Below are 57671 nucleotides of genomic sequence, written 5' to 3' on the forward strand. Positions count from 1 at the left end.
TGAGGAATGCGGTATTCTCGCGCTCCGCGTGTTCAATGAGCGGGACAATCGAGTGGAGACGGCCACTTTTCCCGAGGGGCCGGTGCTTTCTTTCGTTGGGTGCGGGGTCATTATCCGTCGTTCGCTGTATCAGAAGATCGGCGGTTTTGATGAAGAGCTTTTCCTGTACGAGCATGAAATCGAATTCTCCATGCGTAGTTGGAACGCGGGGTATTCCACTCTGTACTATTCGGGCCTGACGGTGAATCACATCGCCTCCCCCATACACCGCAAACCTGCCGGGAGTACCGGGAGCGATTGCCGACGGATATACTACACATCCCGAAATATTCTCTACATCCTTCTTACCAGATTCCCGCTCCGTCTGGTGCTGTTTCGGGCTATACGTATTGCGCTGGGCAGATCCATCGCCTCTGTGCTGCACGGGTGTGGTCTGAATGCTGTGAAAGGTTTTCTGCACGGGCTGCGCATCGGATGTTCCCGGAAAGATCACTCGGCAAGGCTTTCCGAAGCTGTTTGTCGCATGTACGGATATGGCAGCTACGCCGGAGGATTTTTCTTCGAAGACAGAACGTATACGCTCGCCAGGCCGTTTTTTTTACGGCGTCGCCCTGCGTCTGAATGATGGATGAAATCGGACCAATCGAGGAATGCGCGATGGATGAAGTGTTCTGGAATCAGCGATATGCGTCGCAGGAATTCGCCTACGGCATCGAGGCGAATTCCTACCTCACGTCAACGCTCACGTCATTGCCGGCAGGTCGCATTCTCTTGCCCGGAGACGGTGAAGGTCGCAATGCGGTGTTCGCCGCACGCCTGAACTGGGATGTGCTCGCTGTGGATCTCAGTGAAGAGGGTCGGAATAAAGCAATGCGACTGGCCTCACAGTACAAGGTTTCGCTGAAATACGTGGTTGATCGGCTGGAAAATTTCGAACCGGAGAAGGGGGCGTTCGATGTTGTCGGATTGATTTTTGTGCACCTCCCACCCGAATTTCGGGGCATGGTGCATCAGCGCTGTGTCGACGCATTGCGACCCGGAGGATTGCTTGTGCTGGAGGCGTTCACACCCGCACAACGGAATTTTGCGAGCGGCGGACCGAAGGACGCAGAATTACTCTATTCGGCCGACATCGTACGACAGGATTTTTCTCGTCTGGAATTGGTGTCTCTGGAAGAAAAAACGGTGATTCTGAAAGAGGGCCCGTATCACGATGGTGAAGCTGCCGTGGTCCGTATGCTGGCAAAAAAACCCTCTGCGTGACAGCTTCCCTCTGTTGTGCTCCGGAAGATAGATGTCGAAACGGAAATGCCACAACGCCGTAACGGAGCATCGCATTGACTTCTTGTCTGGTGATGGGCACGTAGGGTGCTTGCTGCGACAGAGGCTTTGAGCGTTCTCAGGTCATTCGTCTGCGCGAGCGTCTGGCTCCCCCGCCATTGCCGGTGAAGAGACTATCGAGATTCATGGCCTCGATCTGCATCAACAGCTCACGGTTGCTCCGGGAGCGCCGCATCAGATCCAGCAAACCCTGCATCGCCTCGCGATTGGTCCCTTCGAGGAGCGCACGACGAAGTTTGTAATGCGCCTCGAGATCAGCACCAAGGAGCAGCTCCTCTTTTCGGGTACCCGAAAGCTGAATGTTGATCGCGGGGAAAATTCTCTGATCGGCGAGCTCGCGCTCAAGCACGATTTCGGCGTTGCCTGTTCCCTTGAATTCCTGAAAAATCAGTTCATCCATGGCGGACCCGGTGTCCACGAGTATCGTGGCGAGTATCGTAAGCGATCCTCCATGCTCGATATTGCGTGATGCACCGAAAATCCTTTTTGGTATTTCAAGTGCCCGGGCGTCGATGCCGCCGGACATGATTCGACCGCTGCCTTTAATCCCGGCATTGAACGCGCGTCCGAGGCGCGTAAGCGAATCGAGGAGGATGACGACGTCCTTCCCCACTTCCACCTGTCTCTTGGCGTATTCAAGCGTCAGATGTGCGATGCGTGCATGCGAAGCAAAATCCCTGTCGTTGCTGCTTGCGAAAACCCTTGCCCGCACAGCCCGCTCCATTTCCGTCACTTCCTCAGGTCGTTCGTCCACCAACAGAAGAAGGAGCTCCAGATCGCGATGATTCCGGGATATGGCCTCGGCAATTTTCTGCATCAGCACAGTTTTCCCGGCACGAGGCGGAGAGACGATCAATGCGCGCTGTCCACGGCCTATCGGTGTGATGAGATCTATGACGCGCGTCGTAGTATCCCCGCACTCAAGGCGAATTCTTTTATCCGGTGCGATGGCGGTTTGCCGCGTCAGTTCCAAAACATGCTGATACTGCGTGGGGGGAATGCCATTGATGTCGTGAATGGACGCGAGTTGAACCTGATGGTTCTTCTCTCTCGCTATGCCGGTCACATAACAACCCTCCCGCAAAGCGAACTCGCGGATCATCCCCGTAGAGACGTACGGGTCGTGTTGGGTACGGTAAAATTCCTTCGAGAACTGGCGCAGGAATCCGAACCCCTTTGATTCGATTTCGAGCACCCCTCGGCACTCACGTTCTCTCATACTTCCCTTAAGTACGAAATGGATGGGAGATAAGCCGTCCTTTGACGGCACTTAAATATACGCCATTGTGCAGCGGCATCAAAACCATACCACGACTGTCATACGGATTGACTCGCTTCTCCTTTCTCCGGGATACACTCTACCGTATCCGAAGTACCTTCGCGCCCGGGATACCGATGCCTGGCTGAACGGTGCTTCTCAACTCCGACGATCAGCAGCGGAGGGATATTCGCGCCGTTACGAAAATCTGATTTCATTGCTGATGAATCGGTCTCGGCACTCACCAGGCCGAACGTACCTCTGCGTATCCTCTTGACGCCGCTTGCTTTTACGACTGCGGCAAGCCGATGCAATTCAGCGATGATATACGATCCCGACGATATGAATGAGCCGACCCTGAACGGATGCGAAGGGTAAGCATTGTCCTACGCAGTCAATCCCGTGCATCATTCCGCTACCCGCTTCCCCGGCTGAGACGAATCCGTTTTTACATTTTTTCGCTTCGCGCGTTCCTCCCCACGGGATCGAACGTCCTGTGATGGTTCGATCCTATGGGCGTGAGCGATACCGGGTGACCTTTGGCGTATCATGCGGTCGTTGTTTTTTTCTCACCTTCACAAGGACCTCTTCATGTTTTCCACGCTTCGCACCCTTCTCTATATCACCATTCTCCTTCTGTATTCGTTTACCGACTTCTCTCACGCGCAACAAAGCGCTCCGACAGGCTCCATTCATGGAACCGTTGCGGATGCGTCCGGAGGAGCACCCCTGCCCGGCGCGAATATTCTTCTCATCAATAGCACGTTCGGCACCGCTACCGATGCCCAAGGCCGCTATAAGCTTGGCAACGTCCCGGTCGGGACCTGGTCGTTGCGTGTGACTTTCATGGGCTATGAAGCGGCGGTGATTACGGATGTGGTTGTGCGGCCGGGACGCGTCACGTTCGTGGAGGCACGACTCACCTCCGCTACCTTCGAAACCGATGAGGTGGAGGTGACGGCCGGATATTTCCGCAAGCGCGAGTCCGAGCCGGTGAGTCTGGCGGGCTTCTCGGGTGAAGAAATCCGTCGCTCACCCGGCTCCGCTGGCGATGTCAGCCGCATCATGATGGTGCTGCCCTCGGTGGCCAAGGTCAACGATCAGTCCAATAGCCTTATCGTTCGCGGAGGGAGTCCGTTGGAAAACGCCTTCTTCATCGATGGTATAGAAATACCGAACATCAACCATTTCCCCGCGCAGGGCAGTTCGGGCGGACCCCTCGGCATTCTGCCTGTGGATATGATCGGCGACGTGAGCTTCCTGGCCGGCGGCTTCCCCGCGCGTTTCGGCGACAAGCTCTCGGCTGTCATGGATATCACGCTGCGCGACGGTAACCGCGAAGCCACCGACGCGCAGCTTGATCTGAATTTCGCTGGCTTCGGTGCGCAAATCGAGGGTCCGCTCGGCAGCGGATCGTATCTGCTCTCGGCGCGGCGAAGCTATCTCGATCTTCTCGTAAAGGCTGTGGACGTCGGCAGCACCGTCGCTCCCTGGTATGGCGATGCGCATGCGAAAATCGTACTCAATCCCTCGGCCGCGCATCGGCTGAGCGTGCTTGGGCAGTTCAGCGACGATCACAACGATCCCGACGCGCAGGCGGCAGTGGACAACGACATGCAGTATTACGGTCCGCAGAACATCTACAACGGCACTCTGGGCCTCTCCTGGCGCGCGATGTGGAGCGAAAGCGTGTATAGCACGAGTACACTGTCGTATACGGGCATGTGGTTCAGGGAGCGCTTCAGGAAGACGGGCTCGAACGAGGATGTGTTTTCTAACGACTCGCGGGAGAGCTGGCTCGCGCTGCGCAGCGCCACGCATGTGCGCCTGGGCGCCGCAGCGTCAATTGAAGCCGGCTTCGATGCAAAGGGATTGTGGAACAGCTATGAAAATCGCTACGCAGCCATACCCGATGCGCTTGGTATGTCGCAACCGGAGCGCCTGTTTGCGGAGGACGTTTCATCCACACTGCTGGGACTCCATGCTTCGATGAGCATCACACCGGCAGCGCCACTGAGCGTCACGTTCGGACTGCGAGCGGATCACAGCAGCTGGAACAGCAGCACGAAGCTGTCGCCGCGCGTGTCGGCGTCGTACCGTGTGGGTGCAACCACGACGGTGAGCGCGGGTGCCGGCATATACACGCAGACTCTGCCGTTGTTGCTGCTTGCGCAGGACAGGAGCAACGAAAAACTTCGCAATCCGCGCTCCACGCAGGCCGTGCTGGGCATCTCGCAGTTGCTTACCGAGAGCACGATGCTAACCGTGGAGGGCTATTACAAGAAGGGCGAGCGCTTCCCCATCGATCCAGCGCAGCCGGCGCTTTTTCTGGTGGATGAGCTGTCGTACCGCTACGGATTCTTCACGGGACACGGACCGCTCACGGACGTCGGTACGTCGCGCTCGTACGGCGGAGAGGTGATTCTGCAGAAAAAGCTGGCGCGAGATGTGTACGGTCTCGCCAGCGCCTCGCTCTCTCGCTCAGAATACACCGGTGCCGACGGCGCAACCTATGCGCGCGTGTACGACAACCGCGTGCAGTTCAATATCGAAGGCGGATACAAAATCGATGAGAATTGGGAGCTGAGTCTGCGCTGGATATTTGCCGGCGGCGTACCCTACACGCCGTTCGACATCGAGGCATCGCGTGCCAACGACACCGAGGTGCTGGATGAGGCGCGCATCAACAGCGAGCGGCATCCGGACTATCATTCGATGAACCTGCGCGTGGACCATCGCTTCCACTTCGCCTCATCGAATCTCGTGCTCTACCTCAGCGTGTGGAATGTGTACAACCGCAAAAACGTTGCCGCATACATCTGGGACACGGTCAACAAGCAGCCCAAGCGCCTGTATCAATGGGGCGTGCTGCCGATCATTGGTGTGGAGTATGAGCTGTAAGGTGGTGAAGGGTGAAGAGTAAAGGGTAAAGGGGTCGTGACAGGGTTAAGAGTAAAGAGTGAAGGGTAAAGGGCTCCTGTTTGCTGACATAGGTGCATATCGCCTCTTTGCTCTTCACTCTTTACTTTCACTCTTCACCAATTCACGGCGTCTCCATGATCACTCCGTTTGCGAGTCGGAGGCCGGGAGTGAGTGTGTCCGTGGCAAGGGCCTCGGGGTGAGGCGGGAGCCGGTGGTACAACTCCCTGAAATTCGAGAGGACGAAACTTGCCGAGCGCTGGGCGTTGACCGTGCGCTTGTGCCGCGTGTACTCCGTTATCGGCAATGCGGCGAAAGTTTGCATGCTCATTGTTTCACCGATATCGCCGTCGGTGGTGAAAAAGGATCTTCCCAGCTTGTTCAGCATCGAGAGATGCGCATCCTGCATGCTTTTACGATCTCTCTGGTTTTCGAGAATCTCACCGACGGTGAGGTCAGGCATTGGTGGTTTCGAATCTTCGTTGTAGCCGTAACCGATCATCCACTCCTCGTGATATGCGAGGAGGTTGCGTTTCTCCATTTCGGAGAGATTCGAGGTTGCAATGTCCTGCACGACTTCGCGGAGGTTTTCGGAGGTGATTTTCACATCGTGGATATCTTGTGAGCAGGAAATTAATACACTCACAAGCAGGGAGAAGAGGATTCCGTTACGTCCGTTGCTGCTCATCGGTCTTCCTTTTTCGATGGCTACCGCTGCTTTTGGTAATTTTCTTCAATGGCAATATCTCCCCCCTCCACCACAATCACGAACTCTCCGCGCGGGGGGTGCGCCTCGAAATGCGCGATGACTTCGGAGAAGCTGCCGCGCACTGTTTCCTCGAATTTTTTCGTGATTTCGCGGGAAACGGATACGCGGCGATCGCCCATTGCGGCGTGCAGCTCGCGCAGAGTTTTCAGCAGGCGGTGTACGGACTCGTAGAAAATGATGGTGCGTGCTTCGAGCGCGAGTTCGCGGATGCGCGTCTGCCGGCGTTTCTTGATTGGGAGAAAACCTTCGAAATGGAAGCGGTCCATGCGCAGTCCGCTCGACACAAGCGCGGCGAGAGCTGCCGACGCGCCGGGAATGGCGATCACCTCCAGTCCCTCCTCGATCACGGCCGCAATGAGCAGCGCCGCGGGATCGGACAGTCCGGGCGTGCCCGCGTCGGACACCACCGCCAGCGTCCTCCCGCTGCGCAGATGCTCCAGCAACTGCGGTATGCGCTGACGCTCGTTGTGACTGAAGTAGCTCAGGCAAGGCGTGCCTATGCCGTGGTGCCGCAGCAGATTGCCGGTGGTGCGCGTGTCTTCAGCGGCGATCAGATCCACTGCACCGAGAATGCGCAGGGCGCGCAAGGTGATGTCGTCCATGTTGCCGATGGGCGTGGAGACGACGTACAGCGTGGAGGGTGCGGGTTCGGGGCGTTGGTCACTCATTGCAAAACCTGTTCAATAACGAAGCTCCACAGGCTCGCCCACCAGCTCATACCAGAAAAATCCTATACCGTCGCCGGTGATATTGAACGGCGGATTCTTGGCATCGGGTTCAAAGGGGGAACCGGAAGGATCAGAATTCCAGCGGGAATTTTCGTAATTGTTGTATTCGGGGGAACGCGCGGTGATGGTGTAACGACCCCGTATGCTGTTCAAATAGGAACCGTAGCGGAAGGACCCCGTCGTGGGATTGGTCCACACGGCGTCGAGAAACGACCAGGGTCCCCACGGCACTTCGAGCCACACTCCGCTACCCATCCGCTCCTCGAGTACCATATCATAGCGGACGCGGTTCAGTGGCGTCCGTAAAACGTACTGCAGCTCCCGCTCCACCCAGGTGCCGAATTGCATACGCCGCACGATCACGGTGTCCATCGCGAGAGGGAGATCGGGAATAGTCAGCGTGGCACGCGCATAAAGCTCCCCGCGTCGCACGGTGAGCGTGTACTCGGTAAACGATCCCCGCGGGAACACCGCCACATAGTTCGCATCGCTTGTGAAGGGATCATAATTCTGCCGGTAGGGAATGGCACGCGCTTTCCCGTCATTGAGGATGTTCACCTCGGCATCGTTCACCATGGCGCGATCCATGCGGAAATCCTCGCCCAATCCCATCGTCCGCGACACACGGCAAAAGACAAAGGCGGAATCCGTTGTCAGACGTACGCTTGCGGTGATGACGAGTTTGGGCTCATGATCCGGCCAATCCGGATTGTTCACATCCGTTTCGCAGGAGATGAACAGCAACGCCATGAGGAGTATCGGTAGGTGTTTCATATCAGAACGTGAAGCTCAGTCCAAAGGTGGGGAGAATCGGGAAGAGTGTGATTTTTTTCATCTTGTAACCGCTGCTGTCATTGTCCCAATCGTAATCCCAATCCAGATATTGCGCGAAGGGATTCATGCGATTATAGGCATTGTACAGGTTGATGCTCGCTTTCCAGGCCCAGCCGAACCAACTGAACGCATAGCTGAAATTCAGATCCAATCGGTGATAGGCATCCATGCGATAGCCGTTGCGTTCACTGTACAGAAACTTCACCGGGTCGTTCACATCCAGCTGATACTGCGCTACGGGGAAAGTGAAGGCCTGTCCCGTGCCGTACACCCACACACCGGTGAACTCCCAGCGCTCGCCGAGCCGATAATTCAGCACCAGAGAGATGTCGTGCCTTCGATCATACCGCGGCGGATAGGGCCTTCCGTCGTTCAGTTCCGGAAAAGTACGGTCTGTCCACGCCAGCGTATAGCCCAGCCAGCCGGTGAAACTCCCCTTGCGCTTCTGAATGAATAACTCCATGCCATAACTTTCGCCGTCTCCACGGGTGAGCTCCTGCTCCAGCGGCGCGAATAAGGAGAAGTAGGCGTTGTCGCGAAACTCGAGCAGATTTTTCATGCTCTTGTAGTAACCCTCGATGGAGACATTGTACATCCCGTCGTAGAAATCGCGACCGGCGCCGAGCACATACTGCAGTGCGTACGACGGCGGCAGCGAAGCGGTGGAAGGGAACCACATGTCCGTAGGCAGCGAAATGTCGTTGCGGGTGACGAGATGCAGAAACTGATTCGCGCCGATGAATGCGGCCTTCAGCGTCACTTCATTGTCCAGCGTGTAAAATGCCGCCAGCCGCGGTTCGAAACGAAAATACGGACCGCGGTCGAAGTAAAACGCCCTGCCTCCGAGCTGCGCGGTGAGTCGCTCGTTCACCTGCCACTCGTCCTGCAGAAACAACGACAGCTCGGTGCCGCGATGCGTGGGCAGATGCGGATCGAATTCGTCGAATTCATTGTAATTCGACGAGGCCTCGGATGTGAAGGTGTGCAGCGTCAGCTCGGCTCCTGCTTTGACCGTGTGATCCGCGGAATGAAAATATTCCAGCTCACCCCGGAGCGAATAGTCGAGTATGCCGCTCACCGCCTTGAAGCGCGTGTTGTCCCACTCCTCGAACTCTGAGCTGAAACGATAGTCGCTCACCACGGCGGAGACATTGGAGAACAGCTTGCTCCCGAAGATGTGTGTCCACCTCAGATTGCCCGAGCTGTTGCCCCAGGAGACGTTGAATTCGTCCTCGTCGTCGAACGGTTCTCCCATGACATCGCGCCCGAAGAAACCGGAGAAAAACAGACGGTCGTTTTCACCCAGACGGTAATTGCTCTTCGCGACAAAATCGTAGAAGTAGTAGTTCAACGATCCTTCGCTGCTCATCAGATCCACCAGCCAGTCCAGATAGACGCGCCGCCCTGAGAGCATAAACGTGGCATCTTCGTTGATCGGCCCGTCGATGGTGAGACGCGAATCGATCATGCTGATGCCGCCCGCACCGCGAATGCGATCCTGCCCCCCCTCGCGCATGGAAATATCCACCACCGACGAGAGCCGTCCGCCATACTCCGCCGGCATGGCGCCCTTGATCAAGGTGACGTTGTTGATGGCGTCCGCATTGAAGGTGCTGAGGAAGCCGCCGAGATGCGAGGGATTGTACAGCACCATGCGATCAAGGAGAATCAGGTTCTGATCCGGACTGCCGCCTCTGATGTACAGACCGCTCGAGATTTCCGAAGCTGCCTTGACGCCGGGAAGCAATTGCAGAGCGCGAAACACATCCACTTCGCCGCCCAGCGAGGGCAGCCGCAGAATCTGCTCGATGGGCAGGTTCACGGAACTGACACGACGCTCTTCGCCCGTCTGCCGCTCGGCCTCTATGCTCACTTCACCGAGTTCGATGACCGACGGTTCGAGAGCCACGCGCAGGCGCATTTCATCGGCATTGGTTATGACAACGTCCTTGGTCCAGAGCTTGTAGCCCACCGCGCTGATGCGCACGGTGTAGGTGGCGGGTGTCAGTCCGGCGATGGCGAAGTACCCATAGCGATTGGTCGCGGCGCCTTTGCCCGTACCCGCCAGCACGACATTCGCACCTATCACGGCTTCGCCGGATCCCTGCTCCTGCACGGTACCCGAGATGACGCCTTGCGCCATGGCGTCGATTGTGGCTGTCAACAAAAGGGCGACGAAAAAGGTACGCGCAGACATGGTTTCTCTGTTACCGGCGAAGTTGTCACGACATCCGACAAGGATGCTGTTTCCTGAAACATGGAAATATGTAGGATTTTCTGATGGAAATAAAGGTACTTTCCGAACCCTCCCGATACCGTGCAAGCGTCTCCGCCTTGCCACCGGATTTCCCTGCCGCGCTGCACGCTTACTGCCGCACAGGACGGAATTCCCGCCCCATTTGACACTCCTGCGCGAGGAAGCACCTTGAATTTTCCCGGCGCATACCGGCACAGTTGTATTTCAGTCCCATGCTTGGTACTTTCATGATCCGACGTATCCGAAACGTTTTCTACAAAACAATATGCAGCACGAGCTATACGACGATCTGAACGACCTGATGAAGCGGCGCCTGGAAGAGTACGAGGAGCTGCTCGCACGGGGCGTGCAACCTTATGCCTATGAGTTTCCGGTCAACGCCGGGGCAGCCGACATTCTCGACGCATTTTCCGATGATGCGCCGCCGCGCGAGGTTGCTATCGCCGGTCGGCTGATGACCATCCGCCGCATGGGCAAGGCCACCTTCGCCCATTTGCAGGATCACACCGGCAAGATTCAGATTTACCTGAAAAAAGACGATCTCGGCGACGACACCTACGACACGATCAAGTTGCTCGACATCGGCGACATCGTAGGCGTGAGCGGTACGGTGTTCCGCACGCGCATGGGCGAGATTTCGGTGCACGCCTCCGCGCTGACGCTGCTCGCCAAGTCCCTGCGTCCTCTCCCCGTGCCAAAAGAGAAGACGGACGAGGACGGCAACAAGGTGGTGTTCGATCAGTTCGCGGATAAGGAACTTCGGTATCGCAAGCGTCCGCTGGACCTCATTCTCAATCCGGGCGTTAAGGAAACCTTCATCAAGCGCTCACTGCTCGTACGGGCGATGCGCAATTTTCTCGACAGCCGCGGGTACATCGAGGTGGAGACGCCCGTGCTGCAACCGCTCTACGGAGGAGCCGCCGCGCGTCCCTTCATCACGCATCACAACGCGCTGGACATGACGCTGTATCTGCGCATCGCGGACGAGCTGTATCTCAAGCGCCTCATCGTTGGCGGTTTCCACGGCGTGTATGAAATAAGCAAGGATTTCCGCAACGAGGGCATGGACCGCAACCACAATCCCGAATTCACCATGCTCGAGCTGTACGTGGCGTGGAAGGATTACCGCTGGATGATGGAACTCGTGGAGACCATGCTCGGCGACATCAACACAGCGGTGAACAACGCCGCCACGGCCACCGTCGGCGGGCAGGTGATTGACTTCACCCCTCCGTACCGCAGAGTGTCCATGTTCGAAGCCATTCTCGAGCATACCGGCGAGGATTTGCGCAGCAAGGACGAAGCGGGGCTGCGTGCCGCCGCGAAGCACCTGGGCGTGGAGTTGGAGGACAGTGATGGGCCCGGACGCATCATTGACGAAATCTTTTCGGAACGCGTCGAGCACAAGCTCATTCAACCGACCTTTATCACCGACTATCCGCTTGAGCTCTCGCCACTGGCGAAGAAGCACCGCACCGAGCCGGGCCTGGTGGAGCGCTTCGAGCTGTACATCAACGGGCAGGAAATCGCCAACGCGTTTTCCGAGCTCAACGATCCCATCGATCAGAAGCAGCGCTTCATGGAGCAGGCCGCCCTGCGCGCGCGCGGCGACGAGGAGGCCATGACGTTCGACGAGGATTATGTGGAAACGCTGGAGTACGGCATGCCGCCGACCGCCGGGCTCGGCATCGGTGTGGACCGCCTTACCATGCTGCTCACCGGCGCAGAATCCATTCGCGACGTCATCCTCTTCCCGACCATGCGACCGGAGAAATAAGCCGGACGGAAATGTCGTTTTTTTTGTAGCACAGGGACGCAGTGTGCATTTGTCACGCGTCGAAACGGAAGTTGCCGATCGGCTCCCCGTTCTCGCGCAACTTTTGTCTCTGCATAGATTTTTCACGATTACACAGGTCTCCGCCGCAACGCGGCGTAATACGGACGGACGGATGTCGTTTCTCAGTCAGCTCAATCCGGTACAGAAGGACGCAGTCAAAACCATCGAAGGCCCGGTCATGATCGTGGCCGGAGCGGGCAGCGGCAAGACGCGCGTGCTCACCTATCGCATCGCCTATCTGCTGCAATGCGGCGTACCGGCATACAACATTCTCGCGCTCACCTTCACCAACAAGGCCGCGCGTGAGATGCGCGAGCGCATCGGGACGGTGATTCACGGCGACGATGCAAGCCGACTCTGGATGGGCACCTTTCACGCCACCTTCGCGCGTCTGCTGCGCAGGGACGCCGAGCATATCGGCTTCCACAGGAATTTCACGATATACGACACCGAGGACAGCCAGAGTCTGGTGAAAAACATCATGAACGACCTGGGCATCAATACGCAGCAAATCTCCGCGGCGGCGGTACGTCATGCCATCAGCTCGGCGAAGAACCGCATGAAAACCGCCGAGGACCTCGCGCATGAGGCCACAGACATTTTCCAGAAGCGCGTGCATCAGGTGTTCGTCGAGTACGCGAGGCGGCTCCGCGCCAGCAACGCAATGGATTTCGACGATCTCATTCTGCATCCGATACGCCTCTTCGACGAACATCCCGAAGTTCTCGAGCGCTATCAGAAACAGTTCCGCTTCATTCTCATCGACGAGTATCAGGACACCAATCAGGCGCAATATCAGATCGTGCGGCGCCTGGCTTCGTCGCATCGCAACATCTGCGTGGTGGGCGACGACGCGCAGAGCATTTACGGCTTCCGCGGAGCGGACATCAGCAATATTCTCAATTTCGAGAAGCATTTCGGCGATGCGAAAGTTTTCCGCCTCGAGCAGAACTACCGCTCCACGAAAATGATACTCCAGGGCGCGGATTCTGTGATCAAGCGCAATCGCAAGCAAATTGAGAAAACGCTGTGGACGGACAATGATTCCGGCGACCTGATCACCGTGCTGGAAACGGCGGACGAGACTGAAGAGGCGATGCGCATCGTCTCCTTCATGCAGGAAGAGAGCCGGAAGCACAAGCTGCAGCTCAATGATTTCGCCGTGCTGTACCGTACCAACGCGCAGTCCCGCTCCATCGAGGATGCGCTCCGCCGCAGCGGCATTACCTACACCATTGTCGGCGGCGTGGAGTTTTATCGCCGTAAAGAAATCAAGGACGTGCTCGCGTATCTGCGCCTGATCGTCAATCCGGACGACGACGAGGCCTTCATGCGCGTGATCAACTATCCGACCAGAGGCATAGGCGCCACCTCGCTCACGCGGCTGCGCGACTATGCCGCCGCAGAAGAGGTCACCTTGTTCGAGGCGGCGATCAATGTGGCCCGCATTCCTTCGATGACACCCTCGGCGGTAAACCGCATACAGGACTTCGTGCGGTTGATTCAGAAGTACGCGACGCTGCGCCGGGAAATTTCCGCGGGCGAGCTGGGCAGTTCCCTTGTCGACGAGCTGGGCATTGTGACGGCGTTCAAGACCGAGGGCACGATGGAGGCGCGCGGGAGAATGGAAAATGTGCAGGAGCTGCTTTCCGCCCTGGCGGACTTCGAGGGCGAGGACGGACAGAATTTGCTGGAGCAATTTCTCGAGCAGGCCTCGCTGGTTGCCGATGTGGATGCGCTGGACCAGAGCCGCAACGCCGTCACATTGATGACGCTGCACGCGGCCAAGGGGCTGGAGTTTCCGGTGGTGTTCATTGCCGGTATGGAGGAAGGCCTTTTTCCCTCGTCCATGGCCATCGATCGCGACGAAGTGGAGGAGGAGCGCCGTCTGTGTTATGTGGGAATGACTCGCGCGATGCGCAAGCTGTACCTCATCCATGCAAAGTCCCGCCTGCGTTGGGGGGAGCGGCTGGAGCAGATGCCGTCACGTTTTCTGGAGGAAATAGATCCGGCGGTTGTGCAGCGCGACAGTACGCGCAGACGAGCCACAAACACGCCAGCAAGCAATGGTGGTCACAAACGCAACACTAAGCCGAAGCAATCCGAATACAGTCAGGACCACGGTCATGATTCGTACTCACAGACGGATTCCGAACTGCACGTGGGTTCCACCGTCGTGCATGCCACCTTCGGCCGCGGCAAGCTGCTGGGCATACAGGGTTCGGGCGACATGGCCCGCGTTATGGTGCTTTTCGACTCCGTCGGCAAAAAAACGCTGATACTGAAATTCGCGGGACTGAAGGCGGGGTGAGGTATGCCAACAAGTCGGCCGGTCTGATCAGAGAGACACAAGATTCCATGCCTCACAACTCTCGCCGTTTCGCCAAGACGGCGCACTGCGCTCCATTCTTCATGACAAGTAAAAGCGGTACCATTAGGAAAACCGGGGTAAGAGCATCCGGAAAACCGTTGTTTCGCACGTCATCCGTCATCGCGCACTGCAAGCGTGTGGCGGCATCTCCTTGCAGTAGCCCCGCGCGACCCACCCCCATCGAACCGTGACTGCGTATGTGCAGGGCTGCATTCTGTGCGGCGCACACCACCGCAACTGTGACGGAAAAATGCTAGCTTACCGTGCGCAACGGAAACATCCACAACAGAAGCCGCACCTCCCATGACAGAATCAGAACGCATTATCGCATTTACCGAACAGCGCACTCTCGCTCTTGCCGGCGCCTCGCGCAATGGAAAGAAGTTCGGCAACACGCTGCTCAAGGATCTCGCGAACAAGGGCTACACCGTGCATCCCGTTCATCCATCGGCGGAAAGCATCGATGGTGTCAGGGCGTTTCCTTCGCTCGCAGCGTTGCCGGAAGCGGTCGGAGGACTGGTGCTGGTGGTCCCGCCCGCTGAATCGGAAAAGCTGGTCCGCGAAGCAGCCGACGCGGGCATACCGCGCATCTGGATGCAGCAGGGCGCCGAATCGCCGGAGGCCATTCGCCTGTGCGAAGAGCGCGGACTGGAATGCACGCACGGTTATTGCCTGCTCATGTTCGCCGATCCCGTCAACAGCATCCATCGCGTGCACCGATGGTTCGCGAAGGTGTTCGGCAAGCTGCCGAAGGAGTAAGCACAGCACGCTCCGGGCAGCATCGTCCGCTACGCCTGACGCGTGTCGCGGATAACCTACAAAGCGACAGGGCTTCAAGTCTTCTCATTCACTGTTCCCCTCTGTGTGAAGTGTATGCACGGCAACGATCCTCCATACGCACGCATGCTTTTGCCGGCACTCGCGGGTGCGGCGGTACTGCTGCATATTTCCATCGAGCTGTTTGCGGGCTACGGGATGTTCCGCGATGAATTGTATTACATCGCGTGCAGCAAGCGCCCGGCCCTCGGCTATGTGGATCATCCGCCGCTGTCCGTGTGGGTGCTCGCGTTGTGGCGGCAGATCGCGGGAGAATCACAGTTCTCCATCGCCCTGCTCGCGGCGCTGTTTTCCGGCGCCGGAGTATGGGCGGCGGGATCGCTGACACGACGCCTCGGCGGCGGCACCACTGCAATACTGAGCGCATGTCTCCTCTTCCTGCTCGCTCCGATCAGCCTGGCCATGGGATCCTTCTGGTCCATGAACACTCTCGACGCGCTGTTCTGGCTTTTCGCCGCGCGCGCGGCCATCGACGCATTTGATACGGGAAGCGCACGCCACTGGCTGTTGCTCGGCGCGCTCACCGGCCTTGGCTGCATGAATAAAATCAGCATGGCGTGGTTCTGCCTCGGTGTCGTCGCCGCGCTCGTGAGCGGCGACGCGCGCGCGCAGTTGCGAACGCCCTGGCCCTGGCTGGCGGGCGGATTGACGCTGCTGCTTTTCCTCCCCTTCGTCCTGTGGAACGCCGCACACGATTTCGCGCACCTGGAATTTATCCGCAACGCGAGCGCCATGAAATACGGTGGTATCTCGCGGACGGATTTTCTTGGCGGCGCACTGCTCATTCACAATCCGCTGGCTGCGCTCGCACTTTTGGGTGGACTGTACTGGACGTTGCTTGGTAACGGACGGCGCTTTCGCCTGATCGGTATTATCTGGCTCTGCACGCTGCTCATTCTGCTGGTCAACGGACACAGTAAACCGGAGTACATCTCCGCCGCCACAGGTTCGCTATTCGCGGCCGGCGGCGTGTGGCTGGAGCAATGGCGCATGCGACGTTCGACACTATGGCGTCGGGGATACCTCGCGATGGTCTGTGCCTCGGCGATACTCCTGGCCCCCTTCGCCGCGCCGATTCTGCCCGTCGACACCTTCATCGCCTTGAATCGTGCAATCGCCCCACCTGTGAAGAACGCCGAGGGACATGCCATGGGCGACTTGCCGCAGTTTTTCGCCGATATGCACGGATGGGAGGAAATGGCCGACGCTGTGTCCACCGCGTACCTGTCACTTTCGTATGCGGAACGCGACGACGTCGTGGTCCTGGCGCAGAATTACGGTCAGGCCGCGGCGCTCGAGTATTACGCGAAAAGGTACCCGTTACCGCCGGTGATCAGCATGCACAATAACTATTGGCTGTGGGGCTACCCGCGAGGTATCGGGTCTGTCATCGTCATTGGCGGACGGAGGGAGGACCACGAAAGGGCCTGCGCACAGGTAACCGCGCTGGGTAATCACAGCCATCCCCATGCCATGCGGTATGAAAGCAATCTCACGATATGGCATTGCCGCGGCGTACGGATACCATTAACCGAAATCTGGAAGCGCGAGAAGCGCTATATCTGACGTCCCACCCCATCTGAATCCCGCAGAGAGCGCCCCGTCTGTATCGGCGACAGCAGCCCCCGGATGAGGAAGGCCGCGGAATTTTCTATCTTACAGGATGGAAAAACTGTTATGCTACTGGAGAAGCTATGGAATACAGATTTCTCGGACGATCGGGACTGCGGGTGTCGGCCCTTTCCTTCGGTTCCTGGGTTACGTTTCATGATCAGATTGATGAAGACACCGCCTATGAATGCATGACGAGTGCCTGGGACGCGGGTGTCAACTTTTTCGACAACGCGGAGGCATACGCGCGCGGTGCGTCCGAAACGATGATGGGCGCGGTGATTCGTCGCGCCGGCTGGCGCCGTGAGGATCTCGTATTGTCCACGAAAATCTTCTGGGGAGGCGATGGGGTCAACGATTCGGGACTCTCGCGTAAACACATTTTCGAAGGAACGCACGCCGCGCTCAAACGGCTCGGTACCGACTATGTTGATCTACTTTTCTGTCACCGGCCCGATCTCCACACACCGATAGAGGAAACCGTGTGGGCGATGAATCTGCTGATTCAGCAGGGCAAGGCATTGTACTGGGGCAGCAGCGAATGGAGTGCCGAGCAGATCCGCGAAGCGTATCACATCGCGCGGCGCGAGCATCTTATACCGCCTCTGATGGAGCAGCCCGAATACAACATGTTCAAACGCGACCGAGTCGAGCGCGAATACACCGCGTTGTATCGCGACATCGGTCTCGGTACGACGATCTGGAGTCCGCTCGCCAGTGGCATACTCACCGGCAAGTACGCCGAGGGCATCCCTGATGGCAGCCGGCTCTCTCTGCCTTCCTACGATTGGCTGCGCAAGCGCATCATGAGCGCCGACGGCCAGGCAAAGATCGCAAAAACGAAGAAGTTGACACCGATAGCCGACGAGCTCGGAGCAACGCTCTCCCAACTTGCCCTCGCCTGGTGTCTGAAAAATCCCAACGTCAGCACCGTGATCACGGGCGCATCCAGGGCAGCCCAGGTGCGGGAGAATATGTCCGCGCTTGACATCGTCCCGAAGCTGACGGACGAGATCATGCAGCGAATCGAAGATATACTCGATAACAGGCCCGCTTCTCCGCCGGACTGGCGCAGACTGTAATTTACCTTGCCCATGTACGAATACCAGAAAAATCGTCGTTTTTTCGCGCAAGCCCCCGGGCAGATGGAGGCGTTGTGCGCTGAGGAGTTGAAGGAACTCGGCGCCACCAACATTGAACTCGCGTATCGCGGTGTGTACTTCGATGCGGACAATGAAGCGCTGTACCGCATAAACTACACCTCGCGTCTGCTCTCCCGTGTTCTCGCTCCGCTCATGACATTTCGCTGCACCGATGCACGGCTCCTGACAAGCACGGCGAGAAAGACTGCGTGGGAAAAGCTGTTCCGCGTGGATCAGACGTTTTCCATCACCGCATCGGTAGCGAAAAGCAGCATCACCAATTCGCTGTATGCGGCGCAATGCCTCAAGGACGGCATCGCCGATCACTTCCGCGATGTGAGTCGCGGTCGCAGGCCTTCGGTGGATACAGTCAATCCCGACATTCGACTGAATCTCCGCATCGAGAAAGACCTTGCCGTGCTCAGCCTCGATACTTCCGGCGAATCGCTGCATAAACGCGGTTACCGCCTCCTGGCCGGCGAGGCACCAATGCAGGAAACCCTTGCCGCGGCAATTATCCGGCTTACCGGCTGGGATGGTGAGAAACCTCTGTGGGACTGCATGTGCGGATCGGGTACACTTCTCGCTGAGGCGCTCATGCATTATTGCCGCATGCCGGCTCAGATGCTTCGGGAGAATTTCGGCTTCTATCACATGCCGGACTTCGATGCGGCTCTCTGGAAAAACGTGAAGGCCGCATGCGATGCACAGATCCGTCCGTTGCCAGAAGGTCTGATCAGCGGAAGCGATATTTCACAGCGGGCGTTGAATGTGGCGCAGGAAAATCTCTCCCGTCTCCCGTACTCCGATGCCGTCGCGTTGTTCGCCCGCGACTTCCGGCATGTGAAGCATTTCGAAAACGGTGTGCTGCTTGCCAATCCCCCGTACGGTATACGCATGGGCGAGTACGAAGCGGTGAAGGAACTGTATCGCGATCTTGGGGATTTCCTGAAACAGCGCTGCACCGGAAGCACCGCATTTATTTACACCGGCGATCCCGCGCTGCGTAAGGAAATCGGTCTGAGGACCAGCCGCAGAATTCCGCTTGTGAACGGCAAACTGGAAGGCGTCCTCGTGCGAATCGACAGCTACGAAGGCAGTAAAAAGCGCTACTATGCCGAGTACAAGGCCGCCGAACAGGAGCAAGGGAAAGCGGAAGAAACTCCGGAGTGAACCTCCTCGACGCAGGTGAAAAAGACGTCTGACGCCTTTCGCGTTGTGGCTGTTGGAACCGCCATTGGCGCTTGAGCATTCTTGATGTCGGACAGGGCGTGGAGCGCGGAGGGGGCAGGGTGTTCGCGACACCGCACGCACGTGTAGGTCGGAGGCCGCAGGTCGGAGACTCGTTTCGACGAGATCAGTAGAAGTGTCGTCCCTGAGGGACTGAGAGGGTTGGGGGGAGCGCGTGAGTCCCACACACTCACGTGTGGGGTAGGAGGCCGCAGGCCGGAGACTCGCCGCGGCGAGATAACGGAAGTGTCGTCACTGCGGGACTGAGTGAGGGGCAAGTCAGTCATGTCAGAGACGGTCTTGGCTGCTTCCTGGGAGAATGATTCTGGGTGAAACTGCTTGTTGAAAAATAATTTGATAATCTTACCACTGGCTATTGCATCATTTTCTTTTGTATAATATTATGTGATATTTTGCTCTTTTTTTGAGGCGCGGCGTACTTGTTGACTTTGATCATGAAGAATCGCAGGAGAAGTATTATGTTAATGCTCAGAGTGCTTTGCAATGCAATATTGGTGATTTTCGTGAGTGCGTACACAGGGCAGGTGCTGATCGCGCAAAGCGTAGTTACCAATGTATTACCGATCCCGTTTGTGAATCTTACAGACCAGGAATGCGTAACAAATATATTGCATCAAATAGAAAATGCTGTTCATCAGCACGATACAAAGTCCTTGCAAGGATTATTCGACACATTTTGTTCGAGAAGTGAGGATGGATTACCGCCTGGTCATAAGGAAAAAATCCAAAGATTTCAGTTTGTAACTACTCAGTGATAAGGGGGATCCCGAAATGATTGCAATAATCTTTCTTTTGATTGTAATTGACTTTACTGGACATACTAAGTGCACCATACACGCTGACGACGCAATATCGATTTCCGAGTATAGCGTGCCATATATAATCATCGAAGTGAAATACTTCTCTGATGACACCTTGTTTGTTTGGACTGTATCTGGTTATTTGGAAAAATGGAGCGGTAACGGATTTATACGAGTGAGCGATACTCTCTATGATACACATCTCACTGAAAGAGTACTTCTGAGAGTCGCTCCCAAAACGAAGCGTATATCAATGCAAGATATTGCTGCCTCTGGCTTGAGCGAGTATTGGGATAAAGTAATAAATCGACCAAGGTTACCTGCTGGGAGATATCGTATCAACATACTATATGGTATATCGGAGAACCAACCACCGGATAAAAAATGGGATGATTTAGTGCATATTGAGAAAGAACTTAATGTATATGAAGTTTCAGAGACATGTAGATCTGCGATCAACGATATACGCGAGCTGTTCATGAGTAATTCAAGAGATACATTAATGCAAAGATATTTTTCTCATATCGATAACATCTCGGATTGCGCTGCGGAGTATTATTTTCTTGCGATACGTCGTGCTTGGTTGGCAGCAGAACGAAACAGCAGCGAAGCGAACAATTTTATGCGAAGAGTTGGTAGTGACGTAATACGTAAAATACCGGAAAGCTACGCTGCAGTATTTTTCTTGAGAAATATGAATATCGCAGAAAAGATTGAGACAAATAATATTGAGTTCAGTCGCGAGAGGGTAGAGAGAAATAGATTTATCGATAGCTTAGGAGAAAGAAACGTGTTGCGAAGAGTCTCGAAAAATGAACGAACTGAATAGTGTTTGATTGTGTTACGTCACAGCTCGGAGTACCGTTTCGATTGCGCATGTATTCCCTCTCCTCATTCCGTGGATTCTTACCTATTGACCAACGCATTGATGCTCGGATACTCGTTCTGCTGAGCTGGCAGACAGAAACGGACCTCGGCAAGCTGGAGATTACCTACCCTGTATAAATATGAATTTTGGGATTTATCATCAGTGATTTATAATCTCACGGCTCACTGTTTTATTCTGCCGTTTTGTGTGTTTTCCATAAATGAAAATGGGAATTTTCAGCTTGTGTAAAGAACTGCACGGACGGGAAATATCCCGTCCGTGCTGCTCTTTGGAGGATCGATCCGGTGCGTATCCGGAGGCGATATTCTTATTTGCCGCGCCGACCATTTCCGGCTTTGCTGCCGCTACCGTCCTGCAGCGGGGCGGGGCCGCCGGTTGCGCCATTGCCGCGAAGAGCCTTGCCTGCGGGTGAACCATTACCGGAGCTGCGCACAAAGTCTGGGTCCTGTCCGTTGGGAATGCCGTCGCCGTCGGCATCGGGCGCGTTGTCGTTTATGCCGTCGCCGTTTTCATCGACAAAACCGCGTCCGTTCGTGCCGAGCTTCGTACCGGTGTAGTCGGAATCTTTGCCGTTGGGAATGCCGTCGCCGTCATCATCGGCGGCATTGTCGTTGATGCCATCACCATTGAGATCGATGAAACCGCGATTGTCGGGACGGTTCTGCGCCGAAGCGCTGTCCGCATTCACGAAAGTAATGATCAGTGCGAAAGCGAGCAGTGATGCGAGAGAAATGAGGTGTTTCATGGTAGCTCCTGTTGAGATGAGTGAGGTTTCGATTCTGTCAAAGGAGCATCCACTATCGTGCCAAAACGAAAATCACCGAATCCGGAGCAGAACCGCAGGAGTACACTGCACGGAATACTTGCTAGTGGCAAATATCGTCGAAGGTTGGAAAAATTTGTCGATACAGGCGGATGCAACGCTGATTATCACTGTGACCGTGCGATCCTACTCCTCGCAGCACCTCTGCATATAATACACACGTCGAGGGTCACGGATTGCTGCGGATTTTCACTGCGCGAATTGGACGCTTCCTACCGTCGGACACTCAAAAATGGGTGATTCATGAATCGCCCATTTTCGTTCCATCAATCGTTCGACTCAATCGAATCCGACCAGAGCTTCTCCACTCGCCACCGGGATCTGACAGGAGCGTCTCGAAGATGTCCTTCGCGATTCCCTTCGCCGATGCGGGTGGCTGTCGCACAAATATGTGCGGAAAATCGTCAAAAACGGCCCATTTTCAACGGTGACGAAATAGAGACCTCAAAATTTTTCTTTTTTTTTTAAGACATTTTCAGCAACTGGAGCGAGTGGCTCTATATATAGGATACAGGGCCTGCGGCGATCTTCGATAGGGAGGTGGCGCGTGAGGGTATGAGCCAGAAAGATGCCATGACGCCGCAGGCCCCCCTCTTTTTTTTCTCATCAATACAACCATTGGCGACCTCATGAGGCCGGTGCGGAAGATTTTTCCATGCTCCTCCCGTTTCGTAATTTACGTTGGTCCATCATCACATTGGAGATTTCATGTCCGACAGCAATCCTCTCGTCATCGTCCTCATGGGCAGTACGTCCGACTGGGACGTCATGCAGCACACCGACGCTACGCTTACCTCCTTCGGCATTCCGCATATCTGCCGGGCTCTTTCAGCGCACAGAACTCCATCGCATGTCATTGAACTGATTTCCAAGGCAGAGGAAGACGGTGCAGAGGTGGTCATAGCCGCAGCCGGTGGCGCGGCGCATCTCGCCGGCGTCGTAGCCGCGCATACCCTGTTGCCCGTACTCGGCGTACCCATGGGCAGCGTGCTGAACGGGCTGGATTCTCTGCTCTCCACCGTGCAGATGCCCGGCGGTATACCGGTGGGCACGCTTGCTATCGGCAAGGCCGGCGCGGTCAATGCGGCGCTGCTTGCTGTGGCAATACTGGCCAACAAGCGCCCTGAATTGCGCGAAAAGCTCCGTGATTTCCGGAAAGAACAGGAGGATAAAGTCCTCAGTTCGACACTCCCGTAGAGGAAGCGGGACGTCTTCTTTTCAACGGCCCGGAGCGCATGATCCGGGCCGTTTATTGTGCTTCGAATGATGCTGGTCGCTTCCTCCAGTTCGCCCGCTATCTCCCCAGTTCCCTCGCCGTTTTTCCTCCTATCCCGTAGTCATCTTTGTCCATGGTCGAGATAATCACCCGCACGGACTCCCCGGGCACGTGCAGCGTTTTCACCGCTGCTTCAGTGAGCGCGTGAATCAGTGCCTTTTTTTGCTCCACGGATCGTCCTTCAAGAATAAACGCTGTAATTATCGGCATGATCAACTTCCATTGTGCTACATTACGCTTGAATATAGGTAAATTGTGTTGTACAATTGAAGTGTTACTTTAAGTCCGGACACAGCGCGAAAGAGGCACAATGAAATCACCGATCAGCTTTCTTCCCGTCCTGCTCATCGTGCTTACGACGGCTCATGCCCAGCCTCAGCTTTCCGTCTCCATACACATCCCTGCTTTGAGTGTCGATCCCGGCGGTCAATCGTACTCTCCGATCCCCCTTCCGGTTCAGGCGACCATTTACAACACGGGCAATGTCGCTTCGGCGCAACTCTCCGCGCGCATCAGTTTCACCGCTGATCTTTCTCTCGACGCATCGGAACAGGGTGCGGTGATAAAGATACCGACACCTTCCGCAGTTGCGCCCAACGATTCGGCGAAGGTGGAATGGCTTCTGTACCATCCACCTTCCTTCGCTGCGAAAAATTATCGCATTCGGATCTGGCTGCTGACCTCGGCGGTGGATTCTTTCGAGACGCAAAAACTCTTCACGCTTCCCGCCATGGCGCCACCGGATTTCAAGTTTTCGCTTGGTCCCATACCAGCGTTGCAAGTGCGCGCGGATTCACTCGGGTACGAAATGAATCCCTTCACCATCGCCTTGCGCCTCTCGAACCAGGGCGGCACCACGATTGACACCGTCTCCGTTCAGTTTCACCTGCCGACCGATTACATACTCGACCCGTCCACGCAAGCGAATCCCTACATTGTATCCATCCCCATGCCGCCGCCGACGGCGGGCAATCCGCGAGTTGACATTCTGTGGAATGTACGGTATTTCGGTGCCACGATTCAGGCGCGCAGCGATACCTTCCGCATTGTCGCACGGGGAAAGGATATCGCAGGGAACTGGCGGGAAGAAGACACGTTGTTCATTGTTCAGGTGGACGGCATGTCGCCGGCCGTTGAATGCACTCTCCCGGGGACGAATGCCTTGCAGTACGACGCGGCAAGCATCTACTCCCCCCAACCCTATCGGCTCACGGCGCGCATTGAAAATATCGGCGAGCAATGGGCACAACTTCTCAGCTTGAAAGCCATGCTCATTGGTGACGACGTTTCGCTGCTCGGTGCCGCCGTCAAACCCGCGGGTCCTTCGCTGCTGCCAGGGAACATTGTGACCGAAACCTGGGACATCGCCGTGCAGCGCAGGGCAGCTACGCGACAGTTCACCGCTGTGGTGGAGCTCACCGATCTCAACGGGCGGAAACGACGCGTTGAGAAGATCATACAAGTCCCGGGCAAACCGTATCACCTGACTGTGGAAAACCTGACCGCAGCGGATACACTTGCGCGTAACGCCGAAGGAACGAATTTTGTAACACCGGATATCCCAATCCGCTACTCTGTCGGGAACCGCACGTGGTACAACAGTACCGTGCAGTACGTTCGAGTGCAGTCGCAGGGTGTCGGTATCGTGGCTCCGCCATACCACGAACATCAGCCGATGACCCTCCTGGCACCGGACGAAGTCAGTCCGCAACGGGAGGATGTATTTTCCGTGGAAGGCCAGGTACAGGGACGCATCGTCAATTTCCATGTGCTGGCGGTAAGCGACAGGGGCGACACCGCACGGGGCACCAGACCCGTGTTCGTGCCGGGATTGCGCCCCATTCTTACGCTGCAACGCAACGGGACGGATGCCCTGCGTTACGATAGAGCGAACGACTACGCACCGAATCCCTTTTATCAGGAGTATGTGCTCCGCAATGTTGGTCACGTCACGGTACGTGTAGATTCGCTGCGGCTCTCGTACACCGCGGACGGTGTCACCACGCCCGACCCGTTGTTCCGCACCGTGGGCTGGAATCTGAATCCGGGCGATTCACTTGTGACGCGGTGGAATTTCCTCGCCTATAAACGCAGTGTGGATCGCGCTCTCGATTTCAACATATCCGCCTGGACCTCGGGCGAGCAGCATCTCACCCTCGCACACACACTCAGCATCCCCGGACTGTACCCCGTGCCGGAACTTGTCTTCAGCGGTGACGATACGCTGACCTATGATCCCGTGCGTGTGTACACCCCTAATCCCTTCACACGCACACTGACCGTACGCAACATCGGCACCGATGACCTCGGTTGCGATTCCGTGCGTCTGTTCTTCGATGATACGCGCGTTCTGCTCAACGACAGCGACCTATGGAGCGCCGGAGCCCTCCTGGAAGTGGACAGCGCGCTCGAACTGTCGTGGCGCTTCACCGCGCTGGAGCGTGATGTGTCCGTCCTTCTTCCGGTGACGGCAACACTGTACCACGCACAAGGCAGCAGCGAACGTACCGGGTACGTGTTCATACCGGCGCTCACGCCGGGGCTCGAGATCTCTTTCCTGGGTGATTCCTTTCTGTCCATGGACGCCGATAATGTGTACACACCCAATCCCTTTGCGAGAGGCGTGCGTGTCACCAACAACGGTACGGGTATGCTGCGCCTGGATTCCATTCGTCTGAAGAGCAACGATCCCGATATTCGCTTCGACGAAGCGCCGACACAGCATATCAATCAGGTGTTGCAGCCCGGAAATTCCGCTACAGCGACCTGGCATGGGCGCAGCAATCCGCGCTTCATAGCGGGAAATGTGCTTCTTGAATTCGATGTTCATCACAGCGGCGGAGAAGTCCTTCCCACCGCGACGGACATACGTATCCCGGGAAGAGCACATTATTTCAACATTGTCGATATGGATGCCCCGGCACGACTCACGCTTGATCCGAGCGGCTATGCCTATAGCAGCGAGGGCTTCGGGTTGCGCTTCCGTGTCCATAACGACTGCTGGGCGAAAACAGTGTTCACACGCGCAAACATCGAAGCCGACGTACTGGACGGCATCGTCCGCGTCGGAGCCACCGGCGACATTCTGCCCAATGAGCCTTTGGCTCCCATGGCAACGTCGCAGTTCGTCGTCGACAGCTTTGTCGTGCTTCCACGGACCACCGAGCGCTTCGTCACATTGGACATCACGGTGTATGACGGTTTTATGCGCAAGGGTACAGCGAAAACTACCGTATACATTCCCGCCGCCCTGGCGACATCGGTGTCGGAAATTCCTTCCCGCAGCGATTTCCACATTGCTGCCTTGTATCCCATGCCTGTGGCGGCAGAGGCACGTGCGGAGGTGAGCGTGTTGCTTCAGGGTTTGCGCATCGGAAACGTCACCCTCGAACTGCGCGATATGCTCGGTCGGCTCGTTTCCCGCATGCACATTGAAAGCGACGGAGGAACGGGGCTGTACCGTTTGCCTATCGATCCGGTGAGCAGTGGTACCTATCTCCTCCGTGCAATCAACAACAACCGTGCTGCCACCCGACTGCTGCAGATACGTTGATGTCCGCTGCTTGGGAGTCTTGACGCGCTGGTGCTGCGGACGTGCTTCCAGAGACCGGAGTCAGATCCCGGTATTGTTCCGCCCCGCTACTGACAGACGCATCCGGCGCGCTGTCCACCGTTGCTGTTCCGTCCGTGCGTGCCGATGAACGGCGTCCGACTTGATTTCCTGTCTAAATCGTACATTACCATTATCATACATGTACCTGCATGTGTGGTGCATCCAGCCCGCACCGGGAAAGGAGTGTCCTCCCCTCCGCCTTGCGGGCGATACCGCTGATTCACGAGTGCTCCGAAGGATGATTCGAATTCTCCGACAACTCCTGCTCCTTCTCCTGCTGCCGGTCATGCAATCCTGCGGAATCGTGGAGAGTATCCTTCCCTGGCGCGACACGAACACCGCAGAAGAACCAGCCTTGGTCGCACCCACACAGCCCCCTGTCCATGTGGCGTTGGTGGAATACGACAGTCTTCTTGCGGATTTCGATATTGCCGGCTACCCGCGGCTCCATTCCGCCTGGGTGGACAGTGTGTACGAAACACTCTCTCCACGGGGTCGCCTTGGTCAGCTCATCACAGAATTCTCCTTCAGCGAAGCCAACGGCCGCACGCTCACAAAGCTGCTCGCGAGTGTGCGGAGGGACAGCATCGGCGGAGTTATTTTCTCACGCGGCAGCAGCGCATCACTGCGAAAGATCATCGACACCCTGAGCGTCGTGGCACGCGTGCCTCTGCTTTTTTCCGCCGATTTCGAATATGGACCCGGCATGCGTCTGACGGACGGATACCGCCTCCCCTCGATGATGGCTATTGCGGCGACGCGATCGCCGGATCTCGCCTACCGTGCCGGAACTGCGGTGGCGAAGGAATCCCGTGCACTCGGCATTGGTCAGAACTACGCGCCGGTTTGCGATATCAACAGCAACCCGCAGAATCCCATCATCAATACGCGCTCATTCGGTGAAGACAGAGAATTGGTGGCGGAAATGGCTGAAGCCTACATGCGCGGCATGCAGGATGCGGGGTTGATCGCTACCGCAAAGCATTTCCCGGGTCATGGCGATACGCAAACGGATTCTCACACAAAACTTCCGTTGCTGCGCATAGACAGGCAACGCCTCGATTCCCTCGAGCTCTATCCCTTCCGGCGGCTGGTGGATGCGGGCGTCATGTCCGTGATGCCGGGACACCTTGCTGTACCTTCCCTGTCTGGTGATTCATCTCTCCCTGCGACACTTTCGCGTGTCATCCTCGATTCGCTTCTGCGGGACGAATTGGGTTTCCGTGGACTGGTGGTCAGTGACGCGATGAACATGAAGGCGCTGACCCGAAGCCGGGTGCGCAATATTCCCGCGACGGCACTTGCCGCCGGCATCGACGTGTTACTCATGCCGGAAGACGCGTCGACAGCGGTGGATTCGCTGGAAGCAGCGATGCGGCGCGGCGAACTTGACAGCGCCGCAGTGGCGCGATCAGTCAAAAGAGTCCTCGCCATGAAAGAGTGGAGCATCGACCAAAAGGCGCTGCATGACTCTTCGGAACATCGCCTCGATCAAACCCAGAGACACAGACAGCTTGCACGGCATATCGCCGCGCGGGCTGTGACTTTGCTCGGAAATCAAGACGGCCTGCTGCCGCTGACACTTGAGGGAAAGCGCATCGGAGTACTTTCGTTGAGCAGGGATGAGCGCACACCCGCTGTCGCGGAATTTGCCGAGGCGCTGCGCGCAACGGGTGCGGTCGTGCGTCATGTATCCGTGGATGCCACCTCGCGCAATCACGGCAGCGCGGTACGGGATTCTCTCGCCCGAAGCGACGTTCTGTTTATTGCAGGTTTTCTCCCTGTCATAAACGGTACGGGAAGCATCGGATTAACCACCGTGCAGAGAGCGGCTCTGGAGCAAGCGGCGGAACTTCGCAAGCCCGCTGTCGCCCTTGCGTTCGGTAGCCCCTATTTCTGCGCCGCATATCCGCAAGCGAAAGCATGGGTGTGCAGCTATAGCGATGATGAGGCGTCCGTGCTTGCGACCGTCGACATGCTGAAAGGCGACATCCCCGCTTCCGGACGCCTTCCCGTAAGCATTCCGGGAATCGCGCATTTCGGTGCGGGCGTGCAAACAGCCGACGGCGACGAGCGGGTGTCTATACAACTCGCAGCGCAGTTCCGGGGTGTGGACAGCTTGATACACGAGAAAATCCGCGACAGGGCCTTTCCCGGTGCGCAGCTTTTGGTTCGTCTGCCCAATGGCAGTATCTACCGCGCGAATTATGGCCGGCACAGCTACGACTCGGATGCTTGGGATGTATCGGACAGTACGCTGTACGACATCGCGTCGCTCACAAAGGTGGTCGCCACAACAAGCGCCGTTATGCGTTTGTTCGAGGATGGTCGCTTGCATTTGGACAGCTCCGCTGCATCCTATCTTCCCGAATTCGGCGAAAACGGTAAAGACGTGGTCACCATACGGCAGCTGCTGCAGCACCGCGGTGGACTGGAGGCCTTCCGGCAGTTCCATCCTTCCATGAGCACCGAGAGCGAGGTTCTCCATGCAATTTATGCCTCGCAGCTCCAGGCACCTGCCGGGAGCCGCACGCTGTATTCCGATTTCGGCATGATTGTATTGGGAAAAATCGTCGAGCGCGTCACGGGAATGCGGCTCGATGAATTTCTGTCCGACATACTGTTAAAGCCTCTGGGCATGCGTAACACCATGTTCACTCCTCCGGATTCGCTCCGCCACCGTATCGCCCCAACTGAAGTGGACACATCGTGGAGAAGACGCCTGATACACGGCGAGGTCCATGACGAAACAGCAAGTCTGCTCAGCGGTGTCGCCGGACACGCGGGCCTGTTCGCCAACGCCGACGATCTTGGCCGCTTCGCAGAAATGCTGCTGCACCTGGGAGGAGGTATCGATTCACAACTCTTCAAGCCGTCCACCGTGCTACAATTCACAAGCCGGGAACGCCCGCGTGACACTCGCGCACTGGGATGGGATATGCGTTCGGTGACGGGTTCTTCGGCCGGACATTATTTCTCTCTGCGCTCTTATGGGCATACAGGATTCACGGGCACATCCATCTGGATTGACCCTTCAGCAGATATATACGTCATTTTTCTGACAAACCGCGTGCACCCCACGCGCGCCAATCAGGCCTTGCCGCGCTTCCGCGCCACGCTGCATGATGCCATTCGCGAGGCGATCTCCGCCCTGCCGCTCTGAACCATTGCTCCATTTGATCCACTGCGCGGATGGTATGGATTGACGCACATCAGGAGCGAGGAAGGACGTGCAGGGATTCTCTTGACAGATTTTCCTTACCTGCCGCACAATAATCTTCCCTGCGGTTCTAAAGGAAATCTGCGGAATACGAGTAGGTAACAATGCGTTCGCTGTTTGCACGGGGATGGCTTTCGGCATTGCCCGAAGCACTGATCCCGGCTACCAGCCCGCTCCGATGCCCCAAGTGCTGTTGATGCCGGCAAATATCCGTCCTTCCGTCGTGACCGTTATGAAGCAGCCGGGAGAAATGCCGCCGATCCTGAACACACCGGGATACACATTCGCCGTCAAGAGGTTCGACGAAATTCCGCTCAGTACGAACGAGGCGAGCAGTGATCCCTCACGATCCCAGTACAATCCTCCGCTCCAGGTGAGATCCGCGGTCACACGCAAAGGATTCTCTGTTTCCGCGTGGAGCTGCTTCGTCCGAAGTCCAGCGGCCAGTGAGATGGCGTCCCCGTTATCAAGCCGTACGCTCGCCCCCAGCAATCCATTCAATCCGAACACATACAGCAGAGACCAGCGTTCGCTCCCCGGAATTCCCAGTCGCACCGAGAAGTACTGCCCCGCATTGTGCACATGTCCATTCGACAGGAGCAGAGCCGGCTGCAGCGACCAGTCGGCGAGGTGCAAGGACTCCCCGAAGAACCGGCGAACATCTTCGCTCGAAAACAGCGCTATACCTCCAAGATCGAAGAGATATATGTCCGCTATCGGATCAATGAGCCGTCCTTTGACGGCATTGTTCTCCATCACCTCATTGAGCAGATGCCCCGCCATGACCGTTCCCGCTGCCCACCAGCCGGGAGCGGACACACCGCGCGCATCGAACCATTCCGCGAGTCGGGCCCAACTCGCGCCGCCACCGATAAGGTGCAGCTGGTAATTCGGCCACCAGCTTGCTCCCGTGTTGAATTCCAACGGCAGCACCTCATGTCGCAAGAAGCGCCAGAAGCCGTATTCTCTGACAAGCGAAGCCGGACGTACAAGATTTCCGAATACGGTCGACGCCGCGGGAGCATACGGATACGTCAGAATATCTTTCCGGTATCGATCAAGCTGCGTAATGTCGTATCCCATATTCAGAATGACCGACAGAGGATGTATCTGTGCATGACTCCCTATACCGGGATTACGGTGAAAGACATAGCGAAGCGAATCGGGATTCGCCAGCATGACGCCACTCGTCGCGAAATGCATGATGGACGCGCTGAAGATAATTTTCCACAGAACCAGTAATCCCGCGATACGGCCACGGCGAAAAACCGACAGCAGTTCCCGGCCGTCGCTGCCAGCGCTGCGTTCCGCGCTCCCTCGCACGTCGTCACCCTGGCAAAGCGCTCCACGGCCAGGGAAGTGGCTCATCCTCATACGCTCTTGCGGCAAACGAGGGTATCGAGATTGTTGCTGAAGGAAAATGTGGTACAATGGTGGAATCATAGAAGACAATGTCGATGAGCGGGAGGTTACAAACACGCTAATTTTTTCTTTGGATTTTATTTTCTTTCCCCGTAATGTTACAGGACTGATCAAGCAGAATCCCATTCTGCATATCCCGGACTCACATATATTCTCTCGAAGAGGTAAACATGCATCGTACCGTCTTCACTGTCCTCATCTTGCTTTTGCTTTGCGCCTCCGTGAGCGCACAGCCGGTCAAGTCACGCGGATTTATCCCCCCGCTCTTTACGCTGCCGAAAGCACAGGACGAAGTACGGTTCACCGGTTCAGCGCAACCTCGTTTCCAGCTTCCCGATTATCCCGCCGCGCAGCTCAACGCCGGTACGGAAGGCGCAGTCGAAGCAACATTGTATGTTACCGCGGAAGGAGAAATTGTTTATTCGGAGATCAGCGTCAGTTCGGGAGTCAAGGAATTCGATAATGCCGTGCTCGAAAGCTGTATGAAGTCGCGCTTCCCCGCCGGCTTCGCAACAGTGAAAGGGCTTCCTCATGATTTTAAAATTTCCGTCCCCTTTTATTTTCTCGTGGCCTCCGACCCCGAACAGTACTGGCATTCCCGCCTCGAACTCGCCCGCATTCAGAACGAATATGAATCCGTAATGAAGAAATTCGAGGACATTGTCATGTCCCGTACAACCGCCTCCGACGCACGCAAACGTGAAATTCAGCGGCAGATGGAAGGCACAGTGGCTGCCGCGAAAAGCGTCCACCGCATTCTCGCGGAAAAAAAGGAAAAGGCGATCATCCGCCTCCGTGGCATGATTGATGCATCGCGCTCCGAAGGCACGCCGCTTGCGGACACCCACGACGCCAGCTGGCGCTCACAGAGTCTGGATCCCGCCCAGGCAACGGTGCAATCCGGTGCCACAGGCGTCGGCGTCATCAGCATACATGAGATGTCCGGAAGTGAATCCGAACGACTCGCGCAGGAACTCGAATTAAAGAAAGCATACATGTAATCTTTCTCTGCATGACATGAAAGATCCGCTTCGGCGGATTTTTTTTGCCCGCAATGTTTGGGCAAATCATGTATCGCCACGTTTTTACCGTATCGCCCGGTGTGGGAATAGGTGCGCGGATCACACGGATGAACACGGATTTTCGCGGCGCTTTTTTTGGAGACACATGCCGGGTGTTGGTAGGGGATTCTAATATGGGCGATTCATGTATCGCCACGTTTTTACCGTATCGCCCGGTGTGGGAATAGGTGCGCGGATTACACGGATGGAAGCGGATTCTCGCGGCGCATTTTTTGGAGACACATGCCGGGTGTTGGTACGGGATTCTAAAATGGGCGATTCATGTATCGCCACGTTTTTACCGTATCGTCCGGTGTGGGAATAGGTGCGCGGATCACACGGATGGAAGCGGATTCTCGCGGCGCATTTTTTGGAGACACATGCCGGGTGTTGGTACGGGATTCTAAAATGGGCGATTCATGTATCGCCACGTTTTTACCACATCGCCCGGTGTGGGAATAGGTGCGCGGATTGCACGGATGGAAACGGATTCTCGCGGCGCTTTTTCTTGGAGACACATGCCGGGCGCCGCTGCGGGACTCTAAAATGGGCGATTCATGTACCGCCACGTTTTTACCGTATCGCCCGGTGTGGGAATAGGTGCGCGGATCACACGGATGAACACGGATTTTCGCGGCGCTTTTTCTTGGAGACACATGCCGGGTGTTGGTACGGGATTCTAAAATGGGCGATTCATGTATCGCCACGTTTTTACCGTATCGCCCGGTGTGGGAATAGGTGCGCGGATTACACGGATGGAAGCGGATTCTCGCGGCGCTTTTTCTTGGAGACAAATGCCGGGCGCCGCTGCGGGACTCTAAAATGGGCGATTCATGTATCGCTACATGATGGAACACCGTGTCCATGCGATGCAGACACCTCGCCAAGGAGTCGCTCGCACGAAAAAAAATCCCCGCCATGTGGCGGGGATGTGAATGAGCGAGGCGCGATATTCTCAGTTCAGCACGACCATTTTCTTCATGCTGCGCTGTCTGCCATCACTGATCGTGTAGAAGTACACGCCGTTGCGCAACTCCGACGTGTTCACGGAAACACTGTGGCTTCCGCCGGACAGACGCCCCTGGTGCAACGTGCGCAGCGTGCGACCGGTGGCGTCGTGCAGTGTCAGCATCACGTCGGATGCCTCCGGAAGTGTGAAGCGTATCGTCGTACCCTGCGCCGAGGCGAAGGGATTCGGATAATTCTGCGCCAGCGCGAAAGCCGTCGGAGCCGTCGCCGGCACCGAGTTGATGACGGCGGATGCTATCCACATGCCGCGACCAAAGGTGGCGGCGATAAGGCGGTTCTGATTGTCAATGTCCACATCGTACACGACCACGTTCGGCAATCCCACGCCAAAACGTGACCAATTCTGACCGCCGTCACGCGTATACCACACGCCGATGTCGCTGCCGATGAACAGCGTGTTGTCCGGATCGTCGCGCGAAATGACGATGCCGTTCACAGGAACATTGGGGAGGTTGCCTGAAATATCCGTCCAGTTCTGCCCGAAATTCGTGGTCTTGTAGACATGCGGTGTATTGATTCCGGAGAATACCACGTACGCAATAGCGGGATTGCGCCGGTCGATCTTTATCCTGCTCACCCAGCGATTGGGGAGCCCGTTGGTGATGTTCGTCCACTCCACATCGGCCGCCGTGATGTTGCTGCTGTACTGCACCGTACCGTCGCCGCAACCGACATACATCGTCGTGGGTGATGACTGACTGACGTCGATGGTGGAGATGACCGAGCTGATGGAGTTGCGCGCGGTCAGATCCGGGCTGATGGCGCGGAAGGTGGGTGTGCCGCTGTCCACGGGTTTTGCTGAGTAGACGAACTGCGTGGCGGTGTACATGCGCGTGCGATCGTTCGGAGCGAGCATCATCGGTGTGAGCCAGTTGAAACGATCACCCGAAAAACCGTTTTCGAGACGCGTCCAGCTCTGTCCGCCGTTAATACTGCGCGCGGGGACAGGATTGCCGGAACCCTCGATCATCAACCGGCTGTAAAGGATGTTCGGATTGCTGGGATCAACCAACACATACCCGCCGTCGCCGCCTCGCCGAATTCTCCACTCTTTGTTGTCGATGTTGGAGGATTGAAATACGCCATGATCCTGAACCCCGCCATAAAAGCGGTCGGCGTTGTTGGGATCCCAGGCGAGCGTATAGAACTGAATGGTTTCCAGGGTTCTTTCCAGCGGGGTCCATGTAGTGCCCTTGTTGAGAGAGCGATACACGCCGCCGTCGTTGCCGAGAAAGAGGTACTTATTGTCGGGAGAATACTCGAGCACGTGTTGATCCACATGCACAGGAGATCCGTTACTCGAGATCTGCGTCCAGCTCGAGCCACCATTGACGGAGCGCCAAAGTTCCAGTCCTCCTACATGAACGGTATCCGCGCTCGTCGGCGCGATACTCAAGCAGAGGTCATAGAAACCCTGCCCGGAAGTCATGGTCGAAGGCAGATTGCTGTTCTGCCGAACCCAGTTTTCTCCGCCATCCGTGCTCATCATCATCGCGAGAAAATCATTGTTGCCGATGTAAAAGCCCTTGCGCACAACAGCGGCCATGAGCAGATCCGGATTCGCCGCAGACACCGCAAGTTCGATGCGCCCGAGCGAGTCATTGGACGGAAAGTTGTTCGAGAGTTTCGTCCAGGTAAAGGGCTTGCCTCCATCAGTCGAACGGTACACACCGTTGACCAGCGCACCGTCGTCCTTGCCGATGGCAAGATACACGATGTCGGGATTGCCGGGCTTGAATTCAATGTCCGTGATAACGCCGCCCTGTGCGCGGGTCCAATTCTGGCCTCCGTCTTCGGAGCGGTACATGTTCGCCCGCGACGCCACGAGTATGACATTCGGATTTCTGGGATCGATCAGGATGCGATGTATCGCGCTCGTGGCCTGCGGCCAGGGCAAACGTGTCCAGCTCTCACCCGCATCCGTGGATTTGAAAACGCCAACCCCGCTGAACGAAGGACCGGAGTTCACCTTGTACAGATCAGCCGTGGGCTCGCCCGTGCCTGCGTACATGATGTCCGGATTCACGGGATCGATGGCGATGGCGCCGACTGGGATGGCATCGGTGAAATCCATGACGGGACGCCAGTCGTTCTGCCCTCCGTTGGTGGATTTGAAAATGCCGCCGCTCGCACCGCCGGCGAAAACGACGTTCGGATCATCGGGACGAAACGCGATGGCGCGCACGCGGCCGGCAATATTGCCCGGACCCAGCGAACGCCAGATGTTGCTTTCCGTAACCTTGTCAAAGCCCTTGTTCAGCCGATTTTCCACCTCCTGCAGCGCCTTGTAACGCTCCAGTTCGACGTTGACGCCGGGATTCCCATACCAGCGCGAAAGGTAATAAAACTCAATGGCGGGAATATGCTTCCGCACACCCTTCGCGCCCTGAAATTTTTCCATCCTGCGCTCATTCATCTTCGACATCACAGTATCCCACCCTGGAGGGGTTTCCGGAAGAACGAGCATCACGACCAGCGCCACGGCGCTTATCGTTGCTAACCCAGGGAGCCAATTCGTACTACGCAGGTGCATCACACAACCTCAATAAACCAATGAAACAAAGCAGATTCGTATTGCGGACAATACGCCAGTCAACTAATCTAGGGTTTTTCTGCACGTAAGTCCATGAAAAACGCCATGCCCTCGTACAACCGCACGGCGACGGCACAACTGCTCATCAACGGTTACCATAACTCCTTACAATTCAATGGGTTACGATAGCCCTATTTCTCCCGCTCCCGCACGGTCCCCATGCTACCGTCGATTTGCCCTATTCGGATAAGAGTTGTCGCATTATCACAAGCGGGGTCATCCTCGATTTCGCAAATCACAGGCGTACGTCCAGAAGCAACGACAGATAATGATCCGACCGTTTTCCCGACACGTCTGAATCCCGATCGCGAAAACGATACGTCCCCTTCACGAAAATATCGCGCCATGGCTCCCACACCCCCGTCACCGTCAGCAGGGTGCTGTTGTCCCGCACACCGGCGAGGAAAGGCGCGATATCGGAGTCACGCCCATCAATCATGGAATGGTATATATCGCCGCCATGATTGACGATGATGGCTCCCTCGGAGTCCACCTCGTTTGCGCCATGCCTTCGCAATTGAAGCGCGGCACCGAGACGCAGATCCGCACCGGCCCAGTAATCCAGGCCGAAATACAATTCGTCGCTGTTGGGGGCCAGCTCAAATCCCAGCGCCGCGCGATCATGTGTGTACTGATTCCCCATGTAACGATGTGTGTAGACATAGGGATCGATGCGCGAATACTCGACGGTGATGTCACACTCCGGCAACAAGGAGGAAAGGGTCGTACCCGCCTGGAGAATAAACTTGTTTCCCCACCAGCTCTTTCCCAAAAGACTGAAATCAACATCGTCTATCAGCCAGCTTCCGTAGAGCTCAAGGCCGTCAATGCCCAATGTGGACAGCTCGAAGCCGAGCATCGGATTGTCCCTGTCGCCGCCCGCGTGCTCGGCCGATTTATAGAAATTGACGGGATTGAGATACGCCAGATCCATTTCACGGCCTGAATAGATGACCGCTTCGAACACCCCCAGACGCAACAAATCCAACAGATCGGCTTCGAGGCGGTGCATGGACACATATTTGGCGTCGTAATACGGTTTGCCCTCCGGCAGACGTGTGAATTCCGAAAGCAGTGCCCCATGCAGAAAACTGAAACGCACCGCGCCGAAGCGCGCATCCACGTGCACCGCGTCGAACGGTGCCGCATTGTTGCTCAGCAGCAGTTGATTCGAGCGGCCGGTGCCGGAAAAACGCGTCTCCTTCCCGAGCGAAGCCGATCCCCAGTCCCAGCTCATGGACAGCACGGCTTCCGTCAGATCGAAGTATTCCTTGTCCAGAGCGCCAAAGTTGAAGTTCTTCCGCAGTTGCGGATCGGACAAAGCCAGCGAGCGGTTCCCGGAGGCCATGCCGTTGGTGGCAGTCAGGGAGTAACCCAGCAATCCGCCCAGCGTCCCCCGGAAACGCCCGCCAATTTGTCCCAGCGTGACATTCGTGTTACCCTGATCGGATAACATCGTCCTGTATTCGAGTGACGCCAGCGCTTCCATGAACATGGTAGATTCTCCAGTAGCCGAGCGCCAGGCATAGAAATGCGTGGTGGAATCGGAAAACACCGCCGCCGCCATGCCGGGGATGGAGGCCTGCGCTATGCTGCGCGGAGGAGGAGCGTCCAGTGCGCCGGCAAAAAATTCGTCCTCATAGCGTGCGAGTATCCGGCGCTCGGTGTCGGACAGCAGGTCGCCGCGCTTGCGCAGCTCGAGCAGAAAAGTACGCACCTGTTTCAGTTCCATCGGAAGCCAGGCGCGGGAGTAGCCCTCCACATTTCCTTGTACATGCTGCCTGTTGAGAAACTGATACACGGGATGCGCGGCGGGAACATGCTCCGCCTGCGCATGAAGCCGTTCCGCCGTGAAGGAGAGGACAAACAACGCGAGCATCGCGCCGCCTGTGAAATGCTTCAGTCTCGCTTTCATGCCTGAATACCTTTCATTGTCGTTCCGTTCGCGGGGGTATCCTCTGTCTGTTGCCGAAACCATGTGTGAACGGCATACGCGCAGGGAATGATGTACAAGGGCGCCAGTACCATCTGATAGCGGCTCTCGATATGCAGCGCGGATACCACGACGGCATTGAGGCCGATTATGAGCAGTAGCGGAAGCGCGTCGATACGCCGACGGAACAACAGCCACGCTCCGATGCATGCGCCGATGGAGAGCAATGCGTGCGGCACCCAGTACAGCGGCGACCGCGCCCGCTTGTCCGACCAGTCTATGCTCAAAAACATGAGCAGCTTGCGCGCATACAGACCGGTCGCCCGCAGCGGATCAGCTTTGATAAAATTCAGCGTTTCCCGGCGATATACATCCATCACGGCGAGTTCATAACCGCGATCGCGGGGCAACGCTTCGATTTCGCTACGCAATTCCGGCGTCAGCCAGTTTGCGCCGCCCGTCGCCTTGAAACTGCCGCCGCTCGCTTCCGGATGATTGCCGCGCCAGGCGTTCAGCCAGACATTGGTGGTAAAAGGAACAAAACTGCCGAGCGCGGCGGTGTTGCGCAGCGCCCAGGGCGCGCAGACGACGATGAGCATCGCAAACGCTATCGCGCTCCGCCTCCATTCGCTTCTCCAACCCAGCCAGAACAGCAGCAATATGGACGCGGCGAAACCCTCGGCGCGAAACATCGTCCACATTCCGGCGGCCAAACCCGCAAGTACCGCGGCACCGGTACCGGAGGAGTTACGCGGCACGCGGACAAACATCCAGAGGGCAAGACCCATCGTCAGGTGATACCAGGGTGTGCCCCCGAAGGTGGCCACGGACACTACCACTCCGGGATAAAGCGCGGTCAACACCGCGGTCCAGCGTGCCACACCCTCGCCAAGCAGCACACCGGCCGCGCGCGAAATAAAAACCACCGCGAGCAGTCCGGCGGTAACATTCAACAGGTACAGCAGCACGTACGCAATGCTGTTTTCCCCGACAAGGTAAAACACACCAGCCGCGACGAGCACAAATCCGGGCAGAGTGAAGGCCGATGGCGTAGCGTCCTCATACACACGCGGCACATGTCCATAATCGGCGTGCAGAATCGGAAACACCGTACTGTAGCCCTTGCCCGCCACGAGGTGACGCGCAATACCGCCCGTTTCGTAGAGCTGCGGACTGCGCAGATCACCAAAGTACAGCACTGCCCCGAGTCGCAGCAGAAGCCCCGTCCCGAGTACCAGCATCCAGAACTTCCTTGCGGGGATTGTGCTCACCAACGCCGCCATCGCCCTCATGAACTCGTCTCCGCTTCGGGATAGGATGGAAGCGCCTCGCTGGCCGGCGAACGTCCGCTGAGTCGCAGCGGCCTCACGCTTGTCCCTTCGCGGTGATCATGCGGAAAAAGGTGTGAATCAGGATTTTCACATCCATGCGCACCGACATGTTTTCTATGTAAAACAGATCGAAGCGCAGCTTGGTGCGCACATCCTCCATCGAAGCGTCGTACTTGTGCTTGACCTGCGCCCAACCCGTCAGACCCGGCCGCACATTCAGACGCCTGCGGTACAGCGGGATTTCACGTATGAACTGCTCCACGAAAAACGGACGCTCCGGGCGCGGCCCCACGAGACTCATACTCCCTTCCAGGATATTGATGAATTGCGGAATCTCGTCCAGATGCATACGGCGCAATACACGACCCACCGGCGTCACACGTGGGTCGTCGCGATCAGCCCAGCGTGGCCCGCTTTTACTCTCGGCATCCTGAAACATCGAACGGAACTTGACGATGCGGAATATCTTTCCGTTTTTACCGACACGATCCTGAAGGTAAAACACCGGTCCTCTCGATGTGAATTTGATCAGCGCGGACAGCAGCAGCCACAGCGGAAGTCCGATCAATAGCACGAGCAGCGACACCACGATATCCATCAGACGCTTCACCACGCGCTCCCACGGCTGCATGAGCTGCGGGGTGATTTCGATGAGCGGGAAGCCGTAAATCTGATTTGTTCGCGCCTGTCCGGAGATGATATCGTACATGTCCGGACGAATCTTGATTTTCACATTGTGATTGCTGCATCGGCCGATGATGTCGATCAGAGCCTCGTGCTCGGTGGAGGGCAGCGCGACTAACACCTCCTGCACGGGGTGTTGCCGGAGCACATCGTCAAGTTGCTCCGCATTGCCGAGCAAGGGAACGCGGGTGGGCTGCGTAATCTCTCCCGTGCTCACGTAGCCGATCACCTTGAAGCCCAGCGAAGGATACTCCAGCACCTGGTCGAACAGCTCGCGGGACTGCTCATACGAGCCGACAATGAGCGTGTCCCGCGTTATCATACCGGCGAGAGTCATGCGCTTCAATATGGTGCGGTAGAGCAGGCGGCCTGTGCTCGTGAGGCCAATCATGAGCACGAGGTAAATGAGGATCAACAGGCGCGAGGTGGCGGGATCGTTGGTCAGCGTATCGTCAATGAAGATGAGGAAAAACAACACCACCGTTCCGGCGGTGATGGTTTTTGCGACGGTAATCAGCTCATCGAAGCGCGATTCCGCGTACCAGGGCCGGTATAAACCGAAAAAGAGGAAAAGCAGCAGCCAGAACAGCCCGATGGCGACCATCGGCGTCCAGAACATCGGCTGTATGGGCGTGGCGAAAATGTCCGACGAAACGCGCACATAGTAATACAACGCCCAGGCCAGGTTCACCATGAACCCGTCGATGATCAGAAGTATGACTGTTTCGATTCTGCGTGACAGCACGTGGAGTTTGAACGCCCAATGTTCGCAACCTGTAAAGGTAGAGAGAAAAAGCGAGAAATGACAGTTGGACGAATTCCTGACCGATCCTGCCCGATCCTGACCGGACCTGACCAAGCCGCGCAGATACAAAGTGATGGAGACGACGGAACATGGATATCGCCGGTTACGCGAGTTCCGCACCATCCCGCAAGCAAGCGTTTGATTTTTCGCCCTGCGCGTCTGCATTGTCACGTTGTCGACTGCAGATTGCCTCAGACACTCTCCGTGTCGCGCCGCGCCTGTGTTCGCCGCCTTACCCCCGCTTCGCGAAGTGATTCCCCGCCACGCTCTGAACACTCACCTCGATTTCGATATAGCGATTGTCGCCTATGCCCTGCACCATGCGACCGTTCGGGCCGCGCTTGACCAGCATGCGGAAATAGATGTCGCCGCCGGGACGCAGCAGTTTTCCGAAGTACACACGCCCCTTCGGATACGTGCCGTTCGGAAGCGTGATGAATGTCGCGGTGTAGGCGGCTGTGTCGGGAGGAGAGGAGGCGAGCTGCTCGTTGAGACTGTTGGCCTCGGCCGCATACGCGCTGTTCGTCCAATCCGCGAAGCGAGTACGGGGACCGGGATCGAAGGCGAGCTCGGGACTGCGGATGATAAGAGCTGAGCCGATGCCAATCGTATGGACGTACAAGCTCGCGCGTTCGCGGAAGGCAGGGGTATTCAGGTGAAGAAGTTCGGTGCCGTAATCCGGCGTCCACAGGTCCACCGCCGCAGGATACCCGGTGGCCGTGACGGCATACACGCGGAGCGGCTGATTTGCCGCGTCTTGTGCACGCCGCTCGGCGGGTGCCCACTCGATAGAAGCATATGTGGCGCTGAGCGTCCCTGCCATCGTCCGAGCAAATACGTCGACCGTATACAACTTTCCGTTCGTCAATCCAGTGACGAGAACGCTGCTGTCCTTGTCAAGATCGAGCTGTTGTCGGACGCTGTCCCCAGACAACCGTACAGCGACGCGATACCCGGCAAATTCGGGATGGTCCACATCCGATGAATGTTTCCAGGAAAGGAACAAGGCGGCACTTCCTGACGCGGCACGAAGTTCGGCAGGGGCGGATGGTTGCAACGGGAAAGGAGTATTTACCTCGCCGCTGTCGCAGGCGGCAATGGTGAACACGAGCAAAGCGAAAAGAGGAGTAGTGAAAAAATTCATGGGAATCTCTTTACTGTGGAGTGTATTATACCATAATAGATAATCGGGCAAATCGACGAGCGCTCTCACTTTTTCGCTTCATACTATTTTAGGCCACCCTAAAAATTACCGAAATCTCCTGCGGCCTCCGGATGCAGTATGATTCGCTGGCCGCTGAGAGCCGTGAGCATTCCCCAGTCGGTGAAGGCGAGATATGGCAGGGTTGCGTTTTGGCTGATTCCAAGCGCGGTATTGGGCTCGGGCAGGGCGAAATCGCCATGGACGTGAATGCTGGCCAGATTGAGGCCGAGCGCTCTGGCGGAGTCGAATTGCACGCTGCTCAGATGATGGAGGCGCTGATAGGCGGGAGCGGGGTTGGCGGGCTCCAATCCCTGTACACCGACATCTCGCGTATACGGTCGAGGGTGATGCCGTTGACCACACTGCCGCTTTGACCCATGCGTACGCAGTTCATTGCGTCACCTGAGCGCTGCAACAGCGTTGTGGACCAAGGGTTGCCAATGAACTCCCTATCTCGGAATTCCGTCTCGTTAGACAAGAGGATTGAACTTCGATTGTCGAAATCGTCCGCCGACTCGGGATGGAGCATGATGCGTTCGCCTTTGAAGCGCTCGCTCAACCGGCCGTCGTAGATGGAGGAGCGCAGGTCGTTGGCGGCCGCCGCTTCAACAACGTCGAGGACGGCATTATTGCCCCATGGATTACGCGCACGCTCAACATGATCCACCGCTGCCAATTCCGTTTCAATGGAAACACCGATGAGGTTGAGCCCAAGCGTGCGAGCGAGACCTATGGTGTTGGTTGTCAGACAGTTCCGCACTGTCGGAGGAGGCGCTTCCGGAGGAGGTTGTGGAGTGACCGGTAGTACGCCTCGGACTGAGTTGCAATTCCTGGTCATCGGATTCCAATGCGGCGAAACTCCGTACGCGCCGATCCAGAAATCCGGATCCTGTGCATGCGCGCATGTGCAGCACGCAAAAAGGAGAAACACGAGGTACTTCATAACTTTGCTCCGGGTGGTATTACAGAACAGTGAAGGTACGGTGTGTCAGGTTGTTGCCCTGGCGTAATGAGAGTTGATAGTTGCCGGGCACGAGGCCGGCTATGGGCAGGAGATAGGTTTGCGTCGAGCCGTCGGACAGAAACTCATGCGTCGCCAAAACGCGGCCGAGCATGTCGCGGATTTCCAGATACAATGGCGCCTCAGCGCCGCCGGATACGGTGACGTTTATCGCACCCGCAGCAAGCGTCACCGGATTCGGGTACAGCGTCAGATCGAGCTGCGTAGGTCGTGGCACCGCCGCAACTTCGGTGAGCAACTTCCTGGTGCCGAGGTAGATCTGGAATTTATGGTCCAGAAATAGTGGTCCTTGGCTCCCCCCTTTTCCCAGCACTATGATATCGTCGATTCCGTCTCCGTTGACATCACCAATGTCGTAGGCGCCACCTTGCATATTATCGAGTGATACTATGGTGCCGAAGTGTCCCGTCGGTTGTCGGATGAGACCCGCGTTGGACATGGGGAAAAGGTAGTACAGAAGGCCATCGGGAACCGGAAGGGTGGCCCAGCTTATGAACAGATCGCGCGTGCCGTCGCCGTTCATGTCGCCGACGGGATGGATGCTCATGGGACTGATCAAACCGTTGACATCCGTCCACGGATTGCGTATCGAGTCGTTGGGCAGTATTGTTTCCGGGAGCTCGGCCGAGCCGAGAAAGACCAGAGGGTCGCCGTACTTGCGATGCGCGTTGCCATCCACGATATCATCACAGCCGTCACCGTTCACGTCATAAATCGCGCTCCAGAGCATTTTCGGAACCCAGCCGCTGTCCGAGCGCAGCACGCGTGATGGCGTAGTGGCCAGACCCGAGCGGTTGCCGAGATAAAGATCCCAGACATACGCGCGTTTCATGGCGTCAATACTGAAGCTGACTTGCACCATGAAATCGTCGCAGCCGTCTCCATTGATATCGCCCGTCATGACGTCCAATGGCGAGTCGGTATCCGTGTAGGTCGATGCGTGGATACAATCTATCCGTACCGACGGCTCCGCCGGAAAGGTAGGGCCGCCAAGAAAGAGGAGCATCCGTCTGCGCGGGAATTGCTGTCCGGTATTTTCCGTCGTCAACAGATCCATCCATCCGTCTCCATTGTAATCCAGCGCCTGCAGGGAAGGGCGCCATGGTTGGCCATCCTGATGGCTCCAGGATCCCCAGTACTTGCCGGAGTCGCCGCGCAACAGCACGTCGGGCTCGGCCGCGAACCACGGCTCCTCCGCGCGTTGGTAATAGATACGGATACAACCGCGGCGGTCGGGATCCATTTCGCGGTTGGCATAGCGCACCGCATTGGCGATATCCATACGCCCGTCGTTGTTAAAATCCGCCGATATCTGCGCGCTGCCCCCGCCGGGGAGCATCAGCACCGGGTCCTTGCTCAACGGGTCTCCGCCGAGAAAAATGAACGTCGTGTCCGCCTTCGAGGATACAGCGAAATCGTCATACCCGTCGCCGTTGATATCGCCCAGCGCGCAGCTCCAGGCCGAGAAACCAGGATTCTGCGTCTTGTACAACGTGAGCCAGATCTGGATTTGATAGGTGTCGGGAGCATCCGCTATCGAACTCCATCCGCCACCGGCGTCGGAGGGAATCTGCGCCGTAACGGACCACAACGGCTGTAACAGTAAAAAGCAGAACATGAGCATCGCGACGCGGCGGCATGGAGCCCCGCGCGCGACCGCGAAAGGAAGCAGTACCATGAGTACCTCCTTATTGTGTTTGAAAATATCCGCCATTCCGGGCGGTGCGGCATATTGCGAATAGTCCATCATACATACGGATGACACATCAAACAGGAAATAATTCCCATCAATAAACAATTTGCACCCTCCTGTGAGGACGAGACGCACGGCACGAGAAGGATAAGACCAAAGTCTTTCCGGAGTAAGAATAACACATGAGACACCGAAAAGTTACTGGGAGGTTAAACGTGAAACGTGAAACGTGAAACGTTAAACGAGAGAGGCGTACTGTTTCAGGAGGCGGGCGCTACGTAGTCGGTTGGTGAAAGGTAAGCAGGAGAAGGATTGGCAATCATTCCATCCTCAAAATCGCATTCCTTGCGGCTTGGGTTGTTGCGATGACCTCATGGAAACATATACTGATGAATTCAACGCGGAGAGCCCGGCGGAATAAAGCGATGGACATCACCGATATATATGCCGCCTCGGGATGCCGACGCTTCGCACCATTGGTTCCGCTCTCCATTCGCTCCGTGCCCGGCACCCCGTCAGTAAGTAATTTTCTTTCCGCTCCCGGGAATGAAAAGCAACGCTGGCGTGTCATCCATAGGAGAAAAACCGCTACCTTCATTGTACAAATTCCGGGATGATCCGCTGTATGCAATCTCAACCTGTTCGCGTCACGCCATTGATACTCCCACGCATCGTTTTTCTCCTGTGCCTGTCGCTGTGGGGCCTTCCTGTCGATGCGCAACCACTTCCCGTGATCCCGCTGCCCGTGTCCGCCGATACGCTTCCCGGGTACTTTCTGCTGCATGCCGACTGTGTCATACTCGCGCATCCCGCCATGGAACAACAGGCGCGACTGCTTCCCGCATGGACCGGCATGCCGCTGTCCGTCCATATCGACACCGACGAGGCCAACACCCGTGCGGGCAACGCGATACGCTTCGTACTGGACACGAGCGTCTCCCATCGTGATGGGTATGAGCTCCGTATCGAGCCGCAAGGTCTGCGCATTCACGCGCGGAGCGATACCGGTGCCTTCTACGCCCTTCAGACGTTGAGGCAACTCCTGCCCGCCTCACTGATGGGCGGCTACCGCTTCGCGGCGATCCCTGTGCAGTGCGCGATAATACGCGATGAACCCCGTTTCGAATGGCGCGGCTTCATGCTCGATTGCAGCAGACACTTCTTTTCCGTGGATTTCGTCAAACGCATGCTCGACCGCATGGCACTGTTGAAACTCAACCGCTTTCATTGGCATTTGACGGACGATCAGGGTTGGCGACCGGAGATCACCCGTTTTCCGAAGCTCATTGAAGTCGGCGCATGGCGCGACCGCGGCAGCGATATGTACGGCGGGTATTACACGAAAGACGACATGCGCGACATCATTGCCTACGCGGCGGAGCGCTTCATCATGGTGATACCGGAGATAGACATGCCCGGGCACAGCACCGCCGCGCTCGTTTCCTATCCCGTACTGGGATGCACGCAGCTTCCCGTCCCAGTTTCCAACACCTGGGGAATACACGGCACCGTACTCTGCGCCGGACGCGAGTCCACGTTCGATTTCGTCGACGGCGTTATTCAGGAAATCGCGGAGCTCTTTCCCGGTCCCTACATTCACCTCGGCGGAGACGAGGTTTTATACGAGGCCTGGAACAATTGCGACGCGTGCAAACAGCGGAGGGTCGCCGAAGGCCTCGCCAATGAGCATGAGCTGCAGAGCTGGTTCATGCATCGGGCGGCGGCCATCGTCCAGCGGTATGGAAAAAAGGTGATCGGGTGGAACGAAATGATGATCGCCGGAGGTCCTCCCGGTGCCATCATACAGATCTGGCAGGATATGAACCTCGCCGAACAAGCGCTGCTCGCGAGTCATAAAACCATCATTTCACACTATCGTTACACCTACTTCGACTACGGCCACGATGTGACACCCGGCCTAAAAACCTATTTCTTCGATCCCGCACCGGCGCAGCTTCTGAACATCGATCCCGATGGCGTACTCGGTGTGGAGGCCTGTTTGTGGTCGGAGTCGTCACCCTCACCCGAAACCGCGTACGAAAACACGCTGCCGCGGCTCGCCTATTTCGCGGAGACGGCATGGACTCCATTTAATTTGCGCGACACCGTGAGCATACAGCGGCGTGTCGCCGCGTTTGGCGGAATGTGGACCATGAATGACGATGTGTTCTGGCGCGATCCAGCAATCATGTGGGATGACGGACGTCCCCTGACCGTGCTTTCCGCTGAACAGATGGACGAAAAGCGTTTCCTCGTCACGTTTTCCGACAGTGTCCGCTCCTTTGCCGAGATCCTCCACGCGGAGATTACTCCCCCGCCTCTCATAATTCCCCCTGTCGCGATGACGGCGCCCAATGCTGTCGTGGTCGATCTCGGAGCAATACCGAACGGAATCCCATTTTCACTGGGGCTCTCCGCCTTCAGAAAATCGACAAACCCCTGGGTGTTCGCAATAGATTCCGGCAGGGTCGAGGGAAGCCCTGTCTTGTCTGTTCTGAGAGGTCCCGCGGTTGCAGACACCTTTTTCACTTTCCCTAATCCGGTGTCCAAAGCCGCACAAGCCGGCAGCATCTCGATGTTTCTCAAATTGTCCTTCGGTGGACAGATCCTCGTGACCCTGCACGACATGCTGGGCAGAGAAATTCGTGTCCTCGCCAGGGGTGAAATGTTTTCAGGTCTCCGTCTTTTGCACCTGGATATACGTGATTTGAGCGCTGGATCCTGGTATATACGTGTTGCCGGCACGAATTCGTCCACGGTGACGCGCTTCATCGTTCTGCGTTAATGTCGCCCCATTGGAATAAACCTAAATTCAGGGATTCAGCAGGCATCTAGGCTGCATGAAATGGGGAGGGAGTCGGAACTTGTCAAAATCGAAGCGCAGAGTCTCGAAAAACACCTCAGTTTTACCATTTCTCAAAAAAAAAGTATGGCGGCTGTAACCTTCGGCCCCTTCATGTGTTATTCATAGGTGACTTCAAGGCGGACGGCACCCTGCAACCGCCCCACGCATACAGAGAACCTGCACGATGTCCGGAAAAAAAACGGCCAACATACCGGACGTGGACCTGTTCTTCAGCCTGGCAGGAGACAAAAAGGTTGCGGAAGAGGCCTTCGCCGAGCTGTACGCCCGGTACGCGGGACGCGTGTATGCCTACTGTTACCGATGCACCTCCGACCCGGACGAAGCACAGGATATTTTCCAGGAAACCTTTCTCAGGTTCTATGAAAGCGCCAAACGCGTGGATTCGATGAGCAATGTGATCGGTTTCATTCTGAAAATCTCCAGGAATCTGATACTGAATCACCGGCGCAACAAAAAACATGCTATCGACATCGAAAGTATCGAATTACTTGCCGGACCCGGTGCACTGGATGGCTCGGAGCTGCTCGGCATGCTCACCACCGCGCTCGAAATGCTGCCCGACGACTACCGCGAAGCCTTCGTGCTCCGTGAATACGAAGGCCTCTCCTACAATCAGATCGCTGAAATTCTCGATACATCGCTTACCAATGTCAAGGTCCGCATTTTCCGGGCCAAACAGCGTCTGCGCAAGATACTCTCCCCGTACCTTGCCGATGCCGCGCACTGACCAACGAATGAAACATCAGGAATAGAGACGAAGAAATGACAGAGCCCACGGATTTTATGGAATCGCGCATGCTGCATGCCTACCTCGACGGCGAGCTGGACGGCCCGCATGAAGAGGCGCTTTTTCGCATGCTCTCCGAGGACGGTGCGCTCCGGGCCGAGATGCAGGATCATCTCGCCATTCGTAAAGCTGTGCAGCATGATACGCAGGCCTTTACTCCTCCCGCCGCGGCAACAGCGGCCATATTCGGCGCACTCGGCTTCAGCATCCCTGCAGCCACTACCGCTGCCGCCTCCGGTGCGGGAAAGATCTGGTTCGCCTCCGGATCGGCCATACTCGCGGTCGTGACCTCGATGCTCCTTTCCACACTTTTCACGAGTACGGATCAGCAGATCTACGCCGACGCCGGCGTACCCGCTGCGCCCGTCATGACGCTGAACATCGAGGAATCCGCGCCACTCGGCGATATTGTTTCGTCAGCTCCAGCCGACACACGCCAAGGAAGGTCCGTATCCGACTCCCAACCAGTCCTGGAGGAGTTGCCAAAGCCCACCGCGTTCGAAGAGCAGCCGGAACAACTCGTCGAAATCGAATGTCTGCCTCCCGCTGCCTTTGGCGAACGCGGCGAGCCGGACCTGCGCGGCCTGCGAGCGCCTTTCATCCCCTACGTCAGTTTCCTGCGCATGCCGGTGGATGGAATGATGTTCTACCTGCGTAACACAGCATCGCAGTCCAGTCCCGCAGGCACCTTCGGAGCGTCCTCCGAGCTGCTCATGAACAACCTGCATATCGGCGCATTGTACCCGCTCTCGCGGTATCACGCCCTCGGTGTGGAATTCGGAAGGGAAATCTTCCCGCAAAGCTTCGATGGCACGCTGCGCGGCGCTGTCGTGCGCTACGAACAAAGCCCCGTGGTGTATTGCGCCACAGCGGTGTATCAGCTCACTGCGGGAGAAGTGCTGCCTCTCATGCATCCCTACGCACAGATTCAAGCCGGCGCGGCGTTCAATCTCGGACCCCTTGCACGAGCCGGCCTGGGCGTAGCGGTAAAACCCTTCGAGAAGATTTCTTTGCTCATCGGTGCCGAGGGTTCCATACTCGCATACAAGTTCCAGAATAAATGGTTTGACACGAAAAAACTCGGGCTTACCTACGGTCTCCGCTATGAATTCTAGGCTACGCCGCTTCCTTGTCGTCCTTCTTTCCGCATGGGCGGTTGCGAGCACCAGTGCCTGTGATTCACCCTTGGGTATCGATACCCCGCGGAAGGAGTATATCGACAAGGTATCGGAAGCCGTAGCGGTGCAGTTGTGTGATCCCGTGTCCGTCGTGCTCCCCGTCGACACCGGAGTAGCAGCGACGCACTTCTCCGCCGTGCTTGTCTTCGACGGCAGCGGCAGCATTTCCCCGCAGTTGAATCAGACGATGAAAGATGCCGGCCAGGCCTTTCTGGATTCGCTCGACGGGCAGTCGGATGAAAGCGCCGTGGTCTTTTTCAATTCCGTGGTAACCGTCTTTCAACGGATGACCACGAACGTCCCGACGCTGCGCACAGCCGTCAACGCGCTGCCGATACTCGGTGCCACCGCCATGTGGGATGGAATTTTCACGGGTTTGCTGGAACTGCAGGCACGCGGAACACATGAGCGACAGGCGCTCATCGTCATCACCGAAACGCGCGACAACAGCAGCAGCACCGGCACGCCAACGAAAATCATCTCCCTTGCGCAGTCCATGGGCGTTCCGATATACACAATTTCGATGGCCATCAGCATAGACGAAGCAAAGCTGGCGGAGATCGCCATGGAGAGCGGAGGCCAGCATTACCGCCTGCCTTCGCATGGCAGCGTGAGCGATGTATACCGCGAAATCGTTCATCGCTTGAAGACACCCTGACCTTTATCTGTGAAGACGTGAACGGCTACCGGAAGTTCGGATCACAACAATACAGGAAGCACCGTCATGAAACGCATTATCGCACTTTTCCTCATTCTGTTCGCGTCAGGAATACTGAACGCACAGGATCAGGTACTCCTCACTACTGCGCGAATGCAGGCCGGTACAGATGAGGTGCAATTCACCTTGCGTATTCACTGTAACGGTGAGCCTCTCTATACCTTGTCCCCTTCGCAACTGCAGATCGCGGAAAACAGTACGCCGGTGGAGGAATTCTCCATTATCGAGCATGCCTCGCCCACCGCACGCTATCCCATCTCCGTGGCGCTGGTGATGGATGCCAGCGGCAGCATGGTGGGCGCCGGTAATGCAGGAGCAAGGAGCGCCGGACACGATTTCGTGGATCTCATGGATGGCGTGCTCGATGAAATGACGGTGTTGTTCTTTACGAACACCGTCACCCTCTATCAGCAGATGACAACGATCAAACCAATGCTGCACGCGGCGGTGGACGCACTCTACGCGAGCGGCGCGACGGCAGTGTGGGACGGTGCGTACGCAGGACTGACGGAGGTAGCGCAAAATGGTGTCAATCCCAAACGCGCGGTGGTGCTGCTTACCGACGGTGGGGACAATTCCAGCACGTCTTCCCCTGCGAGTGTCATCGCCAAAGCAAATCAGAGCGGAATCCGGGTATTCACTGTAGGTCTGGGCACCTCGATAAACGAATCCGAACTCAAGCTGATAGCCCAGCTTACCGGCGGATTGTATTTCCAGACGCCGGATCCAACACAACTGCGGCTTATTTTCTCGACCATAGCAAATTTTATCGGTCGCGGCTTCGACGAATACACCATCAGCTACAAGACTCCCGATCCTGCGGCAGCACAGCGGCAACTGACCATCGCCGTCAATGCCTGCAATCAGTCGCTGCCCGCGCAGGGGTACGTTCTGCAATACGGAACCTTGTCCACACCACCGCTTGCTTCAGCGCTTCCCTTTACGTTGCGTCTCGATCAGAATGTCCCGAATCCGGCGTCTACCTCGACGATCTTTCGCTTCTCTCTTAAAAGCACGGGTTCCCCGCAGCCCGTACGGCTCGAGCTTTTCGATGTGCTTGGGCGGCGCATCGCCACCATTTTCGATGCGTCCATCTCTGCGGGTAGTTACAGCGTTCCCTTCGAAACGAATCAATTGTCGCAGGGTATGTATGTGATGCGGCTCAGCAGCGGTGCCGCGGTACAGTACCGCACCATGCTGTTGCAACGGTAGCCCCGGGCTCCGTTGATTACGAAGCACCCCCCGATTCGCCTCCGGGGGGTGTTTCGTTTCTGATCTCTCTGCAATCGTCCGTCAGCTCTCCGCGCGCGTTGCGCGCTCCATGAAATCCGTCATTCGGCGCACGAAGTCCATCGGATTCTCCAGATTATTTTCCACCAGTAATGCCGCGGCGTAGATCTGCTCCACGGCATCGGTGAGAACAGGATCGTCCTGTTGTTGCTGATGAATGCGGGCAAGATTGCGCACCAGGGGATGCGCCAGATTCACTTCCAGCATTTTTTTCCCGGCACTGAAATTCTTGTCCATCATGCGCATCATGCGCTCGGTTTGCGCATCGAGTCCCTGTTTACCGACGACCAATGTCGCCACACTGTCCACCAGGCGCCGCGATTCGATGACGTCTTCGACGCGATTTCCAAGAATTTCCTTGAAGCGCAACAGCAGATCTTTCGCGGTACGGCCTTTGACCGCGTCTTCCGCCTGTTCTGTATCTTTCCCGATGCTGATATCCGCTTTCTCGATGGAGACGAGCTTTTTCCCCTCGAATTCGTCCAGACTGGTGACGGTGAAAATATCCACCGGATCGATGAAGAACAGCACTTCGATGGCGTATTTGCGGAAGTACTCCAGGTTGGGATGCTTGACGGCAATGTCACGGCTTTCGGCGGTCAGGAAGTAGATCTCCTTCTGATCCTCGCCCATGGCTGCTACATAATCGCGGAGCGAGGTGTACTTGCCCGCATCGGTTTTCGATGTTTCGAAACGCAAAAGTTTGCTGATGCGCTCCCGGTTTGCGTAATCTTCGTTGATGCCGAGCTTGAGGTAGTTGCCAAAATTCTTGAAGAAGGTAGCGTATTTCTCAGGATCGGTGTTGCTCCAGTCTTCGAGCATACCGAGCATGCGGTTCGTGAGCACTTCACGAATCTTGGCGGTTACGGGGCTGGACTGCGTTACCTCACGCGAGACGTTGAGCGGCAGATCCTCGGTATCCACAACACCGCGGGCGAAGCGCAGATACTCTGGCAGCAACTCCTTGCAATCGTCCTGAACGAAAACGCGATGGATGTACAGATGCAACGATTTCTCTTCGCGCGGATCGAAGTAGCCGAACGGTGAAGCGGAGGGGACGAAAATCAGTGCCTTGAAGTTGACTCGGCCTTCGATGTTCAGATGCAGTGAATCCATCGGTTCACGAAAATCGGCCGCGATGAATTTGTAGAATTCATCCCGTTCCTCTTTCGTGACATCGTCTTTCTTTTTCTGCCACAGTGCGCTCACGGAGTTCACGCGCTCTGTGCCGATGTAAATCGTGAAATCCACGAAATTCGAATATTTCTTGATCACGGAGCGAAGGCGATAGTCCTCGGCCAGATCATGCGCGTCTTCTTTCAGAGTGAAGGAAATGCGTGTCCCACGTTCCGGCTTTTCGATTTCCTCGATGGTGAACGTCCCTTCACCCTTCGATTTCCAGCGATAGCCCTTCGAATCCGGATCCGCGTGCCTGGTTTCTATGGTGACTTCATCGGTGACCATGAACACCGAGTAAAAACCCACACCGAACTGACCAATCAGTTCTCCGCCGTCCACACTGCCGCCGGCGGTCTTCACGGTCCGGAGGAAGTCCAGCGTGCCCGAGCTGGCGACCGTACCGATGCGATCGATCAGCTCGTCGCGGGTCATGCCGATACCGCTGTCCTCGATGCTGATGGTGTGCTGTGTCGTATCGACGTTTATGCTGATTTTCAGCTCGGTGTCCGGATGCAACACCGGCGTATTGGTGACCTGCATGAAGCGGACCTTGTTCAACGCGTCGGAGGCGTTGGACACAAGCTCGCGTAAAAACACCTCGGGGTGTGTATAGAGCGAATGGATGATAAGGTGGAGAAGCTGCTTCATCTCCGCCTTGTACTCGAATTCCTGCGGCGCAGGATGTTGTTCATCAGACATGGCGCTTCCCGAATGTTGATATAAAAAACCTCAATTACAAAGGTAGCAACTGCACACACGACGAGGCAAATTCGGCCGGGTCCTCACCGGAGTCTCGGCCACGTTCAGGGGCCGGCATTTCGAAACTCACGGGGCACTTTCCTGTGGTTTCGGCTCGGTCCCTCAGCTTGGCCGATGGCAAGCACCGGAAAAGGTTCTGTGATCAGCGGAGTGCCGGACCCTGAGCGGAGAATGGCGACGCTCAACTATCGCCGAAGGGACTGGTGACAGGCTTGCCAAGGCTGCTCTTCGCGACGCAGACCACCCGATCGTCTGACGATGTTTTTCTCCTGCGTCCCAGGAATTTTTTTTTATCGTCCGTCGTTGTACTATGCTGGATATAGTGGATATAGTATGTCCTCTATGCACCGTACCTTGGATCCATCACATCCACCACCATAGAACACTCAGAGGAGAGCACAATGCTTACTGTAGGAGACAAGTTTCCCGCCTTTACGCTTCAGGCCTGCGTCAGCCGCGATCACGGGAAGGAATTCACCGAGATCACGGATCAGACCTACGCCGGCAAATGGCAGGTGATTTTCTTCTGGCCCTTGGACTTTACTTTCGTCTGTCCCACCGAAATCGCCGAATTCGGTCATCGCCACGACGACTTTGCTTCGCGCGACGCCGTCGTGCTCGGCGCCAGTGTGGACAGCCATTACGTGCACCTTGCCTGGCGCAACGATCATCCCGAGCTTAAAGATCTGCCTTTCCCTATGCTGGCGGATATCAAGCGGGAGCTCTCGTCGTCACTGGGCATTCTTGAAAAAAATGCCGGCGTGGATCTCCGCGCTACCTTCATCGTCGATCCCGATGGTATCATCCGCTGGGTAAACGTCAACGACCTCAGTGTCGGCCGCAACATCCCCGAAACGCTGCGTGTGCTCGACGCTCTGCAGACCGGTGAACTCACGCCCTGCAACTGGGAAGCCGGTCAGGAAACCCTGCACGTGTAAACTGCTTCAACGCAGGTCACGAAGAACGAGAGGAAACGCGCCCCCGGAAACGGGGGCGTTTTTTTTGCAATCCAGGATATGCCACATCCGAAATATTTTCTTCGCGACGCAACCCGTAGGGCATTTTTCCGTACCCTGTTGGTAACCGGAACGGAGAGCGGGTGTCGCTTTCACAGGTCAGCCCGAACAACCGGACCGGGAGTTTCCGATCAACGCAGGTCAGAAACGAGAGAGGAAGCCGCGCCCCCGTACGGGGGTGTCGGCATGTGGAGTAAAAACGAACGGCGATCAGTGACGATCGCCGTTGCCATTCAGACCATATTGCGGAATCAGACGGTAATGAGCGAGTCGTCCGTCCCATGGTCGTTTGGAACGTAGCTTTCCGCTTCCCAGTCATTCTCCCAACGTGCGCCATCCAGCAAAAAACGGTAGCGGTACGTTTGCCCGCTCTCGAGATACGCCGAGGCATACAAAACGCCGTCCTTGCGCGTCTTCATGGGAAGGGCAGCCGGATTCCAGTCATTGAATTCACCGCACACAGCAGCGGACTTCGCCTCAACCTCGGCCGGCAGGTAAAACGTCACCTTGCAGCTACGGCCGGATTTCATGTAACTCTTCTTTGGCATCGGATCAGATGTGATACAATGTGGCACAAAATGTAAGCAGACTTATAATATACGCAGAATACCGGCGCAATCAAATAGCTGAAAAAAGCGTATAGATCGTGTCCTTGTTCGCATTCGCGAGACAGGCCGCAACACAAGAACGCCCTTTGCGTACACCTTGTGTTCCCGTGTCGTGAACCGTTGCTCTCCGTCATGAAATCCCCGGGTAATGCAGGTGCCTCCATGAATGCCGTATTCACCTTCGTTCTCATGTTTGGCATTGCGATCTCCGTTCCGGCCGCAGAGCTGCTTGCGCAGATCGCAACCACTCCGCGTGTGCTGCAGCTGCGAAATGCATCGGCGCTTCTCCGTATCGACGGTGTGATTGACGATGCGTGGTCGGAAGCCGACTCCACCTCCGCCTTCGTGCAGCACAGTCCTTCTCACAATCAGTCGCCCTCGCGGAAAACCATCGCCAAAGTACTGACCAACGGGAATTCCCTGTATTGCCTCATGATCTGCATGGACGATGCCGCCGACATCGAAGCTCACAATGGCATACTCGACGATGGCGGCGGGGATTTCGTCTCTCTGATGATCGACACGTTTGGTGACGGCAAAAGCGCCTACAAATTTGCCGTGTCCGCCGGTGGTGTGCGTACCGATGCCAGACTCCTGGACGATGCGCGCAATCGGGATTACAATTGGGACGGCGTCTGGTTTGCCGACGCCCTGGTGTATGATTGGGGCTATGTGGTGGAAATGGAGATACCGTTTCGATCCATACAGTACGATCCGGCCCTTGAGAGCTGGGGACTGGATTTCGATCGATGGATTCCAGGCCTTGCTGAGGATATTTACTGGTGTCCGTACAACGAAAGCGAAGGGCAGCGAATCTCAAAATTCGGTCGTCTGCAATTCAACGGTGTGCGTCCCTCGATCCAGGGATTATCGTTGGAATTCTATCCCGTCGCTATCGGAAGACTGGAATACCTTCGCGAGGGCACGTACACGCACAGACCGGATGCCGGTCTGGATATGTTTTACAATCCCTCCCCGGTCCTCACACTTCAGGCGACGGTAAATCCCGATTTCGCGCAGATCGAAGCTGATCCCTTCTCTTTCAACATTTCCCGTTACGAGACATACTTCTCCGAACGCCGCCCCTTTTTCACCGAAGGAAATGAAATTTTCATGGCTGCTGGCAAACAGCATAACTCCGGTTTCTACAAACCACTTGAGCTTTTCTATTCCCGCCGCATCGGGCGCAAGCTCGCCGATGGCGGCGAGGTCCCGTTATTGGCCGGAGCGAAGGCCTTCGGCCGCGTCGGGGATTGGGAATACGGCGGCTTTACGGCAAGGACGGGAGAGACACAATACACGATGGATGGTGACAGCCGTACCGAGGAGGCGGCCTCGTTCGCGGCGGGGCGGATGAAGCACCGGCTATTGGAAAACTCCGATGTCGGTATGCTCCTCGTCGGCCGCTGGTCCGAACAGCGACACTCCGGCGTCCTGGACGTGGACGGCGCTCTCCGGGAATCCTCCTGGCAGCTCGCCTGGCAACTTGCCCGCTCCTTCAACAGCGCTGCCGAAGGCGGGTATGCGGCCTCCGCCGGCTTCACGATGCCCACGGAGCACTGGCTTGTGCTCGTTCGTGGGCGTGCCGTCGATACGCGATTCGACGTAGCGGATGTCGGCTATGTACCGTGGCGCGGCACCGCGGAGCTCGTCGCCCTGACGGGGCCCACCTGGTATTTGAAGGATAATCCGATACGCTATATCTCTCTCTACGGGGGCGGCGCGTTAGGGTATGAGGATGCCGATCTGTTTACCGACCTTATCGCGCTATTGGGGGGAAACCTCTCCTTTCGTGCAAATCATGGCGGAGAGATCAACCTCAGCTACGGCCGCGCGAAGGACGGAGGACAAGAGTACACTTCCTACGAAGCGAATTTTTCCACCTGGTTCAATATCCATCCCCGCTGGAGCGCCAATGTTTGGGGCGGCTACAGCCGGGGTTGGAACTTCGCGAGGGACTGGCTCGGCTTTTACACCTGGGCGGGGATGTCCTTCTCATGCAAACCCACCACGGGAATCTCTTTTGAAGTGGACCTGAATACCCATTGCGAGGGTAATCCCGATAATGAGATTGTGGACGTCATTGTCAATTCTCGTCCCGGCTTCACCATTGTACCGGTAAACGATCTCAGCATACGCCTGTACGTGGACAATACCTACAGATCATCGTCCGATCGCATCGAGCAGTGGATCACTGGTCTGCTCTTCAGCTGGAATTTCCTGCCAAAAAGCTGGGTGTATTTCGCCATCAACGATCTGCGCGATATCCATCACCCGGGAGGCTCAACACCCGCAGAGCGGGCGGTTATGCGTGTCCGTGACCAGGCCGCCGTACTGAAACTGAAGTACCTCTATTATCTCTGACCGGGTCGCGTCCCATTCAGCTGCGATACCCGGCGCCTGCGCACTGCGGAAGTCCGGATAACGCATCCTTCGATACCACGGGACACGACGCGATGTGAAACTTCTTCCACAATCTTCGGAATACTTTCGACCATGACCATACACAGAAATCTTCGACACGAATTCCCGGATACGCGGGAGGCTGAAAGAGTGGAGGCGGAGGGCTGGTCTGCCGTGTACGCTGCAGCTCCGCCGGAACTCGCGTTGAAAACATCCGAAATCGCCGGAGCCACCTTGCTCATCGCCCCTTCCATTGATATCCTTGCCTATAACCGTGTGCTGAGTTTCGGCCTGAATGAGGTGCCGCATCAAAAG

40 protein-coding genes (2 of these 40 cut by a window edge) are annotated in these 57671 nt (G+C 56.6%); 22 read left to right on the forward strand and 18 right to left on the reverse strand.

Annotated elements, in window-relative coordinates; genetic code table 11:
• Positions 1-625, forward strand: partial view of a glycosyltransferase family 2 protein gene (locus M5R41_13040; GenBank protein MCZ7557319.1) — the 3' portion only. Its footprint begins 329 nt before the window's first position; only the last 625 of its 954 coding nucleotides appear in the window; the start codon falls outside the window, past its left edge; the stop codon is at positions 623-625.
• Between the two features lie 32 nt (positions 626-657).
• Entirely contained in the window at positions 658-1263 is a 606-nt protein-coding gene (locus tag M5R41_13045; protein ID MCZ7557320.1) for a class I SAM-dependent methyltransferase, read from the forward strand.
• Between the two features lie 136 nt (positions 1264-1399).
• Here M5R41_13045 and rho read toward each other — a convergent pair whose 3' ends face one another.
• A complete protein-coding gene (gene rho / locus M5R41_13050) occupies positions 1400-2560 on the reverse strand; it encodes a transcription termination factor Rho (GenBank protein ID MCZ7557321.1) in 1161 nt (386 codons plus the stop codon).
• A 630-nt stretch (positions 2561-3190) separates the two neighbouring features.
• Here rho and M5R41_13055 point away from each other — a divergent pair.
• A complete protein-coding gene (locus tag M5R41_13055) occupies positions 3191-5500 on the forward strand; it encodes a TonB-dependent receptor (protein ID MCZ7557322.1) in 2310 nt (769 codons plus the stop codon).
• Between the two features lie 142 nt (positions 5501-5642).
• Here M5R41_13055 and M5R41_13060 read toward each other — a convergent pair whose 3' ends face one another.
• The 4 genes from M5R41_13060 to M5R41_13075 are packed head-to-tail and all read right to left on the reverse strand — an operon-like array spanning position 5643 to position 10046.
• A complete protein-coding gene (locus tag M5R41_13060) occupies positions 5643-6206 on the reverse strand; it encodes a hypothetical protein (GenBank protein MCZ7557323.1) in 564 nt (187 codons plus the stop codon).
• Positions 6207-6226: 20 nt separating this feature from the next.
• Entirely contained in the window at positions 6227-6955 is a 729-nt protein-coding gene (rsmI, locus tag M5R41_13065; GenBank protein MCZ7557324.1) for a 16S rRNA (cytidine(1402)-2'-O)-methyltransferase, read from the reverse strand.
• Between the two features lie 12 nt (positions 6956-6967).
• On the reverse strand, positions 6968-7789 hold the full coding sequence (locus M5R41_13070; GenBank protein MCZ7557325.1) for a DUF4249 domain-containing protein: 822 nt from the start codon (positions 7787-7789) through the stop codon (positions 6968-6970).
• A 1-nt stretch (position 7790) separates the two neighbouring features.
• Positions 7791-10046: a TonB-dependent receptor gene (locus M5R41_13075; GenBank protein MCZ7557326.1), complete on the reverse strand. Its 2256-nt coding sequence runs from the start codon at positions 10044-10046 to the stop codon at positions 7791-7793.
• A gap of 325 nt (positions 10047-10371) precedes the next feature.
• Between M5R41_13075 and lysS the strand changes: the two genes are divergently transcribed.
• From lysS to M5R41_13110, 7 genes are all read left to right on the forward strand, one after another.
• The gene (lysS, locus tag M5R41_13080) at positions 10372-11883 is read left to right on the forward strand and encodes a lysine--tRNA ligase (GenBank protein MCZ7557327.1); all 1512 of its coding nucleotides are present in this window, start codon (positions 10372-10374) and stop codon (positions 11881-11883) included.
• Positions 11884-12055: 172 nt separating this feature from the next.
• A complete protein-coding gene (locus tag M5R41_13085; protein ID MCZ7557328.1) occupies positions 12056-14254 on the forward strand; it encodes a UvrD-helicase domain-containing protein in 2199 nt (732 codons plus the stop codon).
• 363 nt (positions 14255-14617) lie between these two features.
• Complete coding sequence (locus M5R41_13090; GenBank protein ID MCZ7557329.1) at positions 14618-15073, forward strand: CoA-binding protein; 456 nt, start codon at positions 14618-14620, stop codon at positions 15071-15073.
• A 114-nt stretch (positions 15074-15187) separates the two neighbouring features.
• Entirely contained in the window at positions 15188-16717 is a 1530-nt protein-coding gene (locus tag M5R41_13095) for a glycosyltransferase family 39 protein (GenBank protein ID MCZ7557330.1), read from the forward strand.
• A gap of 128 nt (positions 16718-16845) precedes the next feature.
• Positions 16846-17844, forward strand: coding sequence for an aldo/keto reductase (locus M5R41_13100; GenBank protein ID MCZ7557331.1), 999 nt, complete (start codon positions 16846-16848; stop codon positions 17842-17844).
• Between the two features lie 12 nt (positions 17845-17856).
• Positions 17857-19077 (forward strand): THUMP domain-containing protein, encoded by a 1221-nt coding sequence (locus M5R41_13105; GenBank protein ID MCZ7557332.1) that lies wholly within the window; start codon positions 17857-17859, stop codon positions 19075-19077.
• Between the two features lie 849 nt (positions 19078-19926).
• A complete protein-coding gene (locus M5R41_13110) occupies positions 19927-20784 on the forward strand; it encodes a hypothetical protein (protein MCZ7557333.1) in 858 nt (285 codons plus the stop codon).
• 367 nt (positions 20785-21151) lie between these two features.
• Here the strand turns inward: M5R41_13110 and M5R41_13115 are convergent, their stop codons facing one another.
• Positions 21152-21589, reverse strand: a complete 438-nt coding sequence (locus M5R41_13115) for a hypothetical protein (protein MCZ7557334.1) — start codon at positions 21587-21589, stop codon at positions 21152-21154.
• A gap of 786 nt (positions 21590-22375) precedes the next feature.
• On the opposite strand from M5R41_13115, the gene purE reads away from it, so the two are divergent.
• On the forward strand, positions 22376-22864 hold the full coding sequence (gene purE / locus M5R41_13120) for a 5-(carboxyamino)imidazole ribonucleotide mutase (protein MCZ7557335.1): 489 nt from the start codon (positions 22376-22378) through the stop codon (positions 22862-22864).
• 97 nt (positions 22865-22961) lie between these two features.
• Here the strand turns inward: purE and M5R41_13125 are convergent, their stop codons facing one another.
• Complete coding sequence (locus tag M5R41_13125) at positions 22962-23153, reverse strand: 2-hydroxymuconate tautomerase family protein (protein MCZ7557336.1); 192 nt, start codon at positions 23151-23153, stop codon at positions 22962-22964.
• A gap of 100 nt (positions 23154-23253) precedes the next feature.
• Between M5R41_13125 and M5R41_13130 the strand changes: the two genes are divergently transcribed.
• Complete coding sequence (locus M5R41_13130; GenBank protein ID MCZ7557337.1) at positions 23254-26496, forward strand: T9SS type A sorting domain-containing protein; 3243 nt, start codon at positions 23254-23256, stop codon at positions 26494-26496.
• A 298-nt stretch (positions 26497-26794) separates the two neighbouring features.
• Positions 26795-29719, forward strand: coding sequence for a serine hydrolase (locus M5R41_13135; protein ID MCZ7557338.1), 2925 nt, complete (start codon positions 26795-26797; stop codon positions 29717-29719).
• A gap of 219 nt (positions 29720-29938) precedes the next feature.
• On the opposite strand, the gene M5R41_13140 is transcribed toward M5R41_13135, so the two are convergent.
• Positions 29939-31144 carry a hypothetical protein gene (locus M5R41_13140; GenBank protein MCZ7557339.1) on the reverse strand — a complete coding sequence of 402 codons (1206 nt, stop codon included), beginning with the start codon at positions 31142-31144 and terminating at the stop codon, positions 29939-29941.
• 224 nt (positions 31145-31368) lie between these two features.
• Here M5R41_13140 and M5R41_13145 point away from each other — a divergent pair, with 224 nt between their 5' ends.
• On the forward strand, positions 31369-32199 hold the full coding sequence (locus M5R41_13145; protein MCZ7557340.1) for an energy transducer TonB: 831 nt from the start codon (positions 31369-31371) through the stop codon (positions 32197-32199).
• Positions 32200-33214: 1015 nt separating this feature from the next.
• Here the strand turns inward: M5R41_13145 and M5R41_13150 are convergent.
• The 8 genes from M5R41_13150 to M5R41_13185 form a co-directional block, all read right to left on the reverse strand.
• Positions 33215-35689 carry a T9SS type A sorting domain-containing protein gene (locus M5R41_13150; GenBank protein MCZ7557341.1) on the reverse strand — a complete coding sequence of 825 codons (2475 nt, stop codon included), beginning with the start codon at positions 35687-35689 and terminating at the stop codon, positions 33215-33217.
• Between the two features lie 427 nt (positions 35690-36116).
• Positions 36117-37796, reverse strand: a complete 1680-nt coding sequence (locus tag M5R41_13155) for a capsule assembly Wzi family protein (protein MCZ7557342.1) — start codon at positions 37794-37796, stop codon at positions 36117-36119.
• On the reverse strand, positions 37793-39106 hold the full coding sequence (locus M5R41_13160; GenBank protein ID MCZ7557343.1) for a hypothetical protein: 1314 nt from the start codon (positions 39104-39106) through the stop codon (positions 37793-37795). The genes M5R41_13155 and M5R41_13160 overlap by 4 nt, the downstream gene beginning before the upstream one ends.
• Positions 39107-39179: 73 nt before the next feature.
• Positions 39180-40574, reverse strand: a complete 1395-nt coding sequence (locus M5R41_13165; protein MCZ7557344.1) for a sugar transferase — start codon at positions 40572-40574, stop codon at positions 39180-39182.
• A gap of 292 nt (positions 40575-40866) precedes the next feature.
• Positions 40867-41778, reverse strand: coding sequence for a fibronectin type III domain-containing protein (locus M5R41_13170; protein ID MCZ7557345.1), 912 nt, complete (start codon positions 41776-41778; stop codon positions 40867-40869).
• Positions 41779-41876: 98 nt separating this feature from the next.
• Complete coding sequence (locus M5R41_13175) at positions 41877-42092, reverse strand: hypothetical protein (GenBank protein MCZ7557346.1); 216 nt, start codon at positions 42090-42092, stop codon at positions 41877-41879.
• 5 nt (positions 42093-42097) lie between these two features.
• On the reverse strand, positions 42098-42781 hold the full coding sequence (locus tag M5R41_13180; protein MCZ7557347.1) for a hypothetical protein: 684 nt from the start codon (positions 42779-42781) through the stop codon (positions 42098-42100).
• 19 nt (positions 42782-42800) lie between these two features.
• Positions 42801-44537 carry a T9SS type A sorting domain-containing protein gene (locus tag M5R41_13185; protein MCZ7557348.1) on the reverse strand — a complete coding sequence of 579 codons (1737 nt, stop codon included), beginning with the start codon at positions 44535-44537 and terminating at the stop codon, positions 42801-42803.
• Between the two features lie 640 nt (positions 44538-45177).
• Here M5R41_13185 and M5R41_13190 point away from each other — a divergent pair.
• The 5 genes from M5R41_13190 to M5R41_13210 all read left to right on the forward strand — a co-directional run bounded on the left by M5R41_13190 (position 45178) and on the right by M5R41_13210 (position 51313).
• Entirely contained in the window at positions 45178-47337 is a 2160-nt protein-coding gene (locus M5R41_13190) for a family 20 glycosylhydrolase (GenBank protein MCZ7557349.1), read from the forward strand.
• A gap of 244 nt (positions 47338-47581) precedes the next feature.
• Complete coding sequence (locus tag M5R41_13195; protein ID MCZ7557350.1) at positions 47582-48145, forward strand: sigma-70 family RNA polymerase sigma factor; 564 nt, start codon at positions 47582-47584, stop codon at positions 48143-48145.
• Positions 48146-48180: 35 nt separating this feature from the next.
• The gene (locus M5R41_13200; protein ID MCZ7557351.1) at positions 48181-49320 is read left to right on the forward strand and encodes a hypothetical protein; all 1140 of its coding nucleotides are present in this window, start codon (positions 48181-48183) and stop codon (positions 49318-49320) included.
• Positions 49310-50041: a VWA domain-containing protein gene (locus tag M5R41_13205; protein MCZ7557352.1), complete on the forward strand. Its 732-nt coding sequence runs from the start codon at positions 49310-49312 to the stop codon at positions 50039-50041. Before M5R41_13200 ends, M5R41_13205 begins: the two co-directional genes overlap by 11 nt.
• Before the next feature lie 66 nt (positions 50042-50107).
• Positions 50108-51313: a VWA domain-containing protein gene (locus M5R41_13210; GenBank protein ID MCZ7557353.1), complete on the forward strand. Its 1206-nt coding sequence runs from the start codon at positions 50108-50110 to the stop codon at positions 51311-51313.
• A gap of 81 nt (positions 51314-51394) precedes the next feature.
• Here the strand turns inward: M5R41_13210 and htpG are convergent, their stop codons facing one another.
• Complete coding sequence (htpG, locus tag M5R41_13215) at positions 51395-53269, reverse strand: molecular chaperone HtpG (GenBank protein MCZ7557354.1); 1875 nt, start codon at positions 53267-53269, stop codon at positions 51395-51397.
• Positions 53270-53730: 461 nt separating this feature from the next.
• Here htpG and M5R41_13220 point away from each other — a divergent pair, with 461 nt between their 5' ends.
• Positions 53731-54267: a peroxiredoxin gene (locus M5R41_13220; protein ID MCZ7557355.1), complete on the forward strand. Its 537-nt coding sequence runs from the start codon at positions 53731-53733 to the stop codon at positions 54265-54267.
• A 329-nt stretch (positions 54268-54596) separates the two neighbouring features.
• Here the strand turns inward: M5R41_13220 and M5R41_13225 are convergent, their stop codons facing one another.
• Positions 54597-54875 (reverse strand): isoamylase early set domain-containing protein, encoded by a 279-nt coding sequence (locus M5R41_13225; protein MCZ7557356.1) that lies wholly within the window; start codon positions 54873-54875, stop codon positions 54597-54599.
• Positions 54876-55115: 240 nt separating this feature from the next.
• Here M5R41_13225 and M5R41_13230 point away from each other — a divergent pair, with 240 nt between their 5' ends.
• A complete protein-coding gene (locus tag M5R41_13230; GenBank protein ID MCZ7557357.1) occupies positions 55116-57317 on the forward strand; it encodes a carbohydrate binding family 9 domain-containing protein in 2202 nt (733 codons plus the stop codon).
• A gap of 132 nt (positions 57318-57449) precedes the next feature.
• On the forward strand, positions 57450-57671 hold the 5' end (the start) of the coding sequence (locus M5R41_13235) for a hypothetical protein (protein ID MCZ7557358.1). Its footprint extends 600 nt past the window's final position; only the first 222 of its 822 coding nucleotides appear in the window; it begins with the start codon at positions 57450-57452; its stop codon lies off the right edge, out of view.

Source organism: Bacteroidia bacterium (genome assembly GCA_027493955.1).
Classification (GTDB): domain Bacteria; phylum Bacteroidota; class Ignavibacteria; order SZUA-365; family SZUA-365; genus JAOSJT01.

Bases quoted from the DNA above. Each gene is read 5' to 3' on its own strand.
- M5R41_13195 (MCZ7557350.1), top strand. From the start codon at position 47,582: ATGTCCGGAAAAAAAACGGCCAACATACCGGACGTGGACCTGTTCTTC.
- M5R41_13200 (MCZ7557351.1), top strand. From the start codon at position 48,181: ATGACAGAGCCCACGGATTTTATGGAATCGCGCATGCTGCATGCCTAC.
- M5R41_13100 (MCZ7557331.1), top strand. From the start codon at position 16,846: ATGGAATACAGATTTCTCGGACGATCGGGACTGCGGGTGTCGGCCCTT.
- M5R41_13150 (MCZ7557341.1), bottom strand. From the start codon at position 35,689: ATGGAAAAATTTCAGGGCGCGAAGGGTGTGCGGAAGCATATTCCCGCC.
- M5R41_13130 (MCZ7557337.1), top strand. From the start codon at position 23,254: ATGAAATCACCGATCAGCTTTCTTCCCGTCCTGCTCATCGTGCTTACG.
- M5R41_13155 (MCZ7557342.1), bottom strand. From the start codon at position 37,796: ATGAAAGCGAGACTGAAGCATTTCACAGGCGGCGCGATGCTCGCGTTG.
- M5R41_13140 (MCZ7557339.1), bottom strand. From the start codon at position 31,144: ATGAGCCACTTCCCTGGCCGTGGAGCGCTTTGCCAGGGTGACGACGTG.
- M5R41_13075 (MCZ7557326.1), bottom strand. From the start codon at position 10,046: ATGTCTGCGCGTACCTTTTTCGTCGCCCTTTTGTTGACAGCCACAATC.
- M5R41_13230 (MCZ7557357.1), top strand. From the start codon at position 55,116: ATGAATGCCGTATTCACCTTCGTTCTCATGTTTGGCATTGCGATCTCC.
- htpG (MCZ7557354.1), bottom strand. From the start codon at position 53,269: ATGTCTGATGAACAACATCCTGCGCCGCAGGAATTCGAGTACAAGGCG.
- M5R41_13220 (MCZ7557355.1), top strand. From the start codon at position 53,731: ATGCTTACTGTAGGAGACAAGTTTCCCGCCTTTACGCTTCAGGCCTGC.
- M5R41_13170 (MCZ7557345.1), bottom strand. From the start codon at position 41,778: ATGAATTTTTTCACTACTCCTCTTTTCGCTTTGCTCGTGTTCACCATT.
- M5R41_13055 (MCZ7557322.1), top strand. From the start codon at position 3,191: ATGTTTTCCACGCTTCGCACCCTTCTCTATATCACCATTCTCCTTCTG.
- M5R41_13095 (MCZ7557330.1), top strand. From the start codon at position 15,188: ATGCACGGCAACGATCCTCCATACGCACGCATGCTTTTGCCGGCACTC.
- rho (MCZ7557321.1), bottom strand. From the start codon at position 2,560: ATGAGAGAACGTGAGTGCCGAGGGGTGCTCGAAATCGAATCAAAGGGG.
- M5R41_13145 (MCZ7557340.1), top strand. From the start codon at position 31,369: ATGCATCGTACCGTCTTCACTGTCCTCATCTTGCTTTTGCTTTGCGCC.
- M5R41_13045 (MCZ7557320.1), top strand. From the start codon at position 658: ATGGATGAAGTGTTCTGGAATCAGCGATATGCGTCGCAGGAATTCGCC.
- M5R41_13105 (MCZ7557332.1), top strand. From the start codon at position 17,857: ATGTACGAATACCAGAAAAATCGTCGTTTTTTCGCGCAAGCCCCCGGG.
- purE (MCZ7557335.1), top strand. From the start codon at position 22,376: ATGTCCGACAGCAATCCTCTCGTCATCGTCCTCATGGGCAGTACGTCC.
- M5R41_13205 (MCZ7557352.1), top strand. From the start codon at position 49,310: ATGAATTCTAGGCTACGCCGCTTCCTTGTCGTCCTTCTTTCCGCATGG.
- M5R41_13210 (MCZ7557353.1), top strand. From the start codon at position 50,108: ATGAAACGCATTATCGCACTTTTCCTCATTCTGTTCGCGTCAGGAATA.
- M5R41_13185 (MCZ7557348.1), bottom strand. From the start codon at position 44,537: ATGGTACTGCTTCCTTTCGCGGTCGCGCGCGGGGCTCCATGCCGCCGC.
- M5R41_13135 (MCZ7557338.1), top strand. From the start codon at position 26,795: ATGATTCGAATTCTCCGACAACTCCTGCTCCTTCTCCTGCTGCCGGTC.
- M5R41_13110 (MCZ7557333.1), top strand. From the start codon at position 19,927: ATGATTGCAATAATCTTTCTTTTGATTGTAATTGACTTTACTGGACAT.
- rsmI (MCZ7557324.1), bottom strand. From the start codon at position 6,955: ATGAGTGACCAACGCCCCGAACCCGCACCCTCCACGCTGTACGTCGTC.
- M5R41_13115 (MCZ7557334.1), bottom strand. From the start codon at position 21,589: ATGAAACACCTCATTTCTCTCGCATCACTGCTCGCTTTCGCACTGATC.
- M5R41_13090 (MCZ7557329.1), top strand. From the start codon at position 14,618: ATGACAGAATCAGAACGCATTATCGCATTTACCGAACAGCGCACTCTC.
- M5R41_13070 (MCZ7557325.1), bottom strand. From the start codon at position 7,789: ATGAAACACCTACCGATACTCCTCATGGCGTTGCTGTTCATCTCCTGC.
- M5R41_13190 (MCZ7557349.1), top strand. From the start codon at position 45,178: ATGCAATCTCAACCTGTTCGCGTCACGCCATTGATACTCCCACGCATC.
- M5R41_13180 (MCZ7557347.1), bottom strand. From the start codon at position 42,781: ATGAAGTACCTCGTGTTTCTCCTTTTTGCGTGCTGCACATGCGCGCAT.
- lysS (MCZ7557327.1), top strand. From the start codon at position 10,372: ATGCAGCACGAGCTATACGACGATCTGAACGACCTGATGAAGCGGCGC.
- M5R41_13125 (MCZ7557336.1), bottom strand. From the start codon at position 23,153: ATGCCGATAATTACAGCGTTTATTCTTGAAGGACGATCCGTGGAGCAA.
- M5R41_13225 (MCZ7557356.1), bottom strand. From the start codon at position 54,875: ATGAAATCCGGCCGTAGCTGCAAGGTGACGTTTTACCTGCCGGCCGAG.
- M5R41_13060 (MCZ7557323.1), bottom strand. From the start codon at position 6,206: ATGAGCAGCAACGGACGTAACGGAATCCTCTTCTCCCTGCTTGTGAGT.
- M5R41_13160 (MCZ7557343.1), bottom strand. From the start codon at position 39,106: ATGAGGGCGATGGCGGCGTTGGTGAGCACAATCCCCGCAAGGAAGTTC.
- M5R41_13085 (MCZ7557328.1), top strand. From the start codon at position 12,056: ATGTCGTTTCTCAGTCAGCTCAATCCGGTACAGAAGGACGCAGTCAAA.